General features: G+C 55.5%; 52 protein-coding genes and 1 rRNA gene (1 of these 53 running past the window's edge). 18 read left to right on the forward strand and 35 right to left on the reverse strand.

Annotated elements, in window-relative coordinates; all coding sequences use genetic code 11:
• Nucleotides 1–224 precede the first annotated feature (224 nt).
• Nucleotides 225–340: ribosomal RNA gene (rrf, locus tag EYC98_RS17240) — 5S ribosomal RNA — on the forward strand.
• A 542-nt stretch (nt 341–882) separates the two neighbouring features.
• Here rrf and EYC98_RS17245 read toward each other — a convergent pair.
• The 7 genes from EYC98_RS17245 to nifJ form a co-directional block, all read right to left on the reverse strand.
• Nucleotides 883–2,487 (reverse strand): ABC-F family ATPase, encoded by a 1,605-nt coding sequence (locus EYC98_RS17245; protein WP_279246634.1) that lies wholly within the window; start codon nt 2,485–2,487, stop codon nt 883–885.
• Nucleotides 2,488–2,813: 326 nt separating this feature from the next.
• Complete coding sequence (locus EYC98_RS17250; RefSeq protein ID WP_279246635.1) at nt 2,814–3,134, reverse strand: hypothetical protein; 321 nt, start codon at nt 3,132–3,134, stop codon at nt 2,814–2,816.
• 280 nt (nt 3,135–3,414) lie between these two features.
• Nucleotides 3,415–5,781, reverse strand: a complete 2,367-nt coding sequence (locus EYC98_RS17255) for a TonB-dependent receptor (protein WP_279246636.1) — start codon at nt 5,779–5,781, stop codon at nt 3,415–3,417.
• 226 nt (nt 5,782–6,007) lie between these two features.
• The gene (locus EYC98_RS17260) at nt 6,008–7,648 is read right to left on the reverse strand and encodes a Na/Pi cotransporter family protein (RefSeq protein ID WP_279246637.1); all 1,641 of its coding nucleotides are present in this window, start codon (nt 7,646–7,648) and stop codon (nt 6,008–6,010) included.
• 49 nt (nt 7,649–7,697) lie between these two features.
• Complete coding sequence (locus EYC98_RS17265; RefSeq protein ID WP_279246638.1) at nt 7,698–9,122, reverse strand: wax ester/triacylglycerol synthase family O-acyltransferase; 1,425 nt, start codon at nt 9,120–9,122, stop codon at nt 7,698–7,700.
• A 33-nt stretch (nt 9,123–9,155) separates the two neighbouring features.
• Entirely contained in the window at nt 9,156–10,169 is a 1,014-nt protein-coding gene (locus EYC98_RS17270; RefSeq protein WP_279246639.1) for a dihydroorotate dehydrogenase-like protein, read from the reverse strand.
• Between the two features lie 15 nt (nt 10,170–10,184).
• Entirely contained in the window at nt 10,185–13,763 is a 3,579-nt protein-coding gene (gene nifJ, locus EYC98_RS17275; protein WP_279246640.1) for a pyruvate:ferredoxin (flavodoxin) oxidoreductase, read from the reverse strand.
• A gap of 167 nt (nt 13,764–13,930) precedes the next feature.
• Between nifJ and EYC98_RS17280 the strand changes: the two genes are divergently transcribed.
• Nucleotides 13,931–15,463, forward strand: a complete 1,533-nt coding sequence (locus tag EYC98_RS17280; RefSeq protein WP_279246641.1) for an AbgT family transporter — start codon at nt 13,931–13,933, stop codon at nt 15,461–15,463.
• A gap of 15 nt (nt 15,464–15,478) precedes the next feature.
• On the opposite strand, the gene EYC98_RS17285 is transcribed toward EYC98_RS17280, so the two are convergent.
• Nucleotides 15,479–16,525 (reverse strand): LLM class F420-dependent oxidoreductase, encoded by a 1,047-nt coding sequence (locus EYC98_RS17285; RefSeq protein WP_279246642.1) that lies wholly within the window; start codon nt 16,523–16,525, stop codon nt 15,479–15,481.
• A gap of 351 nt (nt 16,526–16,876) precedes the next feature.
• Between EYC98_RS17285 and EYC98_RS17290 the strand changes: the two genes are divergently transcribed.
• Entirely contained in the window at nt 16,877–18,031 is a 1,155-nt protein-coding gene (locus EYC98_RS17290; RefSeq protein WP_279246643.1) for an O-antigen ligase family protein, read from the forward strand.
• 11 nt (nt 18,032–18,042) lie between these two features.
• Here the strand turns inward: EYC98_RS17290 and EYC98_RS17295 are convergent, their stop codons facing one another.
• Both EYC98_RS17295 and EYC98_RS17300 read right to left on the reverse strand, forming a co-directional pair.
• Nucleotides 18,043–19,263 carry an MFS transporter gene (locus EYC98_RS17295; protein ID WP_279246644.1) on the reverse strand — a complete coding sequence of 407 codons (1,221 nt, stop codon included), beginning with the start codon at nt 19,261–19,263 and terminating at the stop codon, nt 18,043–18,045.
• A gap of 58 nt (nt 19,264–19,321) precedes the next feature.
• Nucleotides 19,322–19,894 (reverse strand): lipid-binding SYLF domain-containing protein, encoded by a 573-nt coding sequence (locus EYC98_RS17300; RefSeq protein WP_279246645.1) that lies wholly within the window; start codon nt 19,892–19,894, stop codon nt 19,322–19,324.
• A 164-nt stretch (nt 19,895–20,058) separates the two neighbouring features.
• On the opposite strand from EYC98_RS17300, the gene EYC98_RS17305 reads away from it, so the two are divergent.
• On the forward strand, nt 20,059–20,259 hold the full coding sequence (locus EYC98_RS17305; RefSeq protein WP_279246646.1) for a hypothetical protein: 201 nt from the start codon (nt 20,059–20,061) through the stop codon (nt 20,257–20,259).
• 18 nt (nt 20,260–20,277) lie between these two features.
• Here the strand turns inward: EYC98_RS17305 and EYC98_RS17310 are convergent, their stop codons facing one another.
• Nucleotides 20,278–21,639 (reverse strand): DUF1329 domain-containing protein, encoded by a 1,362-nt coding sequence (locus tag EYC98_RS17310; protein ID WP_279246647.1) that lies wholly within the window; start codon nt 21,637–21,639, stop codon nt 20,278–20,280.
• Between the two features lie 117 nt (nt 21,640–21,756).
• A complete protein-coding gene (locus EYC98_RS17315) occupies nt 21,757–23,904 on the reverse strand; it encodes a PQQ-dependent dehydrogenase, methanol/ethanol family (RefSeq protein ID WP_279246648.1) in 2,148 nt (715 codons plus the stop codon).
• 138 nt (nt 23,905–24,042) lie between these two features.
• On the opposite strand from EYC98_RS17315, the gene EYC98_RS17320 reads away from it, so the two are divergent.
• Nucleotides 24,043–24,705 (forward strand): nitroreductase, encoded by a 663-nt coding sequence (locus tag EYC98_RS17320; protein ID WP_279246649.1) that lies wholly within the window; start codon nt 24,043–24,045, stop codon nt 24,703–24,705.
• 29 nt (nt 24,706–24,734) lie between these two features.
• Here the strand turns inward: EYC98_RS17320 and EYC98_RS17325 are convergent, their stop codons facing one another.
• The 3 genes from EYC98_RS17325 to EYC98_RS17335 form a co-directional block, all read right to left on the reverse strand.
• Nucleotides 24,735–25,187 carry an ExbD/TolR family protein gene (locus tag EYC98_RS17325; protein WP_279246650.1) on the reverse strand — a complete coding sequence of 151 codons (453 nt, stop codon included), beginning with the start codon at nt 25,185–25,187 and terminating at the stop codon, nt 24,735–24,737.
• A gap of 74 nt (nt 25,188–25,261) precedes the next feature.
• Nucleotides 25,262–25,675: a hypothetical protein gene (locus tag EYC98_RS17330; protein WP_279246651.1), complete on the reverse strand. Its 414-nt coding sequence runs from the start codon at nt 25,673–25,675 to the stop codon at nt 25,262–25,264.
• A 12-nt stretch (nt 25,676–25,687) separates the two neighbouring features.
• Nucleotides 25,688–26,071, reverse strand: a complete 384-nt coding sequence (locus EYC98_RS17335) for a hypothetical protein (RefSeq protein ID WP_279246652.1) — start codon at nt 26,069–26,071, stop codon at nt 25,688–25,690.
• A gap of 267 nt (nt 26,072–26,338) precedes the next feature.
• Between EYC98_RS17335 and EYC98_RS17340 the strand changes: the two genes are divergently transcribed.
• Nucleotides 26,339–26,461, forward strand: coding sequence for a hypothetical protein (locus tag EYC98_RS17340; RefSeq protein WP_279246653.1), 123 nt, complete (start codon nt 26,339–26,341; stop codon nt 26,459–26,461).
• A gap of 129 nt (nt 26,462–26,590) precedes the next feature.
• On the opposite strand, the gene EYC98_RS17345 is transcribed toward EYC98_RS17340, so the two are convergent.
• Nucleotides 26,591–27,286 (reverse strand): histidine phosphatase family protein, encoded by a 696-nt coding sequence (locus EYC98_RS17345; protein WP_279246654.1) that lies wholly within the window; start codon nt 27,284–27,286, stop codon nt 26,591–26,593.
• Between the two features lie 166 nt (nt 27,287–27,452).
• Between EYC98_RS17345 and EYC98_RS17350 the strand changes: the two genes are divergently transcribed.
• A complete protein-coding gene (locus EYC98_RS17350; protein WP_279246655.1) occupies nt 27,453–27,857 on the forward strand; it encodes a nitroreductase/quinone reductase family protein in 405 nt (134 codons plus the stop codon).
• Between the two features lie 22 nt (nt 27,858–27,879).
• Here EYC98_RS17350 and EYC98_RS17355 read toward each other — a convergent pair whose 3' ends face one another.
• The 3 genes from EYC98_RS17355 to EYC98_RS17365 form a co-directional block, all read right to left on the reverse strand.
• Nucleotides 27,880–28,563: a DNA-3-methyladenine glycosylase I gene (locus EYC98_RS17355; RefSeq protein ID WP_279246656.1), complete on the reverse strand. Its 684-nt coding sequence runs from the start codon at nt 28,561–28,563 to the stop codon at nt 27,880–27,882.
• Nucleotides 28,564–28,610: 47 nt separating this feature from the next.
• Complete coding sequence (locus EYC98_RS17360) at nt 28,611–30,596, reverse strand: SDR family oxidoreductase (RefSeq protein ID WP_279246657.1); 1,986 nt, start codon at nt 30,594–30,596, stop codon at nt 28,611–28,613.
• Between the two features lie 169 nt (nt 30,597–30,765).
• Nucleotides 30,766–31,167, reverse strand: a complete 402-nt coding sequence (locus tag EYC98_RS17365) for a CBS domain-containing protein (protein WP_279246658.1) — start codon at nt 31,165–31,167, stop codon at nt 30,766–30,768.
• A gap of 115 nt (nt 31,168–31,282) precedes the next feature.
• Between EYC98_RS17365 and EYC98_RS17370 the strand changes: the two genes are divergently transcribed.
• Nucleotides 31,283–31,921, forward strand: coding sequence for a DsbA family oxidoreductase (locus tag EYC98_RS17370; protein WP_279246659.1), 639 nt, complete (start codon nt 31,283–31,285; stop codon nt 31,919–31,921).
• Here EYC98_RS17370 and EYC98_RS17375 read toward each other — a convergent pair.
• Nucleotides 31,918–32,535, reverse strand: a complete 618-nt coding sequence (locus tag EYC98_RS17375) for an NUDIX hydrolase (RefSeq protein ID WP_279246660.1) — start codon at nt 32,533–32,535, stop codon at nt 31,918–31,920. The two genes, EYC98_RS17370 and EYC98_RS17375, sit on opposite strands and share 4 nt — an antisense overlap.
• 167 nt (nt 32,536–32,702) lie before the next feature.
• Between EYC98_RS17375 and EYC98_RS17380 the strand changes: the two genes are divergently transcribed.
• From EYC98_RS17380 to EYC98_RS17405, 6 genes are all read left to right on the forward strand, one after another.
• On the forward strand, nt 32,703–33,236 hold the full coding sequence (locus tag EYC98_RS17380; protein WP_279246661.1) for a retropepsin-like aspartic protease family protein: 534 nt from the start codon (nt 32,703–32,705) through the stop codon (nt 33,234–33,236).
• A 30-nt stretch (nt 33,237–33,266) separates the two neighbouring features.
• Complete coding sequence (locus EYC98_RS17385; RefSeq protein WP_279246662.1) at nt 33,267–33,716, forward strand: pyridoxamine 5'-phosphate oxidase family protein; 450 nt, start codon at nt 33,267–33,269, stop codon at nt 33,714–33,716.
• Nucleotides 33,713–35,107 carry a M20/M25/M40 family metallo-hydrolase gene (locus EYC98_RS17390; RefSeq protein ID WP_279246663.1) on the forward strand — a complete coding sequence of 465 codons (1,395 nt, stop codon included), beginning with the start codon at nt 33,713–33,715 and terminating at the stop codon, nt 35,105–35,107. Before EYC98_RS17385 ends, EYC98_RS17390 begins: the two co-directional genes overlap by 4 nt.
• Nucleotides 35,108–35,136: 29 nt before the next feature.
• Nucleotides 35,137–35,457, forward strand: a complete 321-nt coding sequence (locus EYC98_RS17395) for a hypothetical protein (RefSeq protein WP_279246664.1) — start codon at nt 35,137–35,139, stop codon at nt 35,455–35,457.
• A 99-nt stretch (nt 35,458–35,556) separates the two neighbouring features.
• Nucleotides 35,557–36,873: a dicarboxylate/amino acid:cation symporter gene (locus tag EYC98_RS17400; RefSeq protein WP_279246665.1), complete on the forward strand. Its 1,317-nt coding sequence runs from the start codon at nt 35,557–35,559 to the stop codon at nt 36,871–36,873.
• Nucleotides 36,874–36,981: 108 nt separating this feature from the next.
• Nucleotides 36,982–38,028 (forward strand): 3-ketosteroid-9-alpha-monooxygenase, oxygenase component, encoded by a 1,047-nt coding sequence (locus EYC98_RS17405; RefSeq protein ID WP_279246666.1) that lies wholly within the window; start codon nt 36,982–36,984, stop codon nt 38,026–38,028.
• Nucleotides 38,029–38,064: 36 nt separating this feature from the next.
• Here EYC98_RS17405 and EYC98_RS17410 read toward each other — a convergent pair whose 3' ends face one another.
• A complete protein-coding gene (locus EYC98_RS17410; RefSeq protein WP_279246667.1) occupies nt 38,065–38,940 on the reverse strand; it encodes an AraC family transcriptional regulator in 876 nt (291 codons plus the stop codon).
• Nucleotides 38,941–39,048: 108 nt separating this feature from the next.
• Here EYC98_RS17410 and EYC98_RS17415 point away from each other — a divergent pair, with 108 nt between their 5' ends.
• Entirely contained in the window at nt 39,049–40,215 is a 1,167-nt protein-coding gene (locus tag EYC98_RS17415) for an aminotransferase-like domain-containing protein (RefSeq protein ID WP_279246668.1), read from the forward strand.
• Nucleotides 40,216–40,262: 47 nt separating this feature from the next.
• On the forward strand, nt 40,263–41,057 hold the full coding sequence (locus tag EYC98_RS17420) for an MOSC domain-containing protein (RefSeq protein ID WP_279246669.1): 795 nt from the start codon (nt 40,263–40,265) through the stop codon (nt 41,055–41,057).
• Between the two features lie 20 nt (nt 41,058–41,077).
• Here EYC98_RS17420 and EYC98_RS17425 read toward each other — a convergent pair whose 3' ends face one another.
• The gene (locus EYC98_RS17425; protein WP_279246670.1) at nt 41,078–41,893 is read right to left on the reverse strand and encodes an enoyl-CoA hydratase-related protein; all 816 of its coding nucleotides are present in this window, start codon (nt 41,891–41,893) and stop codon (nt 41,078–41,080) included.
• 60 nt (nt 41,894–41,953) lie between these two features.
• On the opposite strand from EYC98_RS17425, the gene EYC98_RS17430 reads away from it, so the two are divergent.
• Both EYC98_RS17430 and EYC98_RS17435 read left to right on the forward strand, forming a co-directional pair.
• The gene (locus EYC98_RS17430; RefSeq protein WP_279246671.1) at nt 41,954–42,604 is read left to right on the forward strand and encodes an MBL fold metallo-hydrolase; all 651 of its coding nucleotides are present in this window, start codon (nt 41,954–41,956) and stop codon (nt 42,602–42,604) included.
• Nucleotides 42,597–42,923 (forward strand): DUF2288 domain-containing protein, encoded by a 327-nt coding sequence (locus EYC98_RS17435; RefSeq protein ID WP_279246672.1) that lies wholly within the window; start codon nt 42,597–42,599, stop codon nt 42,921–42,923. Before EYC98_RS17430 ends, EYC98_RS17435 begins: the two co-directional genes overlap by 8 nt.
• Here the strand turns inward: EYC98_RS17435 and EYC98_RS17440 are convergent.
• The 13 genes in view from EYC98_RS17440 to EYC98_RS17500 are tightly spaced (at most 43 nt apart) and all read right to left on the reverse strand, a layout consistent with a single transcriptional unit that may run on beyond the window.
• Nucleotides 42,920–44,371 carry a M48 family metalloprotease gene (locus EYC98_RS17440; RefSeq protein ID WP_279246673.1) on the reverse strand — a complete coding sequence of 484 codons (1,452 nt, stop codon included), beginning with the start codon at nt 44,369–44,371 and terminating at the stop codon, nt 42,920–42,922. The two genes, EYC98_RS17435 and EYC98_RS17440, sit on opposite strands and share 4 nt — an antisense overlap.
• Nucleotides 44,372–44,386: 15 nt before the next feature.
• Nucleotides 44,387–45,055, reverse strand: a complete 669-nt coding sequence (locus EYC98_RS17445; RefSeq protein ID WP_279246674.1) for a hypothetical protein — start codon at nt 45,053–45,055, stop codon at nt 44,387–44,389.
• The gene (locus EYC98_RS17450) at nt 45,052–45,753 is read right to left on the reverse strand and encodes a hypothetical protein (protein ID WP_279246675.1); all 702 of its coding nucleotides are present in this window, start codon (nt 45,751–45,753) and stop codon (nt 45,052–45,054) included. Before EYC98_RS17450 ends, EYC98_RS17445 begins: the two co-directional genes overlap by 4 nt.
• Complete coding sequence (locus EYC98_RS17455) at nt 45,731–46,726, reverse strand: VWA domain-containing protein (protein ID WP_279246676.1); 996 nt, start codon at nt 46,724–46,726, stop codon at nt 45,731–45,733. The genes EYC98_RS17450 and EYC98_RS17455 overlap by 23 nt, the downstream gene beginning before the upstream one ends.
• Nucleotides 46,726–47,814, reverse strand: a complete 1,089-nt coding sequence (locus tag EYC98_RS17460) for a VWA domain-containing protein (RefSeq protein ID WP_279246677.1) — start codon at nt 47,812–47,814, stop codon at nt 46,726–46,728. The genes EYC98_RS17455 and EYC98_RS17460 overlap by 1 nt, the downstream gene beginning before the upstream one ends.
• Nucleotides 47,798–49,105 (reverse strand): FHA domain-containing protein, encoded by a 1,308-nt coding sequence (locus tag EYC98_RS17465; protein ID WP_279246678.1) that lies wholly within the window; start codon nt 49,103–49,105, stop codon nt 47,798–47,800. The genes EYC98_RS17460 and EYC98_RS17465 overlap by 17 nt, the downstream gene beginning before the upstream one ends.
• A 35-nt stretch (nt 49,106–49,140) precedes the next feature.
• On the reverse strand, nt 49,141–49,938 hold the full coding sequence (locus tag EYC98_RS17470; protein ID WP_279246679.1) for a MotA/TolQ/ExbB proton channel family protein: 798 nt from the start codon (nt 49,936–49,938) through the stop codon (nt 49,141–49,143).
• Nucleotides 49,939–49,962: 24 nt separating this feature from the next.
• On the reverse strand, nt 49,963–50,205 hold the full coding sequence (locus EYC98_RS17475; protein ID WP_279246680.1) for a hypothetical protein: 243 nt from the start codon (nt 50,203–50,205) through the stop codon (nt 49,963–49,965).
• On the reverse strand, nt 50,205–52,259 hold the full coding sequence (locus EYC98_RS17480) for a PEGA domain-containing protein (protein WP_279246681.1): 2,055 nt from the start codon (nt 52,257–52,259) through the stop codon (nt 50,205–50,207). Before EYC98_RS17480 ends, EYC98_RS17475 begins: the two co-directional genes overlap by 1 nt.
• 3 nt (nt 52,260–52,262) lie before the next feature.
• Entirely contained in the window at nt 52,263–53,813 is a 1,551-nt protein-coding gene (locus EYC98_RS17485; RefSeq protein WP_279246682.1) for a hypothetical protein, read from the reverse strand.
• A gap of 43 nt (nt 53,814–53,856) precedes the next feature.
• Complete coding sequence (locus EYC98_RS17490) at nt 53,857–55,062, reverse strand: hypothetical protein (RefSeq protein WP_279246683.1); 1,206 nt, start codon at nt 55,060–55,062, stop codon at nt 53,857–53,859.
• A complete protein-coding gene (locus EYC98_RS17495) occupies nt 55,059–56,231 on the reverse strand; it encodes a hypothetical protein (protein WP_279246684.1) in 1,173 nt (390 codons plus the stop codon). The genes EYC98_RS17490 and EYC98_RS17495 overlap by 4 nt, the downstream gene beginning before the upstream one ends.
• A protein-coding gene (locus EYC98_RS17500) for a tetratricopeptide repeat protein (RefSeq protein WP_279246685.1) crosses the window boundary here: on the reverse strand, nt 56,221–57,404 show its 3' portion. It continues 16 nt past the right edge of the window; 1,184 of the gene's 1,200 nt are visible here — the last part of the coding sequence; its start codon lies off the right edge, out of view; its stop codon occupies nt 56,221–56,223. The genes EYC98_RS17495 and EYC98_RS17500 overlap by 11 nt, the downstream gene beginning before the upstream one ends.

A 57,404-nucleotide genomic window follows, 5' to 3' on the forward strand; every position in this document is an offset into this window, starting at 1 on the left:
CTGTGAGGCGTTGAGCTAACCAGTACTAATTGCCCGTGAGGCTTGACCATATAATCTAAGTAATTTTGCAAAAAACGACTTCGGTTGGATGTGCGCAAGTCACAGTCAGAACTCGAATTGCTCTTGAAAGAGAGAGTCAGCTTAATCGACCCTTGTTCCCTGTAGGGAGCTGGGGTAAATACCGAATCAGCCGAATGTCTTTAGACATCAGGCAAGCAGTTTTGCCTGGCGACCATAGAGAAGTGGAACCACCTGACCCCATCCCGAACTCAGTAGTGAAACGCTTCATCGCCGATGGTAGTGTGGAGTTTCTCCATGTGAGAGTAGGTCATCGCCAGGCTTTAATCCTAAACCCCGTTACTCAATGAGTGACGGGGTTTTTTTATGTGGATCGCCAGGCGGCGTGCGCGCCCCCGGTTAATACCAAGCCCCTGTAGCTAACGCTGCAGGGGCTTTTTTTGGTCTGGGAATCGCCAGGCGGCGTGCGCGCCCCCGGTTAATCCTAAACCCCGTTACTCAATGAGTGACGGGGTTTTTTTATGTGGATCGCCAGGCGGCGTGCGCGCCCCCGGTTAATCCTAAACCCCGTTACTCGATGAGTGACGGGGTTTTTTTATGTGGATCGCCAGGCGGCGTGCGCGACATGGCTAATAGCGACCCCCTGTAGCTAACGCTACAGGGGCTTTTTTATGGGTGGGTATCGGAGATGGTCGACTGCAAGCGGCCCTACAAGGGGAGTTACACCACAGTTGAGGGCCGCGAGCTAGCCACAGGTCTATGGCAGATTGAAGTCGGAGGGGCCTGTGAGGCCCTACAAGAGGCGATGCTTCAGGGCTGAGTTGCCCCGGGGATCTTTGAATAATGCGTTCGTAACCCCGAAGCTTACGCCGCTTTACTCTGCTGCTCTTTCTGCGCCAAATATTCGTCGTAGGTACCTTGGTAGTCCACGACTCTTTGATCGGTAATCTCCACGACTCGCGTTGCTAGTGTAGAAACAAATTCCCGGTCGTGGCTGACAAAAATCAAGGTGCCGTCATAGCCCTTAAGGGCCTGGTTTAGCGCGTCTATCGCTTCCATGTCCATATGGTTAGTCGGCTCGTCCATGATCAACACATTGGCATCGGACATCATCATTTTGCCAAACAGCAGCCTATTCTTCTCGCCGCCTGAACACACTCTGGCTTTCTTGTTGGCATCGTCAGCTGTGAACAGCAGGCGCCCTAGCATGCCGCGAATCATCAGGTCGTCGTCGGTAGGCCTGCGCCACTGCGACATCCATTCGAACAGGTTTAGATCCGAGTCAAAATCATCAGTGCTGTCTTGTGGGCAATAGGCGATGGTGGCGTTTTCTGACCACTGAATTTTGCCAGCGTTGGCGTTGATCTCATTCATTAAGCAGCGCAGGTAGGTGGTTTTACCGACACCGTTCTCGCCAATAACAGCCAATCTCGCGCCTGCCTCCAGAATCATATTGCCACCGGAGAATAGCGGGCCTTCGTCGAAGCCGTGGGCCAGTTCTTCAAGAATCAGAGCTTGGCGATGGAGTTTTTTGACTTGCTGGAATCGAATATGGGGAGACTTGCGGCTGGAGGGTTTGATTTCCGTCAGCTCAATCTTCTCTAATTTTTTGGCGCGTGAACTCGCTTGCTTCGCTTTGGAGGCGTTGGCGGAGAATCGATTGACGAACCCTTGCAGCTCTTCCATCTCAGCGCTTTTCTTGGAGTTCTCGGTTTTCAACTGGGTCTGAATCAGCGTGGAGGCTGCAACAAAGCTCTCATAGTTGCCCGGATAAATGCGCAGCTCGCCGTAGTCAATGTCTGCCATATGCGTGCAAACCGAGTTGAGAAAGTGACGGTCGTGAGAAATGATAATCATGGTGCATTTGCGTTCGTTCAAAACCCCTGCCAACCAGCTGATACTATGGATATCCAGGTTGTTGGTCGGTTCGTCCAGCAGCAGGATATCCGGATTGGAAAACAAGGCCTGTGCAAGCAGTACGCGTAACTTCCAGCCAGGGGCAACCTGACTCATCAAGTCGAAGTGCAGGCTTTCATCGATGCCCGCCTCAATCAAAATATCACCCGCTCTGCTTTCGGCGGTATAACCATCAAGCTCCGCAAACTCGATCTCGAGCTCAGCGACCTTCATACCCTCGGCTTCGCTCATTTCAGCAAGGCCGTAGATTCTGTCCCGTTCCTGTTTGATGTTCCAAAGTCTGGTGTCACCCATTATGACCGCATCGACGACACTGTATTCCTCAAAGGCGAACTGATCCTGACTGAGTGTACCCACTCTTTGGCCAGGAGTGATCGAGATATTGCCGGAGGTGGGCGTCAATTCACCACTGAGGATTTTCATAAAAGTCGTCTTTCCGCAGCCATTGGCACCGATAAGGCCATAGCGGTTTCCATCACGAAATTGTGCGGAGATGTCTTCAAAAAGCGGCTTGGAGCCGAACTGCATGGTGATATTGGCGGTGGTAATCAAGGGATATCCTGGGTGCTTGTTGGGAGAGTTACAAGCACGCCAATTCTTACAATGAGCCACTTGAGGGCGCGCATCCTATAGGTTTTTGGGCCCAAAGTCGAACCCAGTAGTGCAAGCGGCGCTTCGATTCTCGGTAACTCGCTGCCCGGTGCGCCATACGCTAGGTGTATCTATGTTGCTTGAGCAATCTCGGTGGGCCTGTTTTTACACAGTGAGTTTGCCATGGTCGTCTAAACCGGGACTGTGGGCCTGACTCGGCACGTCACAATCGGCGGCCGATTGCCTTTGATGGACGCCCAGAACCCACAGGGAGAATGGAGCTGAGGCTAGCCATGGCGTTGCGAGGCTGCTTCCTTCGCCTGCTCGGATCGTAGCCGCAGCAACCATGAGCTCTTGTTCTTCTCTGCGTCATAGAATATCGCGACCGTAAAGAAGAACATCAGGATCAGGATAATGTGCGCTGCGACACTGACACCGAAGTAAAGGATGCTGCCGAGATAAACCGCAAATACTCCGCTCCACATGAATGCCAGAATCGTCATGATGAACATTCTGCTGGTAGGGTCAGGTATATGCCTGATCGGATTTTTAGTGGAGTCAAAAACGTACTGGTATGCGTCGTAGATCCAAAGCCCAATTTTTTTCATGTCAAAGTCTCTTATATAGGTCAGTTTCCTATTAGAGGTTACGATCGTTCCTCGCAGTTGGATTAGTTTAAATTTCGATAGTGTGCAGCCGGGGTGCCTGAGCTTGGCTTGCAGGGCATTGAGCCTATTGCTATGTCGGTATTCTGTGGCTGTGCCGTCTCGCCCGATACCAGCCTCCACAGAGACTTCATCTCCTTCCATAGGCCGGGGTGAGGCCTATCCTGGCCTGCTGCGTCCTGCAGACCCTGCATCAGTAGGGCCTGTGCGACCATTTCACGCCCTAGTTGGTGTGAAACTTGAAGTTAAGGAAGTACATGCGCGGTGCCAGCGTGCTGACGTCAGTAGTACCAAAGGCGTCAACTGAGAAGCCACCGTTTATTTCACGCTCGTCCGTCAGGTTTTTACCGACTAGAGCCAGCTGCCATTTGTCACTTGGGGAGATGTAGGTGATACCGGCATTGAATACGGTGTAGGCATCCGCATGTAGTAAGTCGAAAGTGGCAGCCTGGGTGTCGTTGGTATAAAAGACGTCGTCCTTATACACCATGTCTGCACGCAGTCGCATATTGCCCATTCCTCCGAGAGCGAATTCATACTGGGCGCCGAGGTTACCCTGCCACTCGGGAACACTGGCAAAGGGTCGGTCAGAAGCATCCTCTACTATAATGGTGCCACCGGTGGGGTCACTGGGGTCTGGCACCAGAATATCGAATTCCTTGAACTCCGGATCAACATAGCTGGCGCCCGCAATCAGGGTCAGCCCGTCAGTCGGTACTGCGGTTATTTCCAGCTCAAAACCCTTGAGCTCGGATTCAGCAGCGTTGTCTACCACCAGCGCCAGACCTCCTGCCGCAATGCTGGAAGGGCGGTTCACCAGTATTTGCTGATCCTCGTACTCGTTATAGAAGATGGCGCCGTTCATCCGCAGGCGATTGTCCATCCATTCGCTTTTGAAACCCAACTCAAACGAGGTGAGGGTTTCCGGGTCGACTACGGAAACATCGGCAGCGCTGGTGGGGCGACCGTTGAAACCGCCACTGCGGAAACCACGCGAGACGTGGAAATAGGTCATCATCTCGTCGTTCAGCTGATAATCCAGCCCCACCTTCGGCGAGAACTCGGACCAGTCATCCTTACAGCTGTAGAAAGAGCCGGGCCCCTGGGCTGTTACGTCGCTGCAACTGGCAGGGTCGGTCGGGCCAGGTGCCACTATCGGCGATTGGCTGGCTTCCTTATAGCTGTACAGCTCAAAATCTTTTTCTTCCTGCGTGTAGCGCCCCGCGAGGATCAGGCGCAAGTCGTCAGTCAGGCTAAAGCTGGTATGGGCAAACAGAGCAATATTCTCAACATCTTGCTCGCGCTCATAGCGCAGGGTTAGGTCCAGCGGCTGCGCAAAGAATGCCAGCGGTACGCCGGTTTCAGGGTCGACTACCGACAGCGGTAATCCGACCAGCGCCTCATACAAACCGGTGGCTACATTCACTTGCGTATCGTGTTTCGCACTTTCTTTGAAGTAGTAGGCGCCGACCACCCAGTCGAGGCGGTCATTGAAAGCCAGCCCGTTGAGCACAAACTCCTGGCTGAACTGGTCTTGCTCAAACTGGGTGCCTACAGAAAAGTAATCCTGCGGGTCGTTATCACTGTCGCGCAGGATATCAGTATCCATCTTGCGATAGCCGGTGGTCGACTTCAGTGTCATGCCGCCATTCATATTCCAGGTATTGATCCAGCTGGCGCCACTGCTGCTCAGCTCATCTTTGGTTTTCTGCGACGCATCGCTGCGATCGATATCCCCGGTTTCGTTACAGCAGTCGCCGACGAAGGTGTTGTAAAAAAATGGGAATACCTGGTTAGAATCGAAATCTGCCAGTACCCGTGGGTAGATGTTCTGATCTTGCTCCACGCCGTCTATGACCAGATGAGAAGTAAAATTCTCTGTCACATTCCAGTTCAAGTGAGCGCGAATTCCCCATAGATCCTGGTCGCCGGCGTCGTCACCGCGACTGCGTTTCTGCCAACCGTCCGATTCTTTGCGAATCACCGATATACTGGCCGCCAATTTGTCTTCCACCAGCGGGAATTCCATGTAGATCTTGCCTGACTTGTGGCCGTAATCACCGACCCCGGCTTCAACCGACAGGTTATTGTCACCGCTGGGAGCTCGGGTGGTGACGCTAATGGCGCCGCCGATTGTATTGCGGCCGAACAGTGTGCCCTGCGGACCGCGCAGCACCGTGATTTGTTCAATATCGTTGAACTCGAAGTTGGCGCCAATATTGCGCGCCAGATAAACACCGTCGATATAGGTGCCTACGCCCGGATCTACGGTGACGGCAAAATCACTCTGGCCGACGCCACGGATAAAGGCGGCCAGGGTTGAGCCACTGCCATCGCTGGAGACCTGCATGCTCAGGCCTGGCGTCATTTCCTGGATGCTGCGTAAATCGGTAAGCGCGGCATCTTCTATGGTCGCCGCCGTTATGGCGGTAATCGATATGGGCGTACTTTGCAGGTCTTCCTCACGCTTGCGCGCAGTCACCAGAACTTCTTCCAGTGCCGTGGATTGAGCTGCAACAGCTAGCGGCATAGGCGCCATGATAGCGCTGCCAAGAACGAGTGCGGGAAACAGGGTGCGAGACGTGGGCATAACATTCTCCTGTCGATTTTAATGATATCGACTTTGGTTATTATTAGTACCATCAAGTGAAGCACCAGATGGTAGCCCTGGCTGCCCAGTGTACCGGTTGAACGTCAATACATTGCGCGGAACCAGGTAACCTGTAGTGTAACCATAAAGCCAAGCTTTGTTATTCCAATAGGCAATATTACCAATCTTGGCGGCGGTAGCGGTGTTGCATGGTTTTGGGCTGCCGCTAAGTCGCTGAAGCCTGTGACGGGGCTGGGGACGGGTCTTCCTCATCGGCGCTGGTTAAGTCCAATGAACGCGTGGCCAGTTTGGAGAATCTTAACAATTTGTCTTTGAGTCGCCGCGAATAGGTAGCGAAATTCATTAGCGCGCCGGCGTCCTTGCGTTCGGAGTGTGCCAGCAATTTGAGTAGTTCACGATTGGCATTATCGATATTGGTTTGGAGCTTGGTGGCTTGCTCGTGAGTCTTGGGCTCCACTCGATCCAGTAACGCTTTTTGAATGATGTCGAATAACACGAGTGTATCGCTGGAGATTTCTCGCACCATCAGTAGCACGTCGCTTTTGAGTTCGATGTACTGTTTGTCGATGACTAGCTTGGTATTGAAAAGATCTTCTATGGAGTCGTGAATCTGAAACAGGTAGTCGTAAAGCGTGATCAGTGTCAGCAGTTTCCGGGATTCCGCTTCATCAGAGACGTTGGACACGGCGCGAGAGAAATACCGGACGTTCTCCCGTTCGAGGAAAGATACGTATTCAAGCCGCCGTGCAGAGACATCGTAAACATTGCGGTAGTTGGTTTCGATGCTCAAGCTCACCAGATTGTAGTTTTCCTGCTGGAAAGCCATTAGCTGCCCGAGGTTTTCCTCCAGACGGGCTTGTAGTTCAGCAAAGTTGTCAGTGGCGTCCTGTGACGGCATCTTAATGCGCTCGAAGTCCATTTTGCCCTCGCCTAGCAAGGATTCGATGAGACGCGTAAAAGGGTTGATGAGAATCAGAAATACCAGACTGGTACCGATATTGAACACCAGATGAATATTGGCCAGCGCGATTGCCGGGCTGGTGTTCAGGTCAGCAAGGCGGCTTTCGAATAGGAAAAATACTGGCAAGAAAATGACCACTCCGCCGACGTTAAACAGGAAATGGCTGAGCGCAGTTTTCTTCGCTGCCAGATCCATCTTCACCATGGCAATCAAGGCTGTTGCTGTCGTGCCGATATTGGCGCCCATAAGCAATGGGATAGCATTTTCCAGACCCAGCAGTCCCTGCTGGGTGAAAATTATGGCTAGCCCGGTGGTCACTGAGCTGGATTGCACCAGAGCGGTGAACACGCAGCCGATCAAGATCGCCAGTAATGGGTTTTGTGGCCTGATCAGGTACTCCACTAACGCCGGTTCCTGCTGCAGCGGCGCCAGTGCCGATGAGATGAGTTGGAGGCTGAAGAACACGAAGCCAAAATAGAAAATCGATTTACCAAAAATCGCATATCGTGTTCGTGTTAGCGATAGTGCGAAGCCAGCAATAATGAGCGCGGGAGCGAAGGCGGTCAGTTTGAAGGCTACTAGCTGGGCCGTAATAGTGGTACCAATGTTAGAGCCAAAAATTATCCCGACACTGTTTTTGAAAGACAGAACTCCAGCATTTACCAAGCTTATGGCAATGACTGATGTAGCAGAACTGGACTGGATGACGGCGGTAACCCCGGCGCCCAATATCAGACCTACAACGGGCACTCGCGTGGCGGTGGAGATGAAGTGACGAAAGCGATCGCCGGAAATGTTCTCAATTTCACGGGAGAAATGTTCCAGCCCAAACACAAATAGAATGATAGCCGTCAAGCCGGCTACGATAATTTGCAATGCTTCCATAGCCCCTCCGCTGTTAGCTTCATGTTAACCCTCTGCAACGCACCCGGATTTAACCAGCCTGCAAGCTGCGCAGAACCTGCTTCGCGGCGGCTCGCAATGCGCGGCGATACTCGTCGCCATCGCCAACGAAGTTCTTGCAGCTGACAAAACTGATATTGACGTGGCTGGGGGTACTGGAAATCACATGAAACAGGCCCACATTTGGAGCCAGCGGGCCGAGTCCAATAAAGTCTATTAGGCGATTCCCGCGCATGTAAACTTCAACCGGTACTCCCGGTACATTGCTTATAATAGTGTTCACAGGCATCGGTAGCTCATCAATATGGCCTGAAGCCATTAGCCACTCTCCCAGCCACAGGATAATGCCCGGGTAGAGGTCATCAACCACCTTCAGAACGGCTTTGGGGCCCAGCTTGGCCGACCGTTTTCTGGTGCGCGTAGAACCCGCGTGAATGGCGTTTAGTCTGGCTTTGATGTTTCTAAGGTCGGTGTGTAGCGGCACTGTTCCGATGCTGACCTGATTGCCTACTTGCTCCGAATCACCTTTGTCTCGCACGTCCATGGGCATAGCGGTGACCAGACTGTCCGCTGGCAATTCGTCATGATCTGCAAGAAATTTCCGCAGGCCACCGGCCACCACACATAAGGCGATATCGTTGATAGTGCAGCCATACTGCTTTTGAATAGACTTTAAACGCGGTAACGACATAGTAATATGCCCAACTACCCGATCATGGTCGACATGAGCATTGAAGCGGGTTTTTGGCACGGGTTTAGTGGGTTGTTCAGCAGTACTCGACTCCTGACTGATCTGCCACAGGCCAGGAGCAACCTTCAGCAAGTCGCGCGCCAGATCTACGGGGCGCTGTACGTTGTGCCACCAGGCGCGTCCATATTTCTGCCACCAGGCGGGGGAGGTGTAGTCGCTCTGATTGGCCTTCTGCTGCGCCGCCATAGTGGGCGCATCTGTAGCGGGGTCAAGACTGTGTAAGCTGGCAAAAAGTTGCAGAGCCGCCTTGCCATCCATTACGGCGTGATGGATCTTGACCAGAATGGCACTACTGCCGGTGGGAACTCCACTCAGGTGGTCCAGCCCTTCAATGAGCAGCGCTTCCCACAGGGGTTGCTCCAGGGTCAAACCCTGAGCCTGAAATTCACCGCATAGGCGGTACAGCTCAGCCCAGTTGGCGGGGGCTGGTAAGCTGACGTGAGCAATATGATTGGTTATGTCAAAGTGCTTGTCTTCAACCCAGTAGCCGCGATCCATTGCTAGCGGGAGCGCATCCAGTTTGCAGCGTAGAATCGGAAATTGTTGATCAATCGCACTCTGCATCACGCTGCAGGCCAGAGCATGATCAACGTTTGCGGCGTGCTTGCCACCGGGTTCGTAGATAAAAAGCGCTGACATATGCAGGGGTATGTCAGGCAGCTCTCCGGCTACCATCAAATTGTCCAGTCCACTTAATTGATACATTCAGGTTGTGCCTCTACCGCCAGCTGGCGATGATTAATATCGTACCCCTGGCGGCGGTGTCCAGCTTTGCAGCACGTGACGATAGTTGCTGCGTTCAAACGCGCCAGGGTCAGCGGCATTGGTTTGACTCAGGCTGCCCTGCATTTGTTGTACGGAATCGTATTCGTTGTCCTCTAGCCATTGCCGCATTTCATCCAAAAGCGTACTGATGCGCTGTGAGCCCTGCTGTAACAGCGCACTGCACAAATGGACTACATTGGCGCCAGCCAGCAGTGCCTTAATAATGTCCGGGGTATTATGAAAACCACCGGTAACCGCGATATCGATGTCTAACTGCCCCCGCATAATTGCTGTCCAGCGCACCCTTAGTAACGCCTCGTACGGACTGGATAACTGTAACTGAGGCTCCACAGCAAGCGTTTCCAAATTGATGTCGCACTGGTAAAAACGATTGAACAGGGCTATTCCAGCAACGCCTGTCTGTTGTAGTTGATGCGCAAAGTGTACCGGCGATGAAAACTGCGGCGACAACTTTACTGTTACCGGAATACTCACGACATCGAGCAGTTTGCGCAACATATTGATATAGCGCTGTTCCACATCTTCAGCGCTTTCCAGGATATTGGCGGCGATGTAATAAACGTTGAGCTCCAGTGCATCAGCACCGGCGTCCTGAAGTTCTTTTGCGTACTCTATCCAGCCAGCGTCAGTGATGCCATTGAGGCTGCCGATGACGGGTACCTGGAGGTGGCTTTTCAGTTGCTGCAAGTGTTCAAGATAGGTGTCGAGTCCGCTGCGATAATTGTCCGGCAGCGGCAAAAAGCTAGAGGACTCGTGGTGGCCCAGATCCTGATGGTAGAAAAAACGCTCCAGTTTTTTTTCCTCAGCTATCAGTTCCTCTTCGAACAGCGAATGCATAACCAGTGCTGATGCGCCCGCGTCTTCCAGATGACGGGCGCTATCAAGGTCACGAGACAGCGGTGATGCAGAGGGCACTAACGGATTTTTCAGCGTCATGCCCAAATATTGGGTCTGCAGTGTTTGCATAGATATGGCCTCCCTTCACTCATCCACGTCTGGTCCGGCCCAGTCCAGGGCTGCCAGCTGTTGGTAGCGCAAGTAGCGTTGCTGCACTTCCTGCTGTGACTGTTGCAGTAGTTTCTCTGCGGTTTCGGGCGCACTGTGCCAGAGCATATTGAAGCGAGTCTCAGATTCCACAAACTCACGGTAAGGCAGACTCGGTGGCTTTGAGTCCATGCGCAGTGGGTTCAGGCCAGACTCGGCGCGGCGCGGGTCATAGCGAAACAGCGGCCAATGCCCGCTGTCTACTGCCATTTTCTGCTGCCGGTGGTTGAAGGACATATCCACGCCGTGAGCGATACAGGGGGAGTAAGCGATAACCAGAGAAGTTCCAGGGTAGCTTTCTGCCTCCAGTAGAGCGTTCAGGGTCTGGGTATCTTTGGCGCCATAAGCCACATGCGCGACATAGACGCTTTCGTAGTCCATGGCGATGCGGGCCAGATCTTTCTTTGCTGTGCTCTTGCCGCCGGCGGAAAACTTGGCGACAGCACCGCGTGGCGTTGCTTTGGAAGTCTGGCCGCCGGTATTGGAATAGACCTCAGTATCCAGCACCAGAATATTGACATCGCGGCCAGAGGCCAGCACATGGTCCACGCCGCCAAAGCCAATATCGTAGGCCCAGCCATCACCGCCAACAATCCAGACACTGTTGCGTAGCAAGTTGTCACTCAGTTCCAGCAGTGCTCGGGCATCTTCAGAATCTAATGTTGCCAGTACCTGCTGCAACTGTGCCACTCGCTCTCGTTGCTCGTGGATTTCCGCTTCGTCTACTTCTGCACATTGCAAAATATCCTGCACTAACTTGCTATCGAGATGCCCTGAAATTTTCTCCAGCAGATTGCGGGCCGCCTGCTTGCGTTGATCACAGGCAACTCGAATACCCAGGCCAAACTCGGCGTTGTCTTCAAACAGGGAGTTGTTCCAGGCCGGGCCGCGTCCCTCGGCGTTGGTGCGCCAGGGAGTAGTGGGCAGATTGCCACCGTAAATGGATGAGCAGCCGGTAGCGTTGGCTACTATCATGCGATCGCCAAATAGTTGGCTTATAGTGCGGATATAGGGCGTCTCACCGCAGCCAACACAGGCTCCGGAAAACTCAAAGTGCGGCTCCATCAGCATGGAGCCTTTCATGGTGTTGCGTTTTATCTCTGCATGGTCATATTCCGGCAAGGCCTCAAAAAATGACCAGTTGGCGGCTTCTTGCTCGCGCAGCGGTGGCTGCGGAGCCATATTGATGGCCTTGCGGCTGACATTGGATTTGTCTCTGATGGGGCAGATATCGACGCATAAGTTGCAGCCGGTGCAGTCTTCCGGTGCTACCTGATAGCTAATGTGCACGCCTTGTGGGTAGTCCTTACCCTTGATCTGCACATGTTTGAATGTCTCCGGTGCCTGCTCTACGATCTCCTGATCAAAAGCCTTGGATCGAATAGCCGAGTGAGGACATACGAACACGCACTTGCCGCAATGAGTGCAAAGATCGGTTTCCCATACCGGAATTTCCAACGCTAAATTGCGCTTCTCGTAGGCCGCGGTGCCCAATGGATAAGTACCATCGACCGGCAATGCACTGACGGGAATCAAGTCGCCGTGTCCAGCAATGATACGCCCGGTTACCCGCTGGATGAAGTCTGGCGCATCGGCAGGCATGGTGACGCCAGCCTGGTCGCTGCTGCTAACCTGCTTGGATGTGGCGACCTCATGCAGATTGGCCAGGGTTTCGTCAATGGCCTTGATATTCAGTGAGACCATTTTACGACTCTTGCGACCATAGGTCTTATGGACAGCGTCCTTGATGGCAGCGATGGCCTCAGCTTGCGGTAGTACTCCGGAGATGGCGAAGAAGCAGGTCTGCATAATAGTATTGATGCGCTTGCCCATGCCCGAGTCCTGAGCCACTTGATAGGCATCGATGACGTAAAAGCGGATATCTTTGTCGATGATGTGTTGCTGAATGTTGGCCGGCAATGCTTGCCAGGCCTGTTCGGGAGGCTCGCTGGTATTGAGCACAAAGGTGGCGCCTATCGCGGCCTTGTCCAGTATTTCGTAGCGCTCCAGAAATACCGGCTGATGACAGCCGACAAAATTGGCCTGGCCTTCTTCTATAAGATAAGCAGCATGAATGGGGTCTGGCCCAAACCGCAGATGGGAGATGGTAACAGCCCCTGATTTTTTGGAGTCGTAGACGAAATAGCCCTGTGCATTGAGTTCGGTGTTTTCGCCAATAATCTTGATGCTGTTTTTGTTGGCGCCTACCGTGCCATCAGAACCGAGGCCGTAGAACAGTGCCTGAAACGCCTGCGCGTGGGCATCGGTCCTGAAGTCCGGATCCCAGTCCAGACTGGTGTGATTGATGTCATCGACGATACCGACGCTGAAATAGCGTTGTGGTTGCTCAAGTTTGAGTTCATCGAACACAGCCTTGAGCATGCCTGGGGTAAACTCCTTGGACGACAACCCGTAGATACCGCCACATACTTTTGGCAAGTCGCCTGACCAATGCTGTACTAGCGCGGTGACGACATCCTTATAGAGGGGTTCGCCGCCAGCGCCGGGTTCTTTGCTGCGATCCAATACTGCGATCGCCTGCACCGTACTGGGTAGGGCTGCCGTCAGTAGGCCTGCATCCAGAGGGCGGAACAGGCGCACTTTCAATACGCCAGTGGCTTCGCCTTGCCGGCACAGGTAGTCAACGGTTTCCACCGCCGTTTCAGCGCCTGAGCCCATCATTACCACCACCCTTTGGGCCTGCGGGTCACCGTGGTATTCGTATAACTTGTAGTGACGGCCGGTAGCTTCGCCAAAGCGGTCCATGGTGTCTTGCACCAGACCTGGAAAGGCCTGATAAAACGGGTTGATGGCTTCACGGCTCTGGAAAAATACGTCCGGGTTTTGTGAGGTGCCTCGAATCACCGGTTGCAGTGGTGACAGGGCGCGCTTGCGGTGGGCACTAACAGCTTGCTCATCCAGCAAATCTGCAATCATTGATTTATCCGGCAGTGAAATTTTGTTGATTTCATGGGAGGTTCGAAAGCCATCGAAGAAATGCAGCACTGGAATACGACCCTTTAAAGACGCGGCCTGGGCAATGAACGCAAAATCCAGAGCCTCCTGCACTGAATTGGAGCAGAGCATGGCAAAGCCCGTGGCCCGAGCGGCCATGACGTCGCTGTGATCGCCGAAGATAGACAGGGCGTGGGTGGCTACTGATCGCGCTGCCACATGAATGACTGCGGGGGTAAGTTCACCGGCGATCTTGTACATATTGGGCAGCATGAGTAGCAGACCCTGTGAGGCGGTGAAAGTCGTGGCCAGACTGCCAGCTTGCAGCGCTCCGTGAATGGCACCCGCCGCGCCAGCTTCACTTTGCATCTCGATAACTTCGGGCACTGCCCCCCATAGGTTGCTGACTCCGGCTGCGCTCCAGTCATCAGCCAGTTCACCCATTGGGGAGGCAGGGGTGATGGGGTAAATCAGAATGACCTCGTTGAGCAGGTGCGCCATGGTGGCGGCCGCTTCATTGCCATCGATTGTCACTGTGCGGTGGTCTGCAGTTTTTTGCATCTGCTTGCCTGAAAGGTGCAGTCTGGAACCCAAGTGTACCGGTGACGGTCCCTGACTTTGTTGAGCTGGCGCAAGATTCAGGTCGATTGAAATCGACCCAACAACATACTGCAGCCCCGTATTTACAGGTTACAATCAGCATCTTTAGTCTTTCCAAGGAGATCGCCGTGAGCGAGGCCCCGGGTAACTCTTTTGCACAACGCGCGCTGGCATTTGTGGAGCGCACCGGCAACCGTCTGCCGGACCCGGCGATGTTGTTTGTGGCACTGCTGCTGGTCGTGTGGCTGGCGTCATGGTTGCTGTCCTATTTTGACTACGGGCTTACCGACCCACGTACGGGCGGGCCACTGCAGGTCGTTAACCAACTCTCGGCTACCGCCATGACTCAATTTTTGGGCAGCATGGTGACCAATTTTGCTCATTTTCACCCTATCGGTGTAGTGCTGGTAGCGATGCTGGGGATAGGTGTGGCGGAACACACCGGGTTTATCAATGCCGCGCTACGATCGATGTTGCGGGTGACGGCCAGTTGGCTGCTAACGCCCATGGTGATTCTGGTGGGCATTGTCAGTCATACCGCAGCGGACGCGGGTTATGTCTTGGTGATACCCCTGGGCGGAGTGATTTTCTATAGCGCAGGTCGCCACCCGCTAGCTGGCATAGCCGCCGCGTTTGCCGGCGTCTCCGGCGGCTTTTCTGCGAATTTCATACCCTCGGCGATTGATCCTATGCTGCAGGGTATTACGCAAACGGGTGCGCAGATTATTGATCCGGCGATAACGCTGAACCCCCTGAACAACTATTTCTTTACGGCGACCTCCTCGGTGCTGATTATTGGCCTGGGCTGGCTGATTACCGATAAATTTGTCGAGCCGCGCCTGGCGTCCACTCCGCTTGATGAGGACATTGTTGACCAAGACAGTTCCACCGAGCTAACCGCGCAGCAATCCCGTGGTTTGCGTTATGCCTTACTGTCTATGGTACTCAGCCTGCTGCTGCTGGCTGTCAGCGCGTGGTCACCCGAATCCGCATGGCGTGGTGCCAACGGTTCGCTGACGGAGTTGGGTGCACCGCTGATGGCGTCAATTGTGCCGCTGATTTTTCTCTTGTTTGTTATCCCGGGCATCGTTTATGGCATATTTTCTGGAACGGTTACCAGCTCCAGAGATGTCATTGAGGGCATGACCCAGTCCATGCACAGCATGGCCTACTATCTGGTTATCATGTTTTTTATCGCGCAGTTTGTGTATGCATTTTCCCAGTCCAACCTGGGTGTGTTGCTGGCACTGCAGGGCGGGGCAGGACTGCAGGCGCTGGGTTTACCATCCGCTATGACCATTACCGGTATTGTGCTGCTGACCGGTTTGCTCAATCTGTTTGTGGGTTCGGCGTCTGCCAAATGGGCGCTGTTGGCGCCCATTTTTGTGCCAATGCTCATGAGTCTGGGGATATCGCCAGACCTCACTCAGGCCGCGTATCGTATTGGCGACTCGACCACCAATATCATTACGCCGCTGATGCCGTATTTTCCGTTGGTGGTGGTGTACTGCCAGCGCTACGTGAAAAATACGGGCATAGGTACACTGACCGCGATGATGTTGCCCTACTCATTGGGCTTCATCATTCTGTGGACACTGTATCTGCTGCTTTTCTGGGGTGCCGGACTGCCACTGGGTCTGCAGTCCAGCTATACCTACTAGCCTGGGTACGCGCTGCTAGAGGCTGTCCACCAGATTACGCAGGGTTTCACACTGTTTAACGCGCTCTTCGACGGTACTGCCGGCAAAAGCAATATTGAGTGAAGTGACACCGGCCTCTCGGAGTGCGTATAAGCTGTCCTTGACGAATCCCTCTGGCCCGATCAGCGAGTTTTTCGCCAGATACTCGGCAGGAATTGCTGCCTCAGCTTCTTCTTTCTTGCCGGCCAGATACAGGTCCTGGATCTCTTTGGCGGCATCGGGGTAGCCACTCTGGGAAAATATGTCGTTGTAGAAGTTCTTTGAGCGCGCGCCCATGCCGCCAATGTAAAGTGCTGCCTGTGGACGACCGCGGTCACGCAGATGTTCCAGACCGTCGCCGATAGCAACGCCGCCGCCGGCAAATATATCCAGCGGGGCTTTATCCGGTGAGCGCTTGCGCGTGCCTTCTGCCAGCGCTTCACCCCAGATTCCGGCTGCGGCCTCGGCGCTGAAGAATACGGGCAGCCAGGCATCCGCCAGTTCGGCAGTCATTTTGACGCTAGCGGGTCCCAGTGACGCAATACAGATGGGTATGTCATTGCGAACTGGGTGGTTAATCAACTTCAGTGGTTTGCCAAGCCCCGTTCCGCGCTCGGCTGACAGCGGTATTTGGTAGTGCTTGCCGTCGAACTCGACTTTTTCCCGGCGCCACACTTTACGGCATATCTCGATAGTCTCACGCAGATGCGCTACCGGAGCTTCATAGGAAACACCGTGAAAACCCTCCATGACCTGCGGGCCGGATGCCCCTAAGCCCAACATAGCGCGGCCATCTGATAATGAGTCGATGCCGGCTGCGGTCATTGCCAACAGCGTCGGTGTGCGGGTGTAAACCGGAAGTATGCCCGAGGCAATGGTTACGCGTTCGGTTTTGGCGGCCAGGTAGCCCATGGCGCTGGGGGCATCGAAAGAATAAGCCTCGGGGACCCACACCAGATCGAGCCCGGCCTGCTCAAGCTCCTGAATTTCAGCGACTGAGGACTTGAAATCGCTGGCGTAGTTAAGCATGGTTGATATGCGCATAAGCTGGTTCCTTGAGTTATTTTACGTCAGCCGCCTAATACTGTTGCGAAGGACCTATCGAGTGGGCCAGTTTACCGCTATCAGGCGGTCTCAGGAAATAATCGTCACATAAACTCTTGGCCAAGCCGGCTTGACGCCTTCCTGACCTCATGCGCACAATATCCTCTGATCTCAGCAAACACGGATGTCTGAAACGCTTGAAAACCGTTAGTAACTATAAGGGGCCACAGCCGATTTTCGTCTCTCTTATTGCCTGTCCGTGGTTACTTCTGCACTCGAAAGGTCAGTCGTGGTAAGGGCTGGCTATATGCTGCACAACAGACGGTTAAGTGTGACACTCCATTGCTTACAGTGAATGAAAAACTAGCTTGGCTCCTGGCAGTTATTCTGGGCGGAGTATTCCTGTTACCAATGGCCTTCGATGTGCTGCTTGGAATCGCTCTGCTAGCGGTGTTGATTCAATACTCAGAGCTGCATGCACCGGTTCTCAGAGTGCTCAAGGACCCCCTCTATCTTTGTGCGTTGGCTTTGCTTTTATACCTGAGTGCCAGTGTGCTCTGGTCGGCGAATATTTCACCTAAGGGCGTGGCGCAACTTTGGCTGCGAATGTTGTTTGTTATGGTGTTCGTGCTGGGTCTGGCTGTTGCCCATCAGCGAACTTCAATAACACTCTTGCGAGCTTGCCAGGTTGTGGCTATTGCTGCTCTGCTTTGTGCGCTATTGAGTCTTATTTTGTTTTATATGTACCCGCCGGCAGACAGTCGTTTGGAAGGCCCGTTCAGGTTAGAGAACCCTGGACGGATTGGGCGCATGCTTGCGGTGGCGCTGCTGTTTGCTATTACACTTTTCCAATTAGAACGTGGCCGCTGGCGTTGGTTGGCCGCCTTGAGTTTTGTCGTGTGTAGCATGGCCCTGATTAATACAGGCACCCGCTCCGCCTGGTTGGCTGCTGTGTTCGGCATATTCTGCTGGCTTCTGGTCAGCTGGCATCCAAAACTCAACAAAGCAGTTGCAGTAGCCGGGGTTGGCTCTGTGCTGCTTGCGCTGCTCCTGTATGTGATGACATATCACCCTGAGTTGTCCGCTCAGCTATTCCCGCGCGGTGACAGCTTTCGCATGTCTATTTGGCAAGCGAATCTTAGAGATATTTTGGACGGTCATGTGTGGTTCGGCTGGGGGCAACTGGTGGAGCATCGAGTGGAAATGGGGGGCTACCTCTTTCGAGGGACGCATAACATGTTTCTGGCGATGCTGGCGGCAGGGGGGCTACCTGCATTAGTGATGTTCTGCGTTGTGCTCGGGTGGACTGGTCTGCGTCTGGTTCGACATGCGGGCGGAGCTGCGGCCACGCTTGGATTGGTATTGCTGATCGCAGGTGTGGCCGGTTTCCTGTTCAATGGCGACCGCATTATCGACAAAGTGAATTTCGTCTGGTTTGTGGTGTGGGTCCCACTTGGCTTTGCGATTGGGCTGTCCCAGCAGTCGACACTGGACGATAGTAACTAGGCGCCGGCGGCTTATTGCAGCTCTATGTTCGCTGTTTCGCGTAGCCAAAAGAGCACAGCGGGCAGGGCGAGCAGGGAGCTCAATGTCATCAGCGATAACGCAGCGCCATGACTACCAAGCGCGGTATATAAACTCCCCTCAATAGCTAGCCCTGCCGCTGCCGCCACCAGAGAAATGATGGCACGCAGTGTCGCCGCAGTCGACCGGCAATGGGTCGGGAATAGTTCTCCGGCGATAGCGTTCACCATCACATCCACGACAAAAAAGCTGAACAGGGCGGCAATCCAGGCCAACGGCACCATCCAGCCTGAGGTGTTATAAAACAACAGGAACGTCGCGCAATTGAGCGCTATACCAAAGGCCAGAACCGGCCGGCGGCCTACCCGATCGGATGTACGACCGGCAATCACGTTGCCAAAGATGGCGAAAGTGCCAGCGACCACAAACATGATACTGACCTGAGAGGGCGAGTAACCATGGCTGTCCTGCAAGTACTTGGACATAAAATTGAGGTTGGCGACGGCCTGAAACCAGAACATGCCGGCGATCAAGGTGAGCGCCAACAGTGCCAGCCTGTGGTGGCGAAATAGTTCCAGCAGCGGCTGCCAGAACACTGGTTTAACCTGACCCGGCTGCTGCTGTTCAAACATCGGTGATTCGGGCAGGCTCCTGCGCAGCCAGGCCACGTACATAATAGCGAGACCGCCAATCACATATAGTGCGCGCCAGCCTCCAGGCAGATAGTCCGAAAGTCCGTACAGCAGCGATGCGAGACCTGATCCAAGGCCACCCATTGCCGCCAAAAACCCGACCCCCCAGCCGCGATGTCTGGACGGCAGCAGTTCCAACGCATAGACAACAGCCAGAATTTCTTCCAGCGTGGTAAAGAGTCTGGCGTTGGCCTGAAAGAAGATGAACTGGTTTGCTGTTTGCGCGAAGCTGGTGGCGAGTGAAAAGATCGACAATCCTACCAGACTCACGACCAGCAGCCGCCTTCGTCCGCGTCCATCCGATAGCAGTGCCAGGGCGATGGCTGGCAGTGCACCCAAACGGGCAATCGCTATCATAGTGCCAAGCTCCTCCTCAGCGATCGAGAAGCTCTCTTGCACGTCTGGCAGCGCCAGAGTGAGCAGGGTCATATCGTATTGACCGATAAAAAAAGCAGCACCCAGTAGCAGCAGTATTCTGCGTTCTGGAGCGCTCAGGCTCGCTGGTATTCCTAGTAGCCTCATGCGCGGTAGTCAGCCGATAACAGCTAGCAGACCCTGATATCCGCCCCCGACACAGTATCTACTTCGCGCTGTAAGTGTATTTCTGGCCGCCCAGTGAGGCTTCGTACATCAAGCCACCCTTGGCGACAGTGAAAATCGCCATGCCTTTACGGAACCCACCGTGTGCCATATTGGCATTATTTGTACCACCGCTGGCACCGGCTGTGGCACCCCCACCGGTATTGGCTTCAGCAGATACGCCGGCGGTAATAGCTACCGCCGTGGCCTGCGCGCTGAACTCAAAATTGCCGGAGGTGAATTCTTTCAGGGCGCGGGCATCTTCAAAGAAGATGATCTGGCTAAAGGCCTGACCGCCCAGCTGAAACCCGAAGGTCACCTGCGTCATAGAAGAATCGCCAATATGGCTGCCAGCGGCGTAAACCCTGCCTTTACCATGGGCTCCACCGATGCCGATGCCACCTTTGCCTACAGTAGGAAAGATCGCGTAGCCATAGCTTGCACTGAAGAACTCTGCGGTTTCGTCAGCGCTCTTGAATGACTCGATGGCGTCGCTATAGCTATCTGCCAGACTGGTGTTGGCGGTTAGTACCAGTGCCAGTGCGATTAAAAAACTGCCGAGAAGTCGTTGCATGGGGTTACCTTTGAGTGGCGATTATCATTGATGTGAAGGGGTCAAAGCTCGAGTATTTGCAGCAGCATTTGCTGGCGCGTGTTCCGACGCTTCATTGCTGGCGCTATAGTAATTGATTTGCAGCGCTTTTAAGAGGGTTCGGTAAAATTCACAGTTGTCTCTGCATGCTGCAAGTAGATTGTTTCCAGTGGGTTAAGCGCAGCATCAAGCATGAGTACCTTGCCGCCGTCGGTGGACTGGACGGCGGCATAGATGCGCTCGCCATCCTGAACCAGTCCGGTGACGCCTTTATCGACCGCAGGGTCGAGTCCGCAGTCGCTGAGGTCGACGAACCAACTGTTACGGTTAGCGTCGTGCAGGCTTAACCCGAACCACGCTAAGTGCTAGCGCCGCCCCGTGCGTCGCAGTGCTGCGGGGGTGAAATCGGCGGCCTTGGCGGGATTACCCCAGACATAGGCGTAGTTAGGGATCTCATTGGATAGACCGGTTATCAGATAGCGGCCGGAGACCAGGTCGTTCATCACGTCACTGCCCCAGGGAACTTTGGCCTGGTAGTGGAAGATGTTGTGGCTCTGCCCCACCCGCCAGAGTTCTCCGCGGCCGTCATACTGGTCTTTTACCACCACGCCCCAGCTGTCCTCATCAACGTAGAACACGCGCTTGGCGTAGACATGTCGCTCGCCAGGCTTGAGCGTGGCCTGCACCACCCAGACCCGGCGCAGTTCGTAGCGCGTGTGCTCAGGGTTGAGATGGCCGGGCATAATCAGGTCTTTATATTTCAGTGTTTTTGAGTGAAATTGATAGGCATTCGTTGGTCCGTATAGCTCCTGCTTACCGAGCAGCTCCCAGTTGTAGCGATCGGGGGCGCCGTTATAGGCGTCCAGGTCGTCGGTGGTGCTGAGGGCATCGGCCGCGAAGCCGGGTCCATCGTAAGACAGGTTTGGCGCCCGGCGCACCCGTCGCTGCCCCGCGTTATAAACCCAGGCGTTCCGTGGCTCGGCAACCTGATCAATGTTTTCATGCACCAGTCGCACATCGCCTTCCAGACGTGCCGGCTCGAGAATTCGTGACAGGTACAGAAACAGGCGGTTGGGGCTGACTTCGCCGGCCGGGAAATGGCTGCCAAATACCAGCAGATCCTGAAACACGACAGGACTGAATACGCCGTTGGCCTGCACCGGTATTAGGCTATAGGTGCGTTCAACACTGCCGCCGCGGTAGCGAGTAATGTGGTTCCAGATCACCTCCAGCGCGGAGTCGGGAAACGGAAACGGTACGGTGGTGCCATTCAGGTTGCGCAAGCCATTGCCGCCTTCGACCAGCTCGACACCGGCGGCGCTGCGTTTGACCTGCTCGAGCACATCAGTGGGGTAGGTGGACACGCGATGGCCGGGGTAGACCGGGAAATAATAGCTGTCGGGATAACGTTTCAGTAGCTCCAATTGCCCTGGACTGAGTTGCTGCGCGTATTGCTGGGCGTTGCTGGCATCGATCCGAAACAGTGGCTTTTCATCGGCAAACGGGTTTAGCAGTCCCTGACTGTCAATGTCGCCTACGGGTATTTCACTCAGTCCATCCTGCCAAGCGGGAATGGTACCTTCAGCGTTGCCGGCCCGCTCTGCGCCGACGGGCGTATAGGTCTCACCACCTAGGCTGGTGACCTGCTCGGCGGTTGCGCCAGCCCAGAGGCTTTGGCTGACGGTCAGTAATAACAATAAGGGTGCAGTGGCCCAGCGATGATTCATGTTAGCGTCCTGTTAAAATTATAAGGCCAGTCTGCATTGAGCTTCGTTAGGTCGCTATCAGATAGATCAAGTTTTGGGCTGAAAGCCCTCGCTGCAAATCGACGCGACCAGCTGGGCTCAGGCGAATAGCATGAGCACTGCAGCGGCCAAGTCCGCCAACCAACGCTTAACATCCAGCCACCAGTCGCTGGTTTGATCAATCTCCCACTGATCATGCGCGCGGCTGAGAACATAGGCCTTAATATCCTGGGTAGCGCTGGCGGAAAGCACGTCATCGAAGGCGGGCATGCCCATGGCGGACATACTGCCGCCACGCACCACCTCGTCAAAATTTTCATACCAGTAGTGATTAAGCTTGCGCAGGTCCGGCACACTGCCGTCGGACACCGCTGATGCCCCGTGGCAGCGCGAACAAAAACGGGTATAGGCCTGGCCGCCACGGTCAATAGCATCGGCATCGGCATTCACCGGCGGTGGGCGTTCGCGGCTGGCGGGTAATTCATAGGCGGGCAAGCGGTTGCTAGCGTCGAGTTTGAAAGCCAGTATGCGGCGTTTGGGGGTGGCTGGCTGGTGGTCCAGCCCAATGGCCTGGCTGTAGCCGCCGCCGCGTCCAGCCATGACCGCCACGTACTGCTCACCATTCACGGCGTAGGTAACCGGTGGTGCGGCAATACCGTGCTGTGAGTCGAAGCTCCATAGCAGCTTACCTGCAGCGGCGCTGTAAGCGTTAAAGCGGTTGTCGGTGGTGCCCTGGAACACCAGGCCGCCGGCGCTGGAGAGGACGCCGCCGTTGCCCATTTTAGGGGTCGGAACCCGCCACACTTCGCGTTGTTTTATAGGATCCCAGGCCAGCAGGTAGCTATTGATCAAACGCTTGAGCAACGCCTGTGTTAGCAAGTTGCCGAATGGTGATCGTTCTACCTTGTAGCCCAGGTTCCAATGATTCTGGTTCCAGGTGAAGTTATCTTCCTGTGCCATCGGTGCCGTAAAATCCAGCGCTGGCAGGTACACGAGGCCGGTTTGAGGGTTGTAGGACATCGGGTGCCAGTTGTGGCCACCCAGCCCGCTTGGGTGAAGCATAAACGGTTCATCAACGTAGCGTGCCGCGGGCACTTCTATAGGCCGCCCGCTGCTCAGGTCGTAGCCGGTGGCCCAGTTGACCGGGACAAAGGGTTCGGCCGATAGCAATTCACCGTTAGTCCGATCGATAATAAAAAAGAACCCGTTCTTGGGTGCCTGCATCAAGACTTTGCGGACCTCACCCTGCCAGGGCAAATCGGCGAGAATCATCTGCTGGGTGGCGGTGTAGTCCCAGGTCTCGCCCGGGTTCTGCTGGTAATGCCAGACATACTCGCCAGTCTGCGGACGCAGGGCGACAATGGAGGAGAGGAACAGATTATCGCCACCGCCCGGGCTGCGCACTTCCCGGTTGTGCGGCCCACCATTGCCGACCCCGATGTACAGCAGGTCCAGCTGCGGGTCATAGCTGATCGAGTCCCAGACAGTGCCGCCACCACCCATTTTCCACCATTCGCCGTGCCAGGTAGTCGCTGCCATCTCCATCTGCGAGTTTTCAAACTCCAGTTTCGGGTTACCCGGCACGGTGTAAAAGCGCCACAGTTGTTCGCCGCTGTCAGCCGCATAACCGCCAACATAGCCGCGCACACCATATTCCGCGCCGCCGTTACCGATAACGACTACACCGTTGGCGATACGCGGGGCGCCGGTGATCGCATAGGGTTGGCTCTGGTCGATCGTGAGCGTGCGCCAGCGCTCGGCGCCGGTAGCACGGTCAAGCGCCACCAGATAACCGTCCAGCGTTCCTACGTAGACGCTGTCCTGCCACAGCGCTACGCCGCGATTGACCACGCCACAGCAATTGACATTGGCGCGGTGGCGGTCCACACCGGGGTCGTAACTCCACAGCAACTGCCCAGTGTCGGCTTGCAGAGCATGCACCACACTCCAGTTGCCGGTGGCATACATAATGCCGTCGGCAATCAGGGGGGTGCCTTCCAGACCTCGGGTGGAAGGGACGTCAAAGCTCCATGCCAGGCCCAGGCGCTCGACTGAGTCGGTGTTGATTTGGGTGAGCGGGCTGAACCGGGTTTCCTGTAGGTCGCGCCCATGGGCCAGCCAGTTATCGCCGTCGCTGGCCGCCTGTAAAAGGCGTGGCTGGTCTACAGGCATCTGCGCCACGCTGGCGGCGCTGGCAGTCAACAACAGGCATAGCAGGAGTCGGTATAGCTCGGTGGGAGTTGGCATAGATACTCTCATTATTATGTGGCTTTAGCTTACCAAGTCAGAGGTGTTGGCCCAAGGGCTGTCGCGTTTACGTTAGCGCCGCAACGGCGCTATAGTGACGGCCGCAGCACATTTATCGATGGGAGTTTAATTATTCGCATGACAGTTGAAGAAGCGATTCGTGGCCGGTATTCAATCCGCGGGTTTCTGCCGGACCCGGTCCCCCAGAGCACATTGAATAATGTGTTCGAGTTGGCGCAATGGGCACCATCAGGTACTAACATTCAGCCGTGGCAAGTTTACGTGGCCTCAGGTGACACGCTGGTCACGCTGCGCGAGGAATTCAAGCGGCGGGCACGCGCCGGCGAAAAAGGGCACCCTGACCACAGTGACTCTGGCAAAATGGGCGAGCTCTGGCGGCAACGACGGCGCGATTGTGCAGCGGCACTGTACGACGCTATGGGCATAGAGTGGGAAGATAAGGCGGGGCGGGCGGCAGCTGCGTTTCGTAATTTTGAAATGTTTGATGCGCCGCATGTGGCATTTTTGTGTATGCATGAGAACTTTGGCAAGAGCTCTGCGGCCGACGTGGGTATGTACGCGCAAACCCTGATGTTGGCGCTGACGGCTCACGGGCTGGCGTCCTGTGCCCAGGGTACCATGGGCCATCATCCGCAATTGGTGCGTGATACCTTTGGTATTGAGTCGGAGGTTAAGCTGCTGTTTGGTATCAGCTTTGGCTACGAAGATACCTCGGTGCCCGCCAATGCGACCCGCACCTCGCGGGCACCTTTGTCAGAATCGGTGGTGTTTCGCGACTGAAATCCGCTTTGTGGACGCCCGGCGTGTTGCTATTTCGAGGTGCTCAGGGCGATATTAGAGGCTCCGGCTTCACGACAATTATCAATCACTGCGGCAACGGTTCTGGTCTGGGAATGATTGTGGGCGCGCAGCATTACCTTGGCTTCAGGCTTTTCGGCGTGCAGTCGCGAGATGTTGGCGCGTACTGATCTTGCATCTATACGGCGTCCATGGATCCAGATTTCGTTGCTGGCAGTGATGAGTATGCTGATATTCTCGGAGGGGCTTGAGCTCGCTTGATTAGTCGTTTGATTTCGACCCACTTCAATCACGACTTCGGTGATGAAGGTGCCGGCAACGATAAAGAAAATCAGCATTATCATCACCACATCAAGCATGGGGGTGAGATTAATTTCGACATCATTATCTTCTTTTTGCCGACTGACACGTTTTCTGTGTACGCCACGATCATCCACACCGACCCGATCAAACCACATTTCCATGTCTGTCTCCCGGATAGCGGCGCACCCGCCAAACAATTCAGACGGAACCGCTTGAGAAAAATAGAAGTTGTGCCTTACTGCAAACTATAACAATTGAAGCTATTTAGCCGCATGAGGCGCATCAATTTTTGGTGGGAAATGCGGGGGCACACTAGCGGCCCAGTCTGCGATAAATATAGCGCGCTTAGCAGGATGACGGCGACAATACTGGCGGCACTGTTGACGGGTGTCAGCGCCAGTTCCAGCCAGCGGCTGTCTACGCTGACCAATGATTGGGTGACGGCTTGTGTTAGCTGTTGCACTAACTGCTGTAGCGGTGCGTCCAGCAGCCATTCGCCAATGATCAGCAGGGCGGCCAGCGCCAGTCGCAGGACCAGTTGCTGGCGCCGTTGCAGCAATTCAGTAAAGGCATGCTCGTCGCCGCTCCGGGCGAGTTTGACCAGCAATGGCTCGGGCCCGTCCTGGTAGTGTTTGTCAGCAGTGGACAAGGGGGCGGTTGCCTAGTTGCTGCTGTCTTGCTGGTCGGTGCCTTCTGCAATACGTGCAGCAGCCCGTAAACCCAGTCCGATAAAGGCCATGAGAGTCGCAGCGCCGATGATGGGTAGCAACGCCTGCTGATTGATGAACCAGATACACAGGCCCAGAATCGCCAGCCCTGGCGCGATATACAGCACAATCGTGGCGGCGACTTTGAGGTCGCGGGCATTACTCTGTGGGTCGCTGTGAGAACCGAGTATCCGCTCAACCGTGGCCTGGTCCACACTGGCGCCACTTTCTATGACGCGGCGCAGGGTTTCCTGTTGAGTTTCTCGCTTGCGGGCAGAATCCCAGATTCCGCCCAGTACGATGGCGGCTATGAATAGCCAGAATCCGAGCGCGCCCATACCAGCAGCTGCATTTTCATAATCAATTCCCCTGAAAAGTTTAGTCTTCACTAGTAATGATGCGGGCAACAGCCGTTTAGATGCACCTGACGCAAAAAAAGTGCCAAAAAGGTTCAACCGGTGGCTCTGTGGCGGATTACTGAGCGTTTGCCGGGCTTTGGAGCAGTCGCACCCAAACTTTGAAAAGTGGGAACTGTGTCGCAACAATTGTGCCCCGATCAGGGCATGATGCCGACCATAGGATCAATGTTACGGCGGAAAGAAACAGTGAACACGACAATGGATGCAGAAATCATGGACCCCAGAAAGCTATACTGGCTCAGCGGATGTCTGGCAGGAGTAGGCGGCGCGATGCTGGCTATTGCCGGGCTAGGCCTGCTGCTGCTCTAAGCACCCCAAGGCTCGCTCAGCGAGGCTTGCGCTGGAATCCCCAGGCTTTTAGCGACCTAAGCGCATAGTAAAATCCCTTAGACCTGACTACCGGCGCCCGCCGGGCTTGCTAACTACGTTGCAAACCCCTCAGGTCGGCAAGCTGATATCTGCCCCAATAAAGTGGGACAGATGGCTGGTATCGTTGAACTTGCGCAGACTCAAACGGCCCTCATGGGCCACCAAATGACTGATAGAACCATTGTCGGCACCACTAAAGGCAAACGGCTGTGAGCCGGTGGCCTGGTGTAAAATGCTGCCGATAACGCCACCGTGTACGACGACCATTACGACCTGATCCGGGTGTTGCGCGATAATGCCTTGCAACCCACGCGCTACCCGTTGATTCAGCTGGGCGTTAGTTTCTGCGCCGGGTACGACACCCCACTCCTGTTCTTCATGTAGCGTGGCTACCAACGGGTTTCCCTGATGTGCCATGATTCGGTATACACCGGCTTCCCATTCACCCAGATGTACTTCACGTAAGTCGCCGACGATACCGGGCTGGAGTCCCTTTTTGTCACACAGTGGCTGAGCTGTCTCTACCGTGCGCCGCAGGGTCGTCACGTAAACCGCGTCAATGGGATGGTCGGCAAGTCGCTGCCCCAGGCGTATGGCTTGATCACGGCCCACCTCGGCCAGTTCCGGGTCGCCCTGTCCATCGACTAGCGGAAAAGGATTGTCAGTGCTGGCAGGTCTTGATTCACCGTGGCGCACCAGCAAAATTTCAGTGGCGCCCGGTGGGCGTACAAAGCGAGTTTGGCGGTAGGTTGGGGCTTCTGTCATGGCGGTTTATCCTGGCTGGTACTGAAGGCGCTTACTATGCCATTATCCAACGGTTGCCGTCATTGTCTTAGTGCTGGTGGCATTAGGTAGCGAGAATTTTTGGCGCTCAGTTTCAGTTACCACAGGTGGCTGGCTCTGCGGCTACAGGTTTTGGAGGGAGATAATAATGAAAATAATTAAAATGGTCGCAATTCTACTGCTGGTTTACGTCGGTGTGGTTGTTACTTTTGAGTCTTTGCTGGGGTATTTTCAGCCAGCCAATCAGGGGACGTTAAAGATCACGACGCAGGCTACAGATGGCACCCGCTCGCAGCGAGTGCTGGCGCAGCTGGAGACAGATGGGCAGCTGTATATTGCGGCCAATCACTGGCCCCGGGCCTGGTATCGTGAGGCCTTGGCTAATCCGCGCGTTGAAATCGAAAACGCTGCCGGGCAGGGCATTTATATTGCGGTGCCACTGGAGGGCGCTGAGCATGACCGCATTAATGAGGCGAATGCACTGGGCCTTGGTTTTCGTATTTTGACCGGCTTTCCGCCACGCTATTTATTGCGACTCGACCCAGTACAGTAATTGCTGCAGGTGGGTGTGCTGTCTAGACGTAGTTGTCACCGTGGCAGTAAGACACCATCCGGCTTAACTCGCTGAGACTGCGGCCAGACTGGTCGTGCAAGTCGTTAAAAAACTGCTGACTGCGTGACAGCGAGGTTTTGGTGTTGATGCCGCCTTCGATGATCTTGTGGTTGCGCAAAAAGCCCTCCACATCGCGAGATAGCAGGAAGCTGTTTACGCCCAGGCTGCGCAGGGCATAAGGGCCCGTGTTGCCGCCCAGTCTGGAGCCGTGTTGTTTCAGGTATTGCCAAAGACCGACAATATCGTCGCTGGGCCAGTTGGCAATGAATTTTCCAAAGCTGACACCTTCGCGCTGCTCTGTTTCGTGAATCATGAAAGCGTTTTCGCGGATGGCCAGCACTTTACGGTAGTTGCGGATGATGGCTTTGTCGCTGGCTTTTCGCTCCAGCATATCGTCTGGCATCATGATCAGCTTGCTAACTTCAAAGTCCCAGAACACCTCCTCAAAGTTGTCCCACTTGGCCTCGACCACGCGCCAGACAAAGCCGGACTGAAAAATCTTTTTGCAGAACTCGGCCAGATAGCGGTCGGTGGGTAGTCTTCCCAGCGTGCGTTTGGAAGCAGGGGTTGGCAGCAGCTTTTTGAGCTGCTTCTCGCCGCCCTTGCGGGCGCAGGCAGTGGCGTATATATCGTCAAATGATGGCATGACTCTATTCTACCCAACCGCGGTACCCTTTTCCCATGCCTGTGGGCTCAGAAATGCACACCTTTCATCAATGATGCCAGCGCTACCTGCTCATTGGAGACTTCGATCTTCTCTGGTGTTGCATCACCCTTGGCAGCGGCAGAGTCATTAAACATGCGGAATACCACGTTCATTACCACTTCTGAGAACCTGGGCGCCAACGCGGTCATAACCTGCAGGCCTACGCCCATGGGGGTGGCTATACGCTTGGGCTTCTTGATAACCGCTTCCACCACCATATCGACCGCTTCATCCGGGGTCAGTACCGGCATTGAATCGTAGACGGTAGTGGCGGCGATCATGGGGGTGCGCACCAGCGGCATATTGATGGTGGTAAAGCGCACATTGCGATCGGAAAACTCCACGGCTGCCGCCCGGGTCCAGGCGTCCAGGGCGCTCTTGGAGGCGACATAAGCAGAGAAGCGGGGGCTTGGTGTTAGCGCACTGATTGATGACATATTGATAACATGTCCCGATTCCCTGGCCAGCATACTGGGTGCAAAGCCGCAGATCAGCCGCACTGCACCAAAGTAGTTGATTTGCATGGTCCGTTCAAAATCGTGAAAGCGGTCAAAAGACAGCTCGATAGAGCGGCGAATAGAGCGGCCGGCATTATTGAGCAGTATATCGACGAAGCCGTGCGCGGCCAGAACTTCAGCGACCAGGCGGTCACAGTCCTCCATATCGGAAACATCGGCAGTATAAGAGGTTGAGAGGCCACCTACTTCGGCGATCTCAGCAGCGGTCTCGGCGAGTTTATCGGCGGAGCGCGCCACCAGTAGCACGTGCGCGCCGGCCTCGGCCAGGCGGATGGCCGAAGCCTTGCCAATGCCGGAGGAGGCGCCTGTGATCAGCACGACCTTATCCTTGATGTTGCCTTCCAGTGAGTGGTCAATAAACAGGTCCGGGTCCAGTTTACGCTCCCAGTAATCCCAGATAACTGGCGCGTAATCAGGCAGACTGGGGCAACTGATGCCACTGCCCTTGAGCGCTCGCTCGGTATCCCGGTTGTCATAGCGAGTGGGGTAATTGAGGAACATGGTGACTGAATCCGGCAGGCCCATATCGGCCAGTACGGTGCTTACTACCCGCTTGATGGGTGGCAGGCCGGCGATGGTGTCGCGAACAAAACTGGGAATGAATCCGAACATGCGCATATCCAGACGCATGCTCAGGCGCGGTGCGTGTCCCGCCTCGGCAAAGATGTTGATCAGCCGGCCCATGCTGTAATGCTCGGGGTCGCTGAGGTGAAAACAGTCGCCGTCGTGACCGGGCAGATGGGCAATGTGGTCCATTGCGGCAACCACATAGTCCACTGGTACCACATTGAATTTGCCGCCCTCTATACCGATCAGTGGGAACCAGGGCGGTAGCACCTTGCGCATTTTCTGCAGTGACTTGAAGAAGTAATAGGCACCGTCAATCTTGTCGATCTCGCCGGTCTGGCTATCACCCACCACCATCGCCGGTCGATAAATACGCCATGGCACCTGGCATTCCTCGCGCACGATACGTTCAGATTCGTGTTTAGTCGCGAAATAAGGGTGCTCGTAGTTTTCTGCTTCCTCAAACATATCCTCACGAAATGTTCCGTTATAGAGACCGCCGGCGGCTATTGAACTCACATGCTGGAAACAGCTGGCTTTGAGCGCCTGAGCCAGGCCAATGGCGTGGCGAGTGCCGTCGATGTTGGTCGCAGACTGTTGTTCGGCTGACGCTGCTATGTCATAGATGGCGGCGAAGTGGCAGAAATGTTGAACCTGACCGCTGATCTCGGCAATCGTCTCGGCGTCCAGCCCCAGGTTGGGCTGCCGCAGGTCTCCCAAAACGGGTACCAGCCGCTCGCTGTTGTCGCCAAAGCGGGTCTGCAGCGCGGCAAATTTTTCCTCTGACCCGGCGCGGGTCAGTACAAAGATGGTGCCCTCGCGTTGGCTCAATTTTTCGATAAAATTGCGACCTAAAAATCCGGTGCCGCCGGTTATGAAATAGCCCATTAAATCTTCCTCCAAAAAGTCAGTTGCTGCCTAAGTGTGGCCGCCTTAGTGATGTGCCAATTTAGTTTCCGCCTGAACAACGGCTGCCAGCCGTCTATCCAACGCTAGATGACGCCGGTGTGAAGTTGCCATACAGCGCGCTGGTAGGTGCGCCGTTTGGCCGAGTTGCTCAGGAGTTGAATGCCATCACTGCAGAGAGCAGCTGTCGGCAAGTGATCTGACCGACCAGTTTGCCGTCTTCTACTACCGGCCGACGGCGCTTGTTCTTCAGCAACATATCCTGTGCTACGTCAGTGATATCTTCATGTGGGTTGGCAACCACCAGATTCTCGCTGGCCATGTAATCGCGGACGCGACCTATCTTGTCCTGATTATAGGTGGAGCTAAGAATGGCCCGCAGGCAGTCGAGCTCGGACAGAATGCCGGCCAGTCGCCCCGAATCATCAACCACGCAAAGGCCGGAGATCTTGTTATCAATGATCAGCTTGATGGCCTCGGCCATTTCGGCTTCGGCATTGATGGTGACCGTGCGTGCCGTCATGTAGTCTTTCAGCTGTACAGATCTAAGCATAAGCTATCTCCTTATTTTTTAATAAGTTTAGACCAATAACGCGTGAATGCTTACCGATAATTTGCGCTCTGTTTTATGTATACTGGTTGGTGATTACGGTGGCGAAGAGCCCGCTATGCGCATAGACATATACTCAGATAATATTTGCCCGTGGTGCTTTATTGGTAAACGGCACCTCGATATGGCAGCTCGCAACCTGGGTTTGACCAACCTTGATACTCGTTGGCACGCCTACCAACTGTACCCGCAGATACCGATGGACGGCGTACCGCGCAAGGAGTTTATGCGGGCCCGTTTCGGCGCGGGGGGCGGTGACGCCTTCAAGCGGATTGCGGCCGTAGGCGTTGAGGCAGGCATAGCGTTTGCCTTTGAGCGCAATGAGACTATTCCTAATACGCTTAATTCTCATCGCCTGGTGGCCTATGCTGCTAGCGAGGGTAAACAGCATCAGACCATAGAGGCGCTAATGAGTGCGGGGTTTGAGCGCGGACAGGATATTGGCAGTCCGCAGGTATTGCTGGACGTTGCAGCAGCGGCTGATTTGGACGTTACAGCCGTAGAGCAAATGCTGGCTTCGGGCGCTTATACTGATGAAGTGCGTACCAGCGTTGACGAATGCGCGGCAGCCGGTATTCAGGGTGTCCCCCTGTTTCGGCTAGAGAATGGTGAGGTTATTCAGGGTGCGCAGCCGGTGCCGGTATTTCAGATGTTGTTGCAGTCAGCGCGCGAAGATATTGCCGCAGGGCTGGTCTAGGCAAGCGCCGTAAACCGGCGCAGGCTGTCGAGACGAGTGACGCCTCGGCTTTGGTTTTTCTGCTCCAGCATGTCGACTGCTTCCAACAGCAAGTCCGCTGTTAGCCCGAAGATACGTTCACCGTCGTGATCAATGACGCTCTCCTGGTACTGTATGCCGCGATGCTCGCGCGCTTCCTGATTCACTTTCAGACTGTCGTCAATCTGCAACGTCAGCACGCGAGCAACCTCAATGTTAGGTTGGGTTTGTGGCGCACGCGCCAAATAGCCGACCCAGGGTTGCATTAAATAGCCGCCACCACTCCAGGCGTCATCGAGGCGTCCCATTAGTTCAACATCGCCTCTATTGATACCGACTTCTTCCTCGGTTTCTCGCAGCGCAGCCTGAGCGAAATCTTCACCCGGGTCGAGGCGTCCACCAGGAAAGCAAACCTGACCGGCAAAACTCCTTAGATGAGCGGCGCGAACGGTTAGCAATGTTTGCGTTATTCCGTGCTCCTCCCAAAACAGTATGAGTACGGCTGCGCGGCCGAAATTGTTCGGTACAGCCTGCTCTGGAAATTGGAATGCGGGTCTGACAGATAATTGCGCCAGCGCTTGTTGTAACGGCGTCATGTGCCGACGTCCTCGAGTTTCACTGAGCGTATACTACCAAAAACCCGAGTCCCAGGTTGAGCTGCAGTTAGGCGTTGACCAGTGGGCCGATATCCAGCACGGTTGCTGTGCGCTTGTGAGCCGTCTCCGCGAGAGCTGGGCGTGGATTAAATAAGGTTGATACAGGAGTGGAAACTATCAGTAATAAAGATGCGTTCGGGCCGTGGATGTTTGGCTTGTTCTGGGTAACAGCATTGGGCTTAATGACGTTGTATTTCACCGGTATGCTTGATGAGCGTCGCAATCCCAATCAGGAATTGCGGTTGGTGAACTCGGCCGACGGTGCCACGGGTGTCGTGCTGGAACGTAATGTCATGGGCCATTATCTGGCCAACGGTGAGATCAACGGGCAGCCAGTGGTTTTTTTGTTGGACACTGGCGCAACCAACATCGGTATTCCCGCTGCTGTCGCCAGCCGACTGGGGTTAACATCCGGCACACCATCGCGTAGCCTCACCGCAGGAGGCATAGTCTCCACATGGTTGGTAACCTTGGATCAGGTCCGACTCGGTCCGATCGAGCGGGGTGAGGTGACTGCCTCGGTAATTCCGGATATGCCCGGTGAAGAGGTACTGCTGGGCATGTCTTTTTTGCGCGATCTGGAAATTGTCCAGAAAGGCGATACGATGACGCTGCGACTGGCTTTGGCGGGACCGCGGTAGTTAATAATAAAGTGAATAAGGAGAGTCAAAATGAGCAATGTGTCTGAATCTGATCGGGAGACATTTTTTGCAGACGTCGCTGCTGCGTCGGCTAAAGCAGTATGGTCTGCGGTAGCGACGGTACATAAGGGTGAGGCGCGCGTGCGCTTGGTCCATCCCACCTGGGAGGGCGACGTACTGTGGTTTTGTACGTCAAAGTCTTCGCCCAAGGCCAAGCAGCTGGCGGCCAACCCGGCCATCGATGTGCAATGGCAGGTAGCACCCCCTGAGTTTATCCACATTATGGCGCGTGGTACGGCAGAATTGCTGGATGACCCCGCCACGCTGGAGCATGTGTGGGAAGTGATGGACTATGACCTTGCCGATTTTTGGCCAGAAGGTCCCACTGCCGAAGACTTTGTTGCGGTGCGTATCACGCCGCAGCGGGTCGAGCTGTCAGAGATGTTCGGTAGCACCAATAAGCGCGTGTGGCGGGCATGATGCGCATACCGCTACTGCTGGCATTGCTACTGCTACCGTTGGCCAGCCTGCAGGCCGGTCCGGCTGCAGAGAACCTGGCGGCTGCGGTGCGTTTTGCCACCATCAGTCATCAGGATCGCAATCAGGTTGATGAGCAGGCGTTTCTGGGGTTGCATGCATTTTTGCGTGAGACCTACCCGCAGACGTTTGCGCAGTTGGAAGTGAAAGTGATCAATGACTTCAGTCTGGTACTGGTTTGGCGGGGCAGTGAGACCACGGCAAAACCGGTGTTGTTTACGGCTCATATGGATGTGGTGCCGGTGGAACCCGGCACCGAAGCAGACTGGACCCATCCCGCTTTTGACGGTGTCATAGAGAACGGTGTGATCTACGGTCGCGGCACCTTGGATGACAAGCTGGGTGTGATATCGCTTTTGGAGGCGGTAGAAAGGCTTCTGGCTCGGAGTTATGCGCCCGCCCGTACGGTGGTATTTGCGTTCGGCCATGATGAAGAAGTCAGTGGAGTGCAGGGCGCCGGCGAGATCGCCCGCTACCTGAAAGAAGAGGGCTTCTACTTCGACTGGATGGTGGATGAAGGCGGCATGATGTTTAACGACAACCCCTTGGTCCCCGGCGAGCAGGTGGCGCTGATTGGGGTTGCTGAAAAGCTTTATTTGACACTGATTTTCCGTGTTGAAGGCGAGGGCGGCCATTCATCCCGCCCGCCGCGGGTAACCACAATTGGCCGTTTGGCAGCGGCAGTAAAGAAGGTAGAAGACAACCCGTTTCCTGCCCGAATTGTGCCCCCGATCGACGCTATGTTGGAACGTATGGCGCCACACGTGGATTTCCCCCAGAGCTTTCTGTTTAACAACTTATGGTTAAGCGACTGGTTGATTGCACGGATAATGGAGAGCAACCCCACCACAGCCGCGTTTGTTCAGACTACAACTGCTTTGACGATGTTTAATGCGGGGGTTAAGGAAAATGTGATTCCCCAGATGGCGGAGGCACGGATTAACTTCAGGTTGTTGCCTGGTGACAGTGCTGAAATGGTTATCGAACGGGTGACTGAACTGGTAGATGATCCCGCGGTCAAAATTACCAGAGCGGCTAATACGGCGCGACAGGCACCGGTAGCCCAGATCGACGGTCCTGGATTTGTTCAAGTGAGTAGGGCGGTGGAGGCGGTTTATCCGAATACTCTGGTGCTGCCTTACATGTTACCGGCTACCACCGATGTCAGGCATTATCTGGATCTAGCCGATAACCATTACCGCTTTCACGGTGCGCTGATAGGTATGGAGCAGGGCGCGCAGATTCACGGTACCGATGAGCAACTGTCGGTTGCCAGCTTTGAGAAGACAGTGGATATTGCCGTGCAGATGATACAAATGGGAACTCAACCATGACGCAGCGATTGCTTGCAGAGGGAAAGACTATGTTGGGAAGAATATTGTGTGCCTTGGTTTTGATAGCGCTGGCCGGTTGTGCGGGTACTATTGAGGAAGCGGACACTAACGCTACAACAACTACAACTACAACTACAACTACAACTACAACTGCTGGCGCGGCTGACCTGATGCCGGCAGGCGAGCCCTGCCCAGAAGTAAGGCCGCAGATTTGCACCCTGCAATATGATCCGGTGTGTGGCTGGGGAGAAGGCGACTTTTATGGAGATTATGGTAATTTCTGTGGTGCCTGCGGCGATGAGCGAGTACTTCGAGTTGTCGAAGGTCGCTGCCCTGAAGCCACCGAATAGTTAGCGGCGTGGTGATTATTCACCTTTACCGAAAGCAGCGGCTGGGATAGAGTTCCGCGCTGTGTCTATCCACTCGCCTCAGAATAAAAAGGAAGCGACATGAGCTTAACCTCGCGCATACTGATCGCGATGGTGGCGGGCGTTTTTATAGGCTCTCTGCTCAATCTGGTTACTACCCAAGGCTGGCTTAGCGCTGGCATGCAGGAGTTTCTTTCTGCGTATCTGGTTGATGGTGTTTTAGACGTTGTGGGCCGAATTTTCGTTGCCTCCCTCAAGGTTTTGGTGGTGCCACTGGTATTCGTATCATTGATCTGTGGTGCGTCATCATTGGGTGACAGCAATCGTATGGGATCGATTGCCGGTAAGACGATGCTGCTGTATCTGCTGACGACGGCGGTTGCGGTTGGCACAGCTTTAATGGTCGCGCTTTTGACAGGCCCAGGTGAAGGGGTTGATATGGTAGCGTCCTCTGCTTATGTGCCGCGGCAGGCCCCTCCACTGTCCGATGTAATCGTGAATATTTTCCCGACCAATCCGGTGCGGGCAATGGCCGATGGCAAGATGCTGCAAATCATAGTCTTTGCCCTGTTGCTGGGCTATGCGATTTCACGCTCCGGTGAGGCCGGCGTGCGGATTGCAGACTTCTTTCGTGATTTTGAGCAAGTGATCATGAAGATGGTCGAAGTGATGATGGCGCTGGCGCCTTACGGTGTGTTTGCTCTGTTGGTGAAACTTTTCGCGCAGCTTGGTGTAGGCGCCATTCTGGACCTGGGTAAGTACTTCCTGACCGTAGTTTTCGTGCTGCTGATACACGGTCTGGTTACTTATAGTGTGTTATTGCGCTCATTGAGTGGTTTGTCGCCGCTGATAATGTGGCGTAAGTTGCGTCCAGTGTGGGCGTTTGCCTTCAGTACCGCGTCTTCCGGGGCGACCATGCCGATTACCATGCGCGCAGTAGAGAGGCGCATGGGCGTCAAGAATTCAGTGGCCGGCTTTACAGTGCCCTTGGGCGCTACCATCAATATGGACGGCACGGCGATTATGCAGGGCGTGGCGACAGTATTCATTGCCCAGGTGTACAACGTTGATATTGGTGCGGTGGGCTACCTGACCGTGATTTTGACAGCGACGCTGGCGTCTGTCGGTACCGCTGCGGTGCCCGGAGTCGGGTTGATTACCCTTGCTCTAGTGCTAGAGCAAGCCGGGCTGCCAGTTGAGGGAATTGCGCTGATTATTGGTGTCGACCGCTTGCTGGATATGGTGCGTACGGCAGTCAATGTTACAGGTGATGCCGCAGTCACACTTATCGTGGCGAGCAGTGAGGGTGCCATAGATCTCGATGTCTATGAAGACCCCAAGGCCGATACGCTGACCCAGGCAGTGGTGGTCAGTGCGGAAACGGATATAAAAGCCTGATCTGTATCAATTTGTGACTCTAACGGTGCCTCTCTAGTCTTTTCAGACGATGCGGGCAGACGATACGGCGCTCATACTACCCCCATCAAAATTGATTGAGGTGGCGCCATGACTGCTGCAGAGAAAGTACCCTATCAAATCAAGTCAGAGCCTATTCCAGAGCGCTATGCGCGCGGTTGGCATGTGCTGGGCAAGGCCACGGACTTTACCAGCGAGCCGCAGAAACTCGAGTATTTCGGTGCTAAATTGGTGGCCTACCGCGGCGCCGACGATGGTGAAGTGCACGTGCTGGACGCCTACTGTCCGCATATGGGTGGCGACCTGAGCCTGGGCACTGTCAAGGGTGACTCGGTGGTATGTCCATTCCACGAGTGGAGTTGGGGCGCCGATGGCGTGTGTGATGATATTCCCTATGCCAAGAAAATCCCCGCCAAGGCTTGTATCAAGTCGTGGCCAACCACCGAGCAGAACGGTTTGCTCTTCGTCTGGAACGACCCGGAGAATAATCCCCCGCTGGAGGAGCAGTATCCCAGTAAGATAGACGATTACTATTCAGGTGAGTGGACCGACTGGAAAATGACGCGGATACCGATTGCCAGCAACTGCCGCGAATTGGTGGATAATATGGCGGATCTGGCGCACTTTGGCCCGATTCACTATACCCGCAGTGTTTACGAGTTCCGCAATGTGCAGGACGGTCATGTTTTCAAGCAGTTCATGTCGGGCGGTCACGATTTGCTGACCGAGGGCGATGTGCCTATGACCAGCGTGGCTACCTACGAGGGCCCCGCGTACATGACGACCACAATGACTGGCGCGATGGATGGCACTCCGATGACCGTGCATTTACTAGTCAGTCACGTGCCGGTGCACACCGAGCTGTTTCATATTAACTTTGGTGTCATGGTTAAAAAGGTAGAGGGCAAGACCGAAGCAGAAAGCAGCGCCATGCTTGACGAGTATTTTCAGACCAATATCGAGGCCTTTCAGCAGGATGTTGATGTCTGGAATAACAAGGTGCGGGTGGACAATCCCCTGATGTGCGACGGTGACGGGCCCATTAACATGGTGCGCAAGTGGTACACCCAGTTCTATCTTGATGTGGCAGACATTCCACCATCACTGGTTGCCCGCAAAGAGCATCGCACTATCTAGCGTCTGGCGCTGGGTAAGCCACCAGCGTGGCTCTGCTCAGCCTAGCGTTACCGGCAGGCATAGCTCCAGTTCAAAGCGCTCCTCGCTGTCCAGAAATTGGTTGCGCTGGTAGCGCACATGAGCGGGTATTGTGCGCGGCCGCAAGCCAGACCTTGGTAGCCACTCCTGCTGCACCCGGCTCAGCCAGGGCAGTAACTCTCCGTAGCGTCCTTGCAGCCTGAACACGGCATGCAACCCGCCGGGGATGCGCATACTGCTGATCGCGCCGCGCCGCGGTAGCGAATCTTCTATCGCCAAACAGGCCACATAGCGACACTCTGCCAGCGGCACCAGCGCCGGGTTGGAGTGATGCAGGCCAATCTGGCGGTCACTGGCATGGCCTTCCTGCTGCGCCCAGTGCTGCAGCATTTGCCACGCCAACCGAATACTACGCCCGTAGCCCCGATGCCTGACATAGGCAACCGCCTGAGACGAAAATTCTAGCAGCTGTGGCGCTGGCAATGGCTGCAGCGCTATGCGCTCAAAACTCGCCGCAATTTCTGCATCATCGAGGTAGGGGGCTGGCCCACGTTGCTGCCCCTGCTGCCGCCAGCGCCCGGGACTCATCTGCCAGGTCTGCCGAAAGGCTCGGCCAAATGAGGACAGCGATTGAAAACCACACTGCTCAGCGATATCGATGACCGGCCGATCGGGGTTAAACATCAGCTGATTGGCGGCCTGTTCCAGGCGCGTCCTGCGGATATAACCGTGCACCGACTCACCGGTTACCTGGCGAAAGCGACGGTGAAAATGCGATTCAGACCATGTGGCGGCGACGGCCAGTCGATCCGCTGACAGGTCCGCCGCGATGTCTCGGTGAATCAGGTTGAGTACACGGTTGACCCGATTGATGTAATCGTCGCTCGTTGGCATTGCGTAAAAATAGCATGTTTGGACAAACTATAAAGCATATACGGACAAATCGTATCGGTAATACCTGTGTAGGATGCTGTCCACCTCAGGCTTTGTGGATTCCTAACTATGACCGCTATTCCGATCGCAGATCGCCTGCAGCGTATGCGTCCATCCTATATACGCGATATTTTGCGTGCCGCCAGCGCCGACAATGTGCTCTCTCTGGCAGGAGGACTGCCCGCGCTTGAGCTATTTCCGATGCGCCAAATAGAAGCGGCGATGCAAACTGTGGGTAAACAGGCGCAACTGTTTCAGTATGGCGAGACGCGCGGTTATCCGCCACTGCTGGATTACCTGCGCGACCTGCTGGCGATTCCCGCCGACCATGATCTGTTGATCAGCAACGGCTCGCAGCAGGGGCTGGACCTGATCGCACGGGCTTTTCTCAACCCGGGTGATGTGGTGGTAGTGGAAGCTCCCTGTTACCTGGGGGCGTTGCAGGTCTTTGAGCTGGCTGATGCCGCTGTGCGGTTGGTGGCACAAACGCCGCAGGGGCCTGATTTACAGCAACTGGAAAGTTTGTTTGCCGCCGGTGACGTGCGCCTGTTTTATGCGGTACCGGACTTCCATAATCCCACCGGTATTTGTTGGTCGCTGGCGACGCGTGAGCGGGTCGCCGCTCTGTGTGAGCAGTTCGGGGTGCTATTGGTAGAGGATGCGCCTTACCGCAATCTGCGGTTTGCCGGTGAGGAATTGCCACTGGTAGCGGCAGCGTTACCGTCACAGGCGCTGGTCCTGCGTTCCAGTTCTAAAATTTCCACACCGGGAATGCGCCTGGGTATGGTCAGCGGACCGCGGCAGTTTATTGACGCTTTGGTGCTGGTCAAGCAAGCAGCTGACCTGCACACCAATGTGCCGTTACAGGCGGCACTGCTTGAGGTGATATCGCAGGCGAGCTTTCCGCGTCATCTGGCGCGTTTGCGGGTGTGCTATCGGCGCCGTTATCGGGCATTGCTGGGGGCACTGCAGGCACAAGGATGGCAGCCTGCGGCGGTTTGCGGTGGTATGTTTGTGTGGCTGGAACTGGAGGACATCGACGCTCGAGCGCTGGCGGCAGAAGCGCTGCGCTGCGGGGTAGCCGTGGTGCCTGGTGAGGCCTTCTACCCGGCTGACGTAGCAGTCCGACCTGCGCTGCGACTAAACTTCACCCATTGCAATGAGCAGGCCATCGAAGAGGCAGTGGCGAGGCTAGCCGTTGCCATTGAGACGCTCCAGCGGCAAGATGCCGGATAAGAAAATGCCCGCCCAGTCGCTAGTCAGTTAAGCAAGGATATGGCCGTATGTTAGCGCTCAGCGAATTGAATATTTATCCGGTGAAATCGTTGGGTGGGCAGAGCCTGCTGCAGTCCACGCTTGACCGCTTTGGGCTAGAGGGGGACCGCCGCTGGCTGGTTGTTGACAGTGATGACCAGTTTCTAAGCCAGCGCGAGTTGCCGCAGATGGCTACCCTGCAAACGCAGCATGATGCGAACGGGCTAGTATTGCGCGGTGATGGCGAGCAGATTGGGGTGGCTACACCGGTGGCAGATGCGCAGCAGCGTCAGGTGCGGGTGTGGGGAGATAGTGTTGTGGCTCTGGATGCGGGCCCTGATGCGGCCCAGTGGCTGAGCCAGCGCCTGGGTCGTGACTGTCGTCTGGTCTATATGCCAGACACCTGTCGGCGCGCAGTAGACCCGGACTATGCCAGACAGGGGGAGACGGTGAGTTTCGCGGACGGATTTCCGCTGTTGCTGATAGGGTCGGCGTCGTTGGAGGCATTCAATCGGCATCTGCAAGCTCCGATAAGCATGAATCGATTTCGGCCCAATCTGGTTGTGAGCGGCGCAGAGCCTTATGCCGAAGATAGCTGGCGGCGACTGCGTATTGGCGTTATGGAGTTTGACCTGGTTAAACCCTGTTCACGCTGCGTGATGCCTGCCATAGACCAGAGTAGCGGGCGCAAGCAGCCAGAAGTCCTCAAGGCCCTCGCCCAGCATCGCCGCGGCGCTGATCGTAAAACCTATTTCGGGCAGAATCTGCTGTACCGCCAGAGCGGAAGCCTGGCGGTGGGTGATGCAGTAACGGTTCTGGAATAGGCGCGACTGCTGAGCCTGCCTCAGTCTCCCTTAAACTCGGGCTTACGCTTGTCCAGAAACGCTTCAACCGCTTCGCGATGGTCATCCATCTGATGGCTGATGGCCTGCATGCTGGCGCTCATGTCGAGCAGATCTTTGAGCTCCATGCGCTGTGCGGCCTTAAGTAACCGTTTGCTCATCCTGACACCGCGCGGTGGCTTGGCGGCAATTTGCCGGGCGATTTCCAGACTGCGTGGCATTAATTCTTCAGTGGGTACCAGCTCCATCAGTAGATTGATGTCGAGTGCCTCATCAGCCTTTACCAGACGCCCGGTGAGAGTCAGTTCCGCCGCCCGTTGATAACCGACAACGCGTTGCAAAAACCAGGCACCGCCGTCACCGGGAATGATGCCCAGGTTGATGAAGGTTTCACCGACCAGCGTCTCGGGGCAACCAATACGGATATCGCACATATTGCACAGATCGAAGCCAGCACCGATAGCGGCGCCGTTAATGGCTGCGATGGTGGGTACTTCGATGCCCTCTAGCGCCAGCGGTATCGATTGAATACCGTGCCGGTACTGCTCCTGAATCGCAGCGGGAGTGCCGCCGAAGAGACCGTTACCATCGCGCATTTCCTTGACGTTGCCGCCCGATGAAAAGGCCTTGCCGGCGCCGGTAATCACCAGTACAGAAACGTCTTCGCAACGATTGATCCAGTTGACTGTGTCGACAATGTCGTCAATCAGGGCGGTACCCGTGAGTGCATTACGCACATCATCGCGGTCGAAGGTGAGTGTAGCGACACGCTGGTCCAGCTCCAGTCGCGCGTCGGTCAGTTGGGGAATGCTGCTCATAGTCAGGTCTCCTGTGGGTTGTGCTATCCTTAGCGCCCTGGAATTTGAGGGAAAAAGTGGATGTCTATCAAGGTTGCCATCGTACCAGTCACAGCCTATCAACAGAACTGCAGTATTATTAAATGCGAAACTACCGGGAGTCTGGCGATCGTTGACCCCGGCGGTGACATCGACAAGATACTCGATGCGGTGAAGCAACTCGACGGTACCGTCGAGAAGGTAATTTTGACTCATGGCCATATGGATCACTGTGCAGCTTCAGATGTGCTGCGCCAAAAATTCTCGGTTCCTATAGAGGGCCCGCATCAGGAAGACAGCTTCTGGATCGACCAGTTACCCGCCTCCTGCAAAATGTCAGGGATGCCGCATGCTGATCCTTTCGTGCCGGACCGTTGGCTGGAAGATGGCGATACAGTCACGGTCGGGGCGCAAACTCTGCAGGTTCTGCACTGTCCAGGGCACACGCCGGGTCATGTGGTGTTCATCTATAACGACCAAAGAGTAGCCTGGGTGGGTGATGTCATCTTTCAAGGGTCTATTGGGCGCACCGATTTTCCGCGTGGCAACCACGAGCACCTGGTGACGGCTATCCGTGAGAAGCTGTTCCCCCTCGGCGATGATATTACTTTCATTCCCGGACATGGTCCGACCTCAACCTTCGGTCACGAGCGGCAGACTAATCCGTTTGTCTCGGACTCCCAATATGGCTGATGCGGATAAGCTTGAGCTATTGCGCGGCGAGTTTCACAGTCAGACCGCGCGCACTGAATGGCATGACCTGCAGGTACATTTTGCCCGCGGAGCGGTGGTGCTGGTGGCGCCGGAGCTAGATTTGGTAGAGGTCGCCGTCCAGCTGCAGGTTGACAATAAGCAGGAATTTGAAGATTGGATAGCAAGGGGCTTGGTAGCCGGAGTCAGTCCTGAACAGGGCCAGGCTTTCTACGCGGCTAACACCAGCTTGTGGACAGTAGTAGCCCCGCCCTGGGTGTTGGTGCAGCAGTCCGACAAGGAACCTCCCGGCGCGGGCTAGAGGACGACTTTAATCCAGTCATCGGCGCGCGGTTCGCCCCGTGGATATTGACCGTTAAGCAGGCGTAGCTGGTTTTCCGCATCGGGTATTTTGCTCTGCTTGGCCAGTGCCGCGTAAGTAATGCCCGGGGTGGCTTGAATGTAGGCCAACTGGCGTTGCTTGGGCCCTTCCCGTTCGGTATTTTTCATGGGCCGAAAGCTTTCAATCAGTGCTTTGAACTGGGCATCTTCCACGTTGAAATCAGCTTCGTTGACCACTTCACCCTCAAACAAGTAGGCGATAGAGCCCATGTGCAACAGTGCCAGCCGACGGCTGTTACCACCGTTGGCAGCGGGTGACACGCCCCAGTATCCTTGTAGCTCATCAGTTTTCAGGGGTGATGATTCCAATAATTTTGGCGCCAGCAGCTGTTGGTTGATGAAATCCCGATCACTGATGGAGGTGTTGCTGCGCTTGATGGTAATGGTGACGCTGCTGCTGCGATCTGTGGCATGACTGACGATAGCCCGGGAACCGGATTTAACCGTCCAGCCTTCCGGGTACGCAAAGCTGAAGCTAAGCTTGTTGTGATAATAACGGCCACCCTCGCGCTGGGCGGGTGCGCCACCTTTGCCATAGGTCATGCCATTGATGATGCCGCGAAATTCTCCCTGGTCAATTTGCGCCGGGGGGCGCTGCTCCATAGCCGCGGCAGCTTGAATAACTTCCTGCAAGCGTTTGTCATTGCGGGGGTGGGTGGAGAACAGCCCGTGATAACTCTGAGAGGGTTTTCCTGCGGCCTTGGCCCTGACACGCTGGTACTGTTCCTGGTCCTTCAACACGCTGATGACATCTAACAGGGCGTAGGGGTCATAGCCGGCCCGGTGTAAATATTGTGAGCCTTCGCGATCAGCCTCAAGTTCATGGTCGCGACCATAGCCGCGCACCAGTGCGGTGCCCGCAGTATTTGACGCATCGGCCAGGTCGGCGCTGCCCGTGGTGATATAAGCCAGCTGCGCCAATACACTATTAGCGGCCGAAGCCGTCTGCTGACGTACTGAGTGACGTGCTGTGACGTGACCAATCTCGTGTGACAATACCGCCGCCAGTTCAGCTTCATTGTCGAGGTAGGACATCAGGCCGCGGTTGATATAAATAAAGCCTCCGGGCAAGGCAAAGGCATTGATATCTTCACTATCGATGACGGTAAAGGTGTACTTGAGTTTGGGGCGGTCTGAATTTTTTGCGAGATTCTGGCCAATTCTGTTGATGTAGTCCTGCACCTCCTGGTCGGCGTAGGCGGCACCGTTTTTGATCATTTCATCGTGCATCTCCTGACCAATGGAGATTTCCTTATTCTCGCTCATTAATACGATGTCAGCACCGCCAGTAGCGGGGTTGGCGGCACAACCTGCCAGGGCCATATTGACCGCAGTCACTAAAACCAGAATCAGAGTACGTGATGACATCGGTAGCGGTATCTCCTAGTAATTAATGCTGAAAAATTCCAGCAGTTGATCGCCAAGCCCATCGCAGGCGGTACCCTGTACCGGCGCAATGATAGGGATGGGTACTACAACGGCCGGCATATAAGACTGCCCTGTGGCCGAAGTACTGACTCGACCGACTTCCTGGCGGTCAGTGAAATCCCAGATAGTGGCTTCGTAGTTCGCGTCGTTGCTCCAGGTACCAAAGCCGAAACAACCGGCGCCACCCGGGCCAATGCCACAGGACATTGAACCAGCACTATCGGTGCGCACGGTATTGCCGTCAATCCACACCATGTATTCAGTTTTCATGTCCTTTAGCTTGAGCTGCACGGCTTCCTTTTGCAGTAATCGCTCCAGATCGCTGGGTCGCATTGGTGCTGTGCGCGGTTCAAACCAGGGGTACAGCGCGTTCATAAAAACCAGCTCAGGCATAACGTTGACAGAGTCGTCAGCGGAAGTAATGTGTTTGGCCAGGCATTGAATAAAGTCGGGCTCGGTTTCGTAGTCACTGGCATGGCGGCGACCGAGAATAACCACGGTGGACTCGCCCAATGAGACAGTGGGCTCATTAAAAACCATTTCATCGACTGTTGCGGTTACGCAGCCGCCTAAAAACAGTAGGGTGCCGAGGCAGCAAAGCCGACAAAATTGGTAACGTGTCATGGTGTTGCCCGCCTGTCGGCAGTGTTTTCCAGCCACAGCTTCACTTCGGGTACTTGCTCGAAGTTCACCGCAAAGTTGGCACCCGCGTCGCGCAGGGCGACCACAGCGGCCAGATTTACAGCTGCTTCCGCCGAGCGCAGAAAGGCAGTAGGAGTCTTGCCGTAGGCCGTCATGGTCCAGTCGGCTAGCTGTTCACCATTGGCAGAATACAGCTCGTAGCGGTAGCGCATCCATATTTCAAACACATTGATCTTGGTATGGGTTGGAATGGAATACTGTAATTCGTTGACTTCTGGCACCAGGATCGCATCTACCGCCTGTTTGCCGACTTCTGCAACACGGTCCTTGCGCGGTAACTCATTGAGCAGAACGACTCGTTCAAACATACCCTCGAGTAGTGTGTTGTACATTTGCACCTGTGCAGCTCCGGTCTTCACGACCCAGTCTGACTCGCCGCGAGTGGTAGCTTCATCAAAGAATTCATGTTCACGAAATTCAGGCTTGTAGTAGACCCCCAGTGTTACTGGCAGTTTGTCGAGTAGTGGTGAGGGGAACCGTCCCTCGACAACAACCTCGTTGACGCCACAACTGCTCAGCAACAGCGTCAGCATTAGCACCCCAAGTACCTTCACTGCGTATGTCAGGTGTTGCACCTGACCCCAAGTGGTGGCGGTATCAGCGATAGTCGTTAAGCCCAACGAAGGTGCCTCCATTACGAAAAGTGAGCTCGCGCATCAGCGTAGCAAATCGGATGCCGGTAGTCTGCAAATGCGGTTGCCTGCTAAATTGTACGGGAAAACCGACGGCATGGATTCTCACCAGACGGTTACCGAATTCGTCTTCACGGTTGATTCGATCAACGGTATCGACTACCTGCTGAATTGATTGCCCGGTAAATTCGTCGCCGAATACGTAGACGCTGATTTTCTTGTCAGAGGCATAAAAGGTGCTGATGGCCGCCGTGATGCCTTCTACCGGCGAGCTATTGCTGAACACATTCCAGGTGCGCAAGCGGTCCATGATGACCCGCCGCCGGCCCGGGGTATCGGGTATCCACTGCCCGCGGTAGCGCGAGAACATGTAATTGCCCATATCATTCATGACCTGAATGCCCTTGACCTCGGGGTAGATGGACAGTGTTGCTTCGAATTCTTCCAGCACTCGATCCCAGGCATAGGAATACATAGAGCCAGAGGTGTCGATAACGAAAATAATATATTCACTGTCGACGGGGATGCCGCCTATCATCTGATTTTTACTTTGGTACTGGCTGCCCAATAACCGTTTCATTTCGTCACTGAGTTGTTGGCGCGCAATCGCCAGCTGCGAGGTGACGACGTCGTTACTGTCGGCCTGAATGTTCAGGGTTTCGTGTTGTGAGCGCACACTGGCCAGCTTGCCACGCAGCAGGGCGATGGCGGCTTCCTCATTGGACAACTGTTCATGCTTGGCGTTGAGGTCGCGGTTGAGAATGTGAGTTTCACCGCGCAGCGTAAACAGCTGCTCCTGCAGTGCTGCAATACGACCTTCAAGATTGACTGAGGCGGCTTCGATAATCTGCGGCTGCATGGTTTTGGTGATCATCAGTAGTAGAATGACCGCGCCAAAGCCGCAGCAGATCACGTCCAGAAAAGACAGCGTAAACTCCTCTATACCGCGACGCTGGCGCATCAGGGCCAGTCTCGTGATGGGCTCATAAAGGCTCCGGAGGTTGCCTGCGCCAGCTGCCATAATGCGGATGCGGCCATCGGGTCACCCTCCATAGGTGCCAGGATAACGTTAACCGGTACTGACCGGGGTAACTGCGCTACGGCGCGCTCGAACAGGCGCAGTCTTTCGCGGCCGTTAATCTTGCTGCCGCGAGGTCCGCTGGCGCCCTGTGTTGGCAGTCCGTCGGTGATCAGGAAAATATTGTCAGGCTTAGGTGATAGTTTCACAGCGGCCAGGAAAGCGTTTTCCAGACTGGTGCCGTCAGCGGGCACCAGTTCTTGCAGCAGCGTGGTGCTTTTTTCCAGTTGTTCCTGGTCGCCAACTTCTAGCCAGCTGCCCTCAGTGCCCGGCAGCAACGGCGCCGCCTGAGTATTGAAGGTATAGATCTGATACTGGCTACTGACTGGCAGCTGCGCCGTCAACCACTCCACGGTTGCTACCGAGCGCTTCCATTTCTCGGCGTTGCGCTTAATGTCATCACTCATGTTACGCAGTCGAATGACGTTGACCAATTCCTGTGCCAGCATGCTGGCAGAGACGTCTACCAGTATCAAAATGTTGCGGCCACCCAGATTGAGGCCGGTAAGATACTGTCGATTACCATCGCCAATAAAGGTGCGCGCGCTGATACCCCCGCTGTCATCACTGGAGGCACGTAGCTTTTTGACCTCTTCTTCCAGTTGCTGAATTTCGGCCATCAGGGTTTCAACTTCGCTGCGCTCGGTGAAGCCGTCGCTGCTCAGGCTTTCTATCAGGGCGCGAAACTCATCAATTTGTTCGCTGATTCGCATCGCCAGGCCCTTTGCTTCGACCATGTCAAAATCCACATCTGACAGAGTATTGCGCAACTGAACCAGGCCTTCTTTACCCTCTTTAATCTCCACTTCCAGCATATTGACCTCCGATAACAGGTCGGTATTAAGGACGCGGGTCTCTTCTTCAATAGCGTGGTCAATGATCAGGAATACCAGTATCACAGCGCCGAAGCCACATGACATGACATCAAGAAAGCTGAGGTTAAACGCAATATTGCTACGTCTGCGGGCCATCGTCTGTTTCCATTGCGGCAATCGTAATACGTTTGCCGTCTACAGTTTCGACCCTGTCTCCAGCACGAAGTTGCATGGCGGCGCGCAGGGGGTGGCCATTGACGGTGGGCAGGTTGCCAGAACCTGGGTGTAGGGTAAAAGTGCCGGCTTCGTATTCAAGCCTAAAACTGCCCGATTCGGTGGCCGTTGTTGGCTGCAGCTGGGGGGGAGCGGCAGTGACTTCGACCTGATTCGTGGGTTCGACGGTCTCAGTAGTCGTTGCGACTGCAGTTGGTGGTGCTGTCGTGACGGCCGTGGCAGCCGTAGTCGCGGCCATAGCGGCTGTGGTTTTTGCCGGCAGCTGAGTAATGTGATGAACGTCTGCACCGCTGCCGGTGATCAATTCATGATGCAGTCGGATACCCTGGACAACTTGCTCGGCACTGCAGATATGCGCGTCACCGAATGTGCTACTGCTACCAGGCAGTGACGCCACTACTGAGTCCAGCAGTAACCGCTGACAGGATTCCGGCACGGCTCGGGTGATCCTTTCAATCACAGGCTGACAGCTGGCTTCAAGTGCGCTGCGCTCCAGTCTGGCCTGGCGTCCTTCCAGTTCGAAATTGTATTCAGAATGTTGGCCCAGCTGCTGCAGCACGCTGCCCAGTTGGTCGTACAGCACTTGTTCACTGGTTGCTTTGCGCCTCGGGTCGAAGCGTGTCTGGCGAATAAAGGTGTCGGCAATGGCATTGGCCAGAGCGTCCTGCAGAGCCAGCCAGCCGCAACCCGGTATGGGTGTCACAGTGCCGCGCAGTAATTGTCCGTCAACTTGCTGCAACTGGGTGATAAGCGATTGATGGAGCTGCAGCTCCAGCAAGTATCCATGGTCGGGGAGAGCGACCGTTGCTGCGCTGGCAATAGCACGATCGACGATACCGGCGACTTCAAACGGGCACTGCGAAACAATGCCCAACAATAATGATAACTGCTCGGTATGCATGCTACCCGGGACTGCCAATATTAGACTGTCGGGCTTGCCGCCCAGTTCATGCAGCTGCAGCAGGTGCTGGTGCACCAGATCTGCGCTGTGGCGTGCGGCCCCGAATGCTGGCTGCAGTGGTTCCAGTCCCAGCTGCCACCAATAGCGATGTTGAATAGAACGAGGGTGCAAGCGCGCCTGCTCGCGCGCGGCCTCGCCAAACTGATAGCTGTCGGCCTGACGAAAGCAATAGCCTGGACTACTTAGCAGTGCCTGGTCGCCACGCCATAGAGTGAGATTCCGATCGTTAAGATCCAGTATAAACTCATTCATAACAGCCGCTCGAGTTGGGTGGGTTGGTCATGGCGTTAGCTAATCACCAGATGACGCATCAAATTGCGGTCGCAGTAGCGTTGGCTGCCTTGCACCAGCCGCTCCTGCGACAGCTGCAATTGATGCAGGCAGAACATGATGACAATACTCAGTACCAGCGCTACGAAGGTGGAGTTAAACGCGACACCCAGACTGACCGTCACACCGCTGATATCACCTTCCACTGCCTTGTAAGCCTGTCCGAGGGCGTCGCCGATACCGCGCACGGTGCCGATAAAGCCGATCGAAGGTATGGCCCAGGCTATGTAACGCACCATTGAAAGCTCTGAGTCAAGCCGGTCCGACTCGCCATCACATTGCTCTTTGATCGTGTTGGAAACGGCAGGGATGCTGGCTGTGGTGGCAAAGCGTTGTAGCGCCGCCAGCAGCGTGCGCGGCAGCAAGTAGTCTTGCTGCTCCGCATCGAGGGCTTCCAGCGCACGACTGTACTCACGTGCATCCTGAGGCAGCAGGCTGGTGCCCTCTGGTATATCGAGCAAAGATTGCTTGAGGATTTCCTGTTCGTGCAAAAGGCGACGGCCCTTATAGCCCATGATAGCGAGGGCCCACAGCAATAATATAAAACAGGCCTCCTGTTCGAGGTCACGAATAACCACATAAATAGAACGCTCAGGCACAAATTCCTCACCCGACGCCTGCAGTGCCATCTGCACTTCCAATATGGCTTCGGCATTGGGTCTAATAATGCCAACATAGGCTCCGTGCACCACGATAATAATAATCAGCAGGGCGAACAGCTGGTATATAAATTCCGAAGAGAGCTGTAGTTTCATGGCGTGTCCTTGTCGATTCCTGACCTAGATATCTACCGGAAAAGAAACCGATAAATCATCCGAAATTTGTTCCGAGGCGCGGTATTCATCCGCCGCACCAGAGTCTGCTGAGCCCTGAGAGGCTGCGCTGCGTGCTGGTGGTGCCGGTTTGTCCGGCACCGCGTCGGGCTGCGGGGTAGCATCCGTTGCCGCATCTTCGGGCTGCGCTAATACGCTGGATGCAACCAGCGTGACCGCGACCAGACCCAAAATCCCATTTCGTAGCATTAACGTTGCTCCGCATAGCGCGCTATACGGAATCCTACGTCATCCCGTCCGGCTTGCCCATAATCGCGAAAGGACAGCCGTAACTCAGTCACGGTCCCGTGAGCCCAACTGGCGCCGCGAATGACATGGTTGTTGCCGGTCTGCTTACCCATCGGGTCCACTGTGGTTGCACCATTGGTGCTGGCAATACTGTAGATATCGTGAACCCACTCGGCGACATTGCCGCCAAGGTCGTGTAAACCCTTGTGATTGGCGGGAAAAGAGCCAATGGGTGCGCTGACGACCTGACCATCGTTATAGGACTGTACTGTGCGCCCGGTAATATAGGCACTGGAAGTGTCGGCAAAGTTCCCCACTTTGTCGGTGGGCGGGTAGCTGCCGCCCCAGGAAAATGTCAGGAGGTCGGTGTTGCGGCTGCGGGCCACCCAGGCCCATTCCGCCTCTGTGGGCAGTCGATACCCCGTTGACTCGGTATCGAAGCCGGTTACCAGGCCATTGCTGAGTTTATAAACCGGGCTCAGGTTTTCGCGCTGGCTGAGCCAATTACAGTACAGTGCGGCTTCGTTCCAGCTCACCATAACCGCGGGCTGGCGGTCACGGTTTAGGCTGCTGCCTTCGACGCGACCAGAATTATGCTCGCTGCGAAATTCACGAAACTGAGCATTGCTGACTTCGTAGGTAGAGATATAGAACATCCGCGTCAACGACACCGGGTGTAGTACTTCATTGGCGCGACGTCCGGGCTCGCGACGCGAGGCGCCCATGGTGAAGTCACCGGGCGTGAACAGTCGCAACTGTTGTCCAGCACTATTGGTTACGATCGGCTTGAGATCGGCCAGTCGTGCCGCCGAGTCCGTGAGTAACTGTACGTTGATCTGTTGGCCCAGGCCCGGGCGTGGGGTAAAGCGTTGTCGATAACTGCGGTAGCCATCCAGGCGCACTTCTAACTGCTGCTCCACTGCGGGGAGTTGCAGGCTTTGATTGCCGCTGCCATAGGTTTTACCGGCAACAATAACCTGCGCTTCTGGAGGCATGACCTGAATGTTCACCTCACCTAATTTAGCCCGCAGCGTGACATGCAATGCTTCTTCTACGCCGGGTTCCAGACTGATGCTGCGGTTGGCGTTGCTGTGCCCGGCTTTGAAAACAGCGACTCGGTGCTCTCGGCCAGGTTTCAATTCCAGCAGCAGGGGCGTCTGCCCTCGGTATTCGCCATCCACAGTAACGCTAGCGGCTGCCGGAGTGCTGCTGAGTTGTAATTGCCCGTCAGCAGGTTGCAACGCCACTGGACCGAAAGACTGGTCTACGCCAGGGCTCACTGCAAGTTCAGTATCCCATTGCCTAAACCCTGCCATTTGCAGGCTGAGCTGATGCTCGCCCTGCAAAATCTCGAGCGTGGAGGGGGTGGTGCCAGCGGGTTCGCCATCAATGAGAACGGTCGCCCCCAGCGGCTCACTGGTAATACTGATATTGGCCCATGCCGGCTCCAGCGCAACCTCAAACTCTTGAGATTGCCCCATGCCGGTGACGTCAATAGTTTGTCGATAAGGTAAGTAGCGCGGAGCTAGCAGGCGCAGCTCATGCTCTCCGGCGGCAACAGCTTGTTGGTTGAGCGGCGTGTCTCCTACCTCCTGGTCATCTATGAGCACTTTGGCTGTGGCCGCAGTGGAGCTGATGTTGAGCAGTCCCGGCAGCTTCTCGAGTGCGTATTCAAAGCTCTGCTGTGAAGACTCAGAAACCAACAGTGGTTGTTGCTGAGGGTAATAACCGGGGGCGGTGAGCGAGATGGTGAAGTCGCCGCTGCGCAGTAAATAGCGCTCCCCCAGCTTTAACTGTAGTCCACCGTCTATGTTGATATCCGCGTCGGCTGGTATCACAGAAAAAAGCACTGAGCGGGCGCTGAAGAGAAACCAAAACGCTATTGCGAACAGAAATAGTACTGCTATCAAGCCCAATTGCAGCGGGCTGATAAGACGCTTTTGGTGTTGCGGGTCCGCGCCCATAGGGGTGAAGCTGCTGGGGGCAATAATAGTGGGTTCAGTATCGGCTGCCATGGCTTAGATGGGGTCCGTGCAGGCGATGGTTATGACGGGAGCTGATTGGTCATGGCTGAGTGTGAATTCTTGACGCACATCGCGAAAACCCCGGCGCACACCTACCGCAGTATAGGTGCCCGGCTTAAGCTCCAGTTGCTGGCGTCTGAAAGTACCCAGATGGGCCACACGATAGACGGTGACATCAGTTTCTTCATCGGACTCCAGCAGAACCGGGATCGGCACCAGCGCCTGTTCCATAATCGTATCCAGCGCACCGAGTTGCCGGCGCAGACGGGGTCCGGCCGGGCTCAGATTGTTGGCGTAATCCAGTAGTTGACGGGTTTCGGCATAAATTCTTTGGTCGGCGAGACGCTCTGGCTTGTCCAGGGTTTGCTGTAACAGTTTGTCTATTGATTGACGCTCACGGCTTAGGTCAGCGCCTTCGCGGGCAAACTGTACGGTACTGTCTATCCGTAATATGGCTTCAAAGGATGATAGGGCGGGCCCCCAGTCTTCGTTGCGTTGCGCCAATTCGGCTTTGCCGCGCAGTGATTGGATACGCTGTAGCGTGCGTGCACTGCGTGCCTGCGTTAGCGCGGCTTCGGTTTCGGCGGCGGCGGGCAGTAATTTCTGCGCCGCCAGAAAGCGCGCTTCGGCGGTGTCGTAATCCTCACGATCCATTGCCTGATAACCTGCGGTCATGGCTCGATTGAAATCACGACGGGCGATCTCCTGTCGCAGTTGGGCCTGCAGATTTTTTGCCAGCTCGTGTTCGGCGTCTAGTTCAAGTGCCTGCTGAGTATTCTCTAACGCCGGCTCGAGTTGATTGTCGAGCTGTAACTGTTGTGCCTGCTTAATCAAAGTCAGTACCTGCGGGAGCGTCATGGCGCGTGCCTGCGCCCGCAGCGCAGAGACACTGTCTGGGCTGATCAGTAAGGCGATGGCTATAGCCTCTGTGGCCGCTTGCGCCTGGTTAGCATCAAGTGCGTCCAGCGCTAACTGCAGCTGAGTTTCGAAAACACCGGGCGCCGCTTCGACCAGCGCGGTCATGGCCTGCAGGCCTTCGCCATAAGTCTCTCGGGCATCTTCAAACTGCTGTTGTCGGTACAGCTGATCGCCACTCGTGGCCAGGTCTGTGGCAGCTGCAAAAGCTTCCGTCGCCCACTGTTCAACGCTCATTTCTTGTAGGGCGAATTGCTGCTCGAGTAGCAGTTCCAGCACGGCCTGTGCCTCTTTTCGCTGCTGCGCTAACTGCGCATCAGACCATGGACTGGCCTGCTCTTGAGCCTTAGCGCGCGTCTGTGTTTGCGTATCGACGATCGGAGATTTGGCGTTTGTTGTCGCGAGCTCTGCGCTTGGCGCTTCAACCCAAGTGGGTAACCAAAAAAACACGGCCGCCAGTATCACCCCTAATGCCACCAGCGCGGCGATAAGCGGCCGCTGTGATGCGGTACCGGCAGGTGCTGCTGTGCCGGCCTCTGCCTGAGCGGCACGGTCTGGTGCGCCGGGCGCTAGCGTGTTGCCGCCAGGGTCAAAAGCACTGGGTTTCAGTTTTTGATTGTGTTCAGTCATTGTTGTGCATGTGGGGTATTGGCGCCAGAAAATGGGTCGCGGCTCAGCTCCCGACCGGTGTGGGCAGTGGCTCCAAAGCGCCAACTTCTGCTTCATATAGCTGACGCAACAGGTCACGCCACTGATCAAACTGGTCCTGAACATTACCGGTAAGCGTTACCGTGCGGTCTTCCAGTTCAATGATTTGCGGCGCGATTTCTGCCTCCAGGGACAAGCCCAATTCCTCTAGAGCCTGAACGTGGATTTCCGACTCAGTCCGCGCGTCCATGCCGCTTTTGAAAATAGAGCCGCCGCCCAGTATGGCCACCGTGCTGGCCGAATTAATAGAGCTGTCATTGCTGGCCCCTGCGGCGATACCCGCGATGACCAGTGCTGCCCCGGTAATCAGCTTACGAGTTGCCTCCGCTCTGAGTTCCTGTAGCGCTATAGCTTCGGTATAGCTGAGCTTGCGCCACTCTTGATAAGGGGCTGACATCTGCCCATTAAAAGCTGAGTAGTATTCTTGCATGGTATCGATGAACAAATGGTCGCGTTCGCGGATTTTGCGGACCCGTTCCAGCATGGGGTCGTTGTTAGCTGGCAGTCGAGTGATACTGTAGGTGCCGTCGCCATCTTCACTCAGGTGCCCGTCAAAGGCATCGGGTGACATGCTGCGCGCAAAGCGCAATTCGTTGACCGTTCGAATCGCCGCCAATTCCTCAGTGTTCCGCTTCAGCAGCTGCTCCAGCAAATCGTTGGCAATACGATTGTAGATTGCCTGAAACGGGTCAATGCGAGCTCTTGTAGTAGCGCCATAACTGTATTTACTGGCTTTGCTGCGATAGCCCTTGTCTAGCCACACCTCACCGCGGGCATCACGGGCGATAATTTTTAGCTCTAGCTCTTCGCCGCTGGAGCTGACAATGGTGCCCGCAACAACGATGTCCATGACCTGTTGATCAGAGGGTATAACTCTTACCGCGCCCCAGGCCGCGCTGCTCTGAATCGACTCCAGCAATATGTAGGGCATGTAGCGCGCTTCCGCGCGACGCACTTCCGGGTAGACCAGTTCGTCTTCATCGGCGTCATCCAGACCTGGATCAAAAATGCTGATGCCAACATCCAGTAGCAGGGCTTCGGGTACCTCGCGAGCAGAGGTGTTGACGTCGGGGACAGTGGTGCTCTTGATAGTCTGGTTTACGCAGCCGGAGGTGGTGAGGGTGAGCGCTAGCAGTAACAGCAGACGTGAGTAGCGGTTGGCCACACTCATTGGCTGATGCCTTTGTACTTGCGATACTCTTCCCAAAGTTTCTCGCGCAATTGCGGGTCGGATTCACGCATTGCAGCTTCGCGCAGCTGACGCGCTACGACGTCATCGTCGTCACCACTGGGAATGTCGGTAGGCGGTGGGAAAGTAGCAGCCTGGGCTGGGAAGTCACCAGAGTCACCCTGCCGGCTGGGATTGCCTGCGCCGCCCTGGCCGTTGCCACTGCCGCGCATAGGGGGCTGACTGCTGCTTTCGCCGTAGCCGCCATTGCCGCCGCCACCAGATTCAGAGCCCGCTGGCTGGGCGTCTTCTGGTGCATTGCCAGTTGTGCTCTTTATGGTTCCGCGTTCTTCCAGAATCAGGTCGTCAAAATCACCAGTACTGCGTTCCAGTTCGCCTTCCAGTATGGCAACGCGTTCTGCCGTTGTCATAGTGCCAGTACCACCGGAACCCGGAAAACCACCGGAACCGGGCATGCCGCTAGAACCGGGTATGCCGCTAGAGCCATAGGTGCCGCCAGAACCAGGCATACTTCCCGAGCCAGGCCTGTTGCCAGAACCCTGTGCTCCGCCGTCCGCCGCTGCCGATCCCTGGGTGGCGGCACCGGCCTGACCGGACCCACTGTCGCCCTGCTCAGCTGCGGCGCGTTCCATGGCGGCTTCAAATTCCTCTAAAGCTGCATTCAGAGTTTCATCGTCGTTGAGATTGGGTAGTGCATCGCTGCCAGCGGCGCCGCCTTGATCGGCGGCATCGCCGAAGTCAGGTTCCTGGCCGCTCTCTTGGCCATTCTCTTGACCAGCATCGGCGCTGGTGGCGCCAGCGGCTGGGTCTAACTCGCCTGATTCACTACCAGTGGCTGCCGATTCCTGGCCTGCAGAGCCCTGGCTTTCCGCGGGCGTCTCGAGCCCCGGGGTGCCCTGCGCGCCCGCAGGTGAACTTGATGCTGAGCTGGGGCTGCTACTGGAACTGGAACTGGAGCTGGAGCTGGAACTGGAGCTGGAACTCGGCGGCTGGCTGGGCGTAGAGGGAGGTGTCGCCGACGGCGGCGTTTGTGGGGCGGTGGGTGAACTGGCGCTGGGGCAACCCGTTAACAGCGCAACCATCAGGAGCACACTCGTACCTAGCAGCAGGCGCTGTCCGGCAAAAGGCTGAATTTTTTGTTTAGTAGGCATATCGTTTCGTTATGTTGACCGTGTCGGCCGGCTCTCCATTTTCATAGCGGGGCCGGAATAACTTCCGTTGCAGGCGTCTCATCAGGATATTGGGTTCCGCATCGGGAGTGGCCTCGCCCGGCTGATTTGAGACCAATTCCAGATCATACACCCGCCCGCGAGTATTAACAGCGTAACTTAGCTCTGCATAGCCTTGCAGCACCCTTGGAGGCTCAAGATCCCGATGCGCGCCGCTCAGTGTGGGCACCAGCTGCGGACTGCCGAAATGATGATTGAGCAGCCCCTCAGCATCCGACTTCAGCGATAACTCGGCCCAGGCTTCACGATATACCGCCGTAGCCGCGCGGTCGTTGCCATGCCAAAGCATCCAGTCACCCAGGTCAATCAGCGCCTCAGTAGACTGACTGCTGGCCTCGCCTTCATTGGCTTGCAGGACGTCGCGAATGACATTGAGTACCGCCTGCCCCTGCTGGTAGTTGTTAACCTGAATCAGGTTAAAGCGCGCCACATCCGGGTCGCCGGATCCGGCATCGCCAAACTGGATACTGGTGCCGGCCTCTCCATCATAGGCAGCGATAAGATACTGGGTTTCGACCATGCCGTTGAGCGGTTCCAGCAGCTGCATCGACGCGCCGCCCTGAGTCTGTGCAATCGTGTTTACCACATTGCTGTAAAGTTGCCACATCGTTAACAGACGGTTGAAGGACTCTTCCCCCACAGAGAGTGCATACGCCTGCTGTTCCCAGCGCGCGCGGCGCATCATTGCAGCCGTCAATTCCGGATCGCCAGAGGTATAAAGACGCCGTTGCAGACGGTAAAGATAATATTGGCGCTCATCGGCGGCCTCGTATTCACCGCTGGCGATCAGGGTTTCAATCAATTGTTCCAGCACAGGAATCTGCGCTGCATCGTTGAGGCCGTTGTTGATGCGCGATACATGGACGGCACGTTTGAAGACGGTGACAGCCTCGTCTAATAGACCCTGCTCCCGGTAGCTGCGTCCCAGCCCCATCAGTTGCTCTGCGAGTCCCGGTGCATAGGCGCCCAGACGGCTTTCCAAATCGGTAATATAGAACTGGTAGGCGGTAGCCGTCGGGTTTACCAGTGCCGGCTCATCGTTATCCTGAAAATCGATTACTCCACCTTGCATCATGTCCTCGGCTGATATTAAGG

It is taken from the genome of Candidatus Litorirhabdus singularis (assembly GCF_026262625.1).
In the GTDB taxonomy this organism is placed as follows: Bacteria; Pseudomonadota; Gammaproteobacteria; order Pseudomonadales; family Halieaceae; genus Litorirhabdus; species Litorirhabdus singularis.

Bases quoted from the DNA above. Each gene is read 5' to 3' on its own strand.
- EYC98_RS17250 (WP_279246635.1), bottom strand. From the start codon at position 3,134: ATGAAAAAAATTGGGCTTTGGATCTACGACGCATACCAGTACGTTTTT.
- EYC98_RS17255 (WP_279246636.1), bottom strand. From the start codon at position 5,781: ATGCCCACGTCTCGCACCCTGTTTCCCGCACTCGTTCTTGGCAGCGCT.
- EYC98_RS17260 (WP_279246637.1), bottom strand. From the start codon at position 7,648: ATGGAAGCATTGCAAATTATCGTAGCCGGCTTGACGGCTATCATTCTA.
- EYC98_RS17265 (WP_279246638.1), bottom strand. From the start codon at position 9,122: ATGTATCAATTAAGTGGACTGGACAATTTGATGGTAGCCGGAGAGCTG.
- EYC98_RS17270 (WP_279246639.1), bottom strand. From the start codon at position 10,169: ATGCAAACACTGCAGACCCAATATTTGGGCATGACGCTGAAAAATCCG.
- nifJ (WP_279246640.1), bottom strand. From the start codon at position 13,763: ATGCAAAAAACTGCAGACCACCGCACAGTGACAATCGATGGCAATGAA.
- EYC98_RS17285 (WP_279246642.1), bottom strand. From the start codon at position 16,525: ATGCGCATATCAACCATGCTTAACTACGCCAGCGATTTCAAGTCCTCA.
- EYC98_RS17295 (WP_279246644.1), bottom strand. From the start codon at position 19,263: ATGAGGCTACTAGGAATACCAGCGAGCCTGAGCGCTCCAGAACGCAGA.
- EYC98_RS17300 (WP_279246645.1), bottom strand. From the start codon at position 19,894: ATGCAACGACTTCTCGGCAGTTTTTTAATCGCACTGGCACTGGTACTA.
- EYC98_RS17305 (WP_279246646.1), top strand. From the start codon at position 20,059: ATGCTGCAAGTAGATTGTTTCCAGTGGGTTAAGCGCAGCATCAAGCAT.
- EYC98_RS17310 (WP_279246647.1), bottom strand. From the start codon at position 21,639: ATGAATCATCGCTGGGCCACTGCACCCTTATTGTTATTACTGACCGTC.
- EYC98_RS17315 (WP_279246648.1), bottom strand. From the start codon at position 23,904: ATGCCAACTCCCACCGAGCTATACCGACTCCTGCTATGCCTGTTGTTG.
- EYC98_RS17320 (WP_279246649.1), top strand. From the start codon at position 24,043: ATGACAGTTGAAGAAGCGATTCGTGGCCGGTATTCAATCCGCGGGTTT.
- EYC98_RS17325 (WP_279246650.1), bottom strand. From the start codon at position 25,187: ATGGAAATGTGGTTTGATCGGGTCGGTGTGGATGATCGTGGCGTACAC.
- EYC98_RS17335 (WP_279246652.1), bottom strand. From the start codon at position 26,071: ATGGGCGCGCTCGGATTCTGGCTATTCATAGCCGCCATCGTACTGGGC.
- EYC98_RS17345 (WP_279246654.1), bottom strand. From the start codon at position 27,286: ATGACAGAAGCCCCAACCTACCGCCAAACTCGCTTTGTACGCCCACCG.
- EYC98_RS17350 (WP_279246655.1), top strand. From the start codon at position 27,453: ATGAAAATAATTAAAATGGTCGCAATTCTACTGCTGGTTTACGTCGGT.
- EYC98_RS17355 (WP_279246656.1), bottom strand. From the start codon at position 28,563: ATGCCATCATTTGACGATATATACGCCACTGCCTGCGCCCGCAAGGGC.
- EYC98_RS17360 (WP_279246657.1), bottom strand. From the start codon at position 30,596: ATGGGCTATTTCATAACCGGCGGCACCGGATTTTTAGGTCGCAATTTT.
- EYC98_RS17365 (WP_279246658.1), bottom strand. From the start codon at position 31,167: ATGCTTAGATCTGTACAGCTGAAAGACTACATGACGGCACGCACGGTC.
- EYC98_RS17370 (WP_279246659.1), top strand. From the start codon at position 31,283: ATGCGCATAGACATATACTCAGATAATATTTGCCCGTGGTGCTTTATT.
- EYC98_RS17375 (WP_279246660.1), bottom strand. From the start codon at position 32,535: ATGACGCCGTTACAACAAGCGCTGGCGCAATTATCTGTCAGACCCGCA.
- EYC98_RS17385 (WP_279246662.1), top strand. From the start codon at position 33,267: ATGAGCAATGTGTCTGAATCTGATCGGGAGACATTTTTTGCAGACGTC.
- EYC98_RS17390 (WP_279246663.1), top strand. From the start codon at position 33,713: ATGATGCGCATACCGCTACTGCTGGCATTGCTACTGCTACCGTTGGCC.
- EYC98_RS17395 (WP_279246664.1), top strand. From the start codon at position 35,137: ATGTTGGGAAGAATATTGTGTGCCTTGGTTTTGATAGCGCTGGCCGGT.
- EYC98_RS17400 (WP_279246665.1), top strand. From the start codon at position 35,557: ATGAGCTTAACCTCGCGCATACTGATCGCGATGGTGGCGGGCGTTTTT.
- EYC98_RS17405 (WP_279246666.1), top strand. From the start codon at position 36,982: ATGACTGCTGCAGAGAAAGTACCCTATCAAATCAAGTCAGAGCCTATT.
- EYC98_RS17410 (WP_279246667.1), bottom strand. From the start codon at position 38,940: ATGCCAACGAGCGACGATTACATCAATCGGGTCAACCGTGTACTCAAC.
- EYC98_RS17415 (WP_279246668.1), top strand. From the start codon at position 39,049: ATGACCGCTATTCCGATCGCAGATCGCCTGCAGCGTATGCGTCCATCC.
- EYC98_RS17420 (WP_279246669.1), top strand. From the start codon at position 40,263: ATGTTAGCGCTCAGCGAATTGAATATTTATCCGGTGAAATCGTTGGGT.
- EYC98_RS17425 (WP_279246670.1), bottom strand. From the start codon at position 41,893: ATGAGCAGCATTCCCCAACTGACCGACGCGCGACTGGAGCTGGACCAG.
- EYC98_RS17430 (WP_279246671.1), top strand. From the start codon at position 41,954: ATGTCTATCAAGGTTGCCATCGTACCAGTCACAGCCTATCAACAGAAC.
- EYC98_RS17435 (WP_279246672.1), top strand. From the start codon at position 42,597: ATGGCTGATGCGGATAAGCTTGAGCTATTGCGCGGCGAGTTTCACAGT.
- EYC98_RS17440 (WP_279246673.1), bottom strand. From the start codon at position 44,371: ATGTCATCACGTACTCTGATTCTGGTTTTAGTGACTGCGGTCAATATG.
- EYC98_RS17445 (WP_279246674.1), bottom strand. From the start codon at position 45,055: ATGACACGTTACCAATTTTGTCGGCTTTGCTGCCTCGGCACCCTACTG.
- EYC98_RS17455 (WP_279246676.1), bottom strand. From the start codon at position 46,726: ATGCGCCAGCGTCGCGGTATAGAGGAGTTTACGCTGTCTTTTCTGGAC.
- EYC98_RS17460 (WP_279246677.1), bottom strand. From the start codon at position 47,814: ATGGCCCGCAGACGTAGCAATATTGCGTTTAACCTCAGCTTTCTTGAT.
- EYC98_RS17465 (WP_279246678.1), bottom strand. From the start codon at position 49,105: ATGAATGAGTTTATACTGGATCTTAACGATCGGAATCTCACTCTATGG.
- EYC98_RS17470 (WP_279246679.1), bottom strand. From the start codon at position 49,938: ATGAAACTACAGCTCTCTTCGGAATTTATATACCAGCTGTTCGCCCTG.
- EYC98_RS17475 (WP_279246680.1), bottom strand. From the start codon at position 50,205: ATGCTACGAAATGGGATTTTGGGTCTGGTCGCGGTCACGCTGGTTGCA.
- EYC98_RS17480 (WP_279246681.1), bottom strand. From the start codon at position 52,259: ATGGCAGCCGATACTGAACCCACTATTATTGCCCCCAGCAGCTTCACC.
- EYC98_RS17485 (WP_279246682.1), bottom strand. From the start codon at position 53,813: ATGACTGAACACAATCAAAAACTGAAACCCAGTGCTTTTGACCCTGGC.
- EYC98_RS17490 (WP_279246683.1), bottom strand. From the start codon at position 55,062: ATGAGTGTGGCCAACCGCTACTCACGTCTGCTGTTACTGCTAGCGCTC.
- EYC98_RS17495 (WP_279246684.1), bottom strand. From the start codon at position 56,231: ATGCCTACTAAACAAAAAATTCAGCCTTTTGCCGGACAGCGCCTGCTG.